48 protein-coding genes (2 of these 48 only partly in view) are annotated in these 57017 nt (G+C 64.6%); 28 read left to right on the top strand and 20 right to left on the bottom strand.

Annotated features, from left to right (window positions below):
* Both GGI48_RS31025 and GGI48_RS31020 read left to right on the top strand, forming a co-directional pair.
* Positions 1-738: the 3' portion of an acetyl-CoA C-acetyltransferase gene (locus GGI48_RS31025; protein WP_103739453.1), read on the top strand. Its footprint begins 561 nt before the window's first position; only the last 738 of its 1299 coding nucleotides appear in the window; its start codon lies off the left edge, out of view; the stop codon is at positions 736-738.
* A 19-nt stretch (positions 739-757) separates the two neighbouring features.
* Positions 758-2461: an AMP-binding protein gene (locus tag GGI48_RS31020; RefSeq protein WP_047304320.1), complete on the top strand. Its 1704-nt coding sequence runs from the start codon at positions 758-760 to the stop codon at positions 2459-2461.
* Positions 2462-2623: 162 nt separating this feature from the next.
* Here the strand turns inward: GGI48_RS31020 and GGI48_RS31015 are convergent, their stop codons facing one another.
* From GGI48_RS31015 to GGI48_RS31000, 4 genes are read right to left on the bottom strand one after another with little or no spacing between them, the layout of a single operon-like run.
* Positions 2624-3919: an efflux RND transporter periplasmic adaptor subunit gene (locus GGI48_RS31015; protein WP_409565335.1), complete on the bottom strand. Its 1296-nt coding sequence runs from the start codon at positions 3917-3919 to the stop codon at positions 2624-2626.
* Positions 3900-5399 (bottom strand): TolC family protein, encoded by a 1500-nt coding sequence (locus tag GGI48_RS31010; RefSeq protein WP_179601852.1) that lies wholly within the window; start codon positions 5397-5399, stop codon positions 3900-3902. Before GGI48_RS31010 ends, GGI48_RS31015 begins: the two co-directional genes overlap by 20 nt.
* On the bottom strand, positions 5392-6591 hold the full coding sequence (locus GGI48_RS31005; protein ID WP_047304324.1) for an ABC transporter permease: 1200 nt from the start codon (positions 6589-6591) through the stop codon (positions 5392-5394). The genes GGI48_RS31010 and GGI48_RS31005 overlap by 8 nt, the downstream gene beginning before the upstream one ends.
* On the bottom strand, positions 6588-7292 hold the full coding sequence (locus GGI48_RS31000) for an ABC transporter ATP-binding protein (RefSeq protein ID WP_179601850.1): 705 nt from the start codon (positions 7290-7292) through the stop codon (positions 6588-6590). The genes GGI48_RS31005 and GGI48_RS31000 overlap by 4 nt, the downstream gene beginning before the upstream one ends.
* Positions 7293-7645: 353 nt before the next feature.
* On the opposite strand from GGI48_RS31000, the gene GGI48_RS30995 reads away from it, so the two are divergent.
* Together GGI48_RS30995 and GGI48_RS30990 are read left to right on the top strand one after the other, a co-directional pair.
* Complete coding sequence (locus tag GGI48_RS30995; RefSeq protein WP_179601848.1) at positions 7646-8401, top strand: TetR/AcrR family transcriptional regulator; 756 nt, start codon at positions 7646-7648, stop codon at positions 8399-8401.
* 133 nt (positions 8402-8534) lie between these two features.
* Positions 8535-9482, top strand: a complete 948-nt coding sequence (locus GGI48_RS30990) for an alpha/beta fold hydrolase (RefSeq protein WP_179601846.1) — start codon at positions 8535-8537, stop codon at positions 9480-9482.
* 108 nt (positions 9483-9590) lie between these two features.
* On the opposite strand, the gene GGI48_RS30985 is transcribed toward GGI48_RS30990, so the two are convergent.
* From GGI48_RS30985 to GGI48_RS30975, 3 genes are read right to left on the bottom strand one after another with little or no spacing between them, the layout of a single operon-like run.
* Positions 9591-10904, bottom strand: a complete 1314-nt coding sequence (locus tag GGI48_RS30985) for an FAD-binding oxidoreductase (RefSeq protein ID WP_179601844.1) — start codon at positions 10902-10904, stop codon at positions 9591-9593.
* Entirely contained in the window at positions 10901-11989 is a 1089-nt protein-coding gene (locus GGI48_RS30980) for a polyamine ABC transporter substrate-binding protein (RefSeq protein WP_179601842.1), read from the bottom strand. The genes GGI48_RS30985 and GGI48_RS30980 overlap by 4 nt, the downstream gene beginning before the upstream one ends.
* 48 nt (positions 11990-12037) lie before the next feature.
* Complete coding sequence (locus GGI48_RS30975) at positions 12038-13396, bottom strand: glutamine synthetase family protein (protein ID WP_179601840.1); 1359 nt, start codon at positions 13394-13396, stop codon at positions 12038-12040.
* 164 nt (positions 13397-13560) lie between these two features.
* On the opposite strand from GGI48_RS30975, the gene GGI48_RS30970 reads away from it, so the two are divergent.
* From GGI48_RS30970 to GGI48_RS30960, 3 genes are all read left to right on the top strand, one after another.
* On the top strand, positions 13561-14466 hold the full coding sequence (locus GGI48_RS30970; RefSeq protein ID WP_016964053.1) for a helix-turn-helix domain-containing protein: 906 nt from the start codon (positions 13561-13563) through the stop codon (positions 14464-14466).
* A 135-nt stretch (positions 14467-14601) separates the two neighbouring features.
* A complete protein-coding gene (locus GGI48_RS30965) occupies positions 14602-15840 on the top strand; it encodes a DUF4010 domain-containing protein (protein ID WP_179601838.1) in 1239 nt (412 codons plus the stop codon).
* A 121-nt stretch (positions 15841-15961) separates the two neighbouring features.
* Positions 15962-16885, top strand: coding sequence for a universal stress protein (locus tag GGI48_RS30960; RefSeq protein ID WP_179601836.1), 924 nt, complete (start codon positions 15962-15964; stop codon positions 16883-16885).
* A gap of 45 nt (positions 16886-16930) precedes the next feature.
* On the opposite strand, the gene GGI48_RS30955 is transcribed toward GGI48_RS30960, so the two are convergent.
* Positions 16931-17494: a GNAT family N-acetyltransferase gene (locus GGI48_RS30955; RefSeq protein WP_016964050.1), complete on the bottom strand. Its 564-nt coding sequence runs from the start codon at positions 17492-17494 to the stop codon at positions 16931-16933.
* A 257-nt stretch (positions 17495-17751) separates the two neighbouring features.
* Here GGI48_RS30955 and GGI48_RS30950 point away from each other — a divergent pair, with 257 nt between their 5' ends.
* Together GGI48_RS30950 and GGI48_RS30945 are read left to right on the top strand one after the other, a co-directional pair.
* Positions 17752-18663, top strand: a complete 912-nt coding sequence (locus GGI48_RS30950) for a universal stress protein (RefSeq protein WP_047304341.1) — start codon at positions 17752-17754, stop codon at positions 18661-18663.
* A gap of 46 nt (positions 18664-18709) precedes the next feature.
* A complete protein-coding gene (locus tag GGI48_RS30945) occupies positions 18710-20083 on the top strand; it encodes an MBL fold metallo-hydrolase (protein WP_179601834.1) in 1374 nt (457 codons plus the stop codon).
* Here the strand turns inward: GGI48_RS30945 and fnr are convergent.
* A complete protein-coding gene (fnr, locus tag GGI48_RS30940) occupies positions 20080-20832 on the bottom strand; it encodes a fumarate/nitrate reduction transcriptional regulator Fnr (protein ID WP_179601831.1) in 753 nt (250 codons plus the stop codon). The two genes, GGI48_RS30945 and fnr, sit on opposite strands and share 4 nt — an antisense overlap.
* Before the next feature lie 180 nt (positions 20833-21012).
* Between fnr and GGI48_RS30935 the strand changes: the two genes are divergently transcribed.
* Positions 21013-22422, top strand: a complete 1410-nt coding sequence (locus GGI48_RS30935) for a hypothetical protein (protein WP_179601829.1) — start codon at positions 21013-21015, stop codon at positions 22420-22422.
* A gap of 12 nt (positions 22423-22434) precedes the next feature.
* A complete protein-coding gene (locus GGI48_RS30930; protein WP_179601827.1) occupies positions 22435-24714 on the top strand; it encodes a P-loop NTPase fold protein in 2280 nt (759 codons plus the stop codon).
* Between the two features lie 91 nt (positions 24715-24805).
* Here the strand turns inward: GGI48_RS30930 and GGI48_RS30925 are convergent, their stop codons facing one another.
* The 3 genes from GGI48_RS30925 to GGI48_RS30915 form a co-directional block, all read right to left on the bottom strand.
* On the bottom strand, positions 24806-25510 hold the full coding sequence (locus GGI48_RS30925) for a peptidoglycan DD-metalloendopeptidase family protein (protein ID WP_179601825.1): 705 nt from the start codon (positions 25508-25510) through the stop codon (positions 24806-24808).
* Positions 25511-25686: 176 nt separating this feature from the next.
* Positions 25687-26223 (bottom strand): histidine phosphatase family protein, encoded by a 537-nt coding sequence (locus tag GGI48_RS30920; RefSeq protein WP_179601823.1) that lies wholly within the window; start codon positions 26221-26223, stop codon positions 25687-25689.
* A 28-nt stretch (positions 26224-26251) separates the two neighbouring features.
* On the bottom strand, positions 26252-27304 hold the full coding sequence (locus GGI48_RS30915; RefSeq protein ID WP_179602219.1) for an SDR family oxidoreductase: 1053 nt from the start codon (positions 27302-27304) through the stop codon (positions 26252-26254).
* A 180-nt stretch (positions 27305-27484) separates the two neighbouring features.
* Between GGI48_RS30915 and GGI48_RS30910 the strand changes: the two genes are divergently transcribed.
* Positions 27485-28366, top strand: coding sequence for a LysR family transcriptional regulator (locus GGI48_RS30910; protein WP_179601821.1), 882 nt, complete (start codon positions 27485-27487; stop codon positions 28364-28366).
* An 18-nt stretch (positions 28367-28384) separates the two neighbouring features.
* On the opposite strand, the gene GGI48_RS30905 is transcribed toward GGI48_RS30910, so the two are convergent.
* Both GGI48_RS30905 and GGI48_RS30900 read right to left on the bottom strand, forming a co-directional pair.
* Positions 28385-30388 (bottom strand): peptidase U32 family protein, encoded by a 2004-nt coding sequence (locus tag GGI48_RS30905; RefSeq protein ID WP_047304354.1) that lies wholly within the window; start codon positions 30386-30388, stop codon positions 28385-28387.
* Between the two features lie 123 nt (positions 30389-30511).
* Positions 30512-30892, bottom strand: a complete 381-nt coding sequence (locus tag GGI48_RS30900; protein WP_103739437.1) for a RidA family protein — start codon at positions 30890-30892, stop codon at positions 30512-30514.
* Between the two features lie 241 nt (positions 30893-31133).
* On the opposite strand from GGI48_RS30900, the gene GGI48_RS30895 reads away from it, so the two are divergent.
* Complete coding sequence (locus tag GGI48_RS30895; protein WP_179601819.1) at positions 31134-34562, top strand: NACHT domain-containing protein; 3429 nt, start codon at positions 31134-31136, stop codon at positions 34560-34562.
* A 27-nt stretch (positions 34563-34589) separates the two neighbouring features.
* Here GGI48_RS30895 and GGI48_RS30890 read toward each other — a convergent pair whose 3' ends face one another.
* Positions 34590-34853, bottom strand: coding sequence for a hypothetical protein (locus GGI48_RS30890; RefSeq protein ID WP_179601817.1), 264 nt, complete (start codon positions 34851-34853; stop codon positions 34590-34592).
* A 200-nt stretch (positions 34854-35053) separates the two neighbouring features.
* Between GGI48_RS30890 and GGI48_RS30885 the strand changes: the two genes are divergently transcribed.
* Positions 35054-35395: a hypothetical protein gene (locus GGI48_RS30885; protein WP_016964060.1), complete on the top strand. Its 342-nt coding sequence runs from the start codon at positions 35054-35056 to the stop codon at positions 35393-35395.
* 11 nt (positions 35396-35406) lie between these two features.
* Here GGI48_RS30885 and GGI48_RS30880 read toward each other — a convergent pair whose 3' ends face one another.
* The 5 genes from GGI48_RS30880 to GGI48_RS30860 all read right to left on the bottom strand — a co-directional run bounded on the left by GGI48_RS30880 (position 35407) and on the right by GGI48_RS30860 (position 42320).
* A complete protein-coding gene (locus GGI48_RS30880; protein WP_016964061.1) occupies positions 35407-35550 on the bottom strand; it encodes a DUF2256 domain-containing protein in 144 nt (47 codons plus the stop codon).
* Positions 35547-37094 (bottom strand): cryptochrome/photolyase family protein, encoded by a 1548-nt coding sequence (locus GGI48_RS30875; RefSeq protein WP_179601815.1) that lies wholly within the window; start codon positions 37092-37094, stop codon positions 35547-35549. The genes GGI48_RS30880 and GGI48_RS30875 overlap by 4 nt, the downstream gene beginning before the upstream one ends.
* Entirely contained in the window at positions 37088-37798 is a 711-nt protein-coding gene (locus tag GGI48_RS30870; protein ID WP_179601813.1) for an SDR family NAD(P)-dependent oxidoreductase, read from the bottom strand. The genes GGI48_RS30875 and GGI48_RS30870 overlap by 7 nt, the downstream gene beginning before the upstream one ends.
* Before the next feature lie 421 nt (positions 37799-38219).
* On the bottom strand, positions 38220-39431 hold the full coding sequence (gltS, locus tag GGI48_RS30865; protein ID WP_179601811.1) for a sodium/glutamate symporter: 1212 nt from the start codon (positions 39429-39431) through the stop codon (positions 38220-38222).
* A 507-nt stretch (positions 39432-39938) separates the two neighbouring features.
* Positions 39939-42320: a response regulator gene (locus GGI48_RS30860; RefSeq protein WP_260620584.1), complete on the bottom strand. Its 2382-nt coding sequence runs from the start codon at positions 42318-42320 to the stop codon at positions 39939-39941.
* Positions 42321-42487: 167 nt separating this feature from the next.
* On the opposite strand from GGI48_RS30860, the gene GGI48_RS30855 reads away from it, so the two are divergent.
* The 14 genes from GGI48_RS30855 to GGI48_RS30795 form a co-directional block, all read left to right on the top strand.
* Positions 42488-42742 (top strand): hypothetical protein, encoded by a 255-nt coding sequence (locus tag GGI48_RS30855; protein ID WP_179601809.1) that lies wholly within the window; start codon positions 42488-42490, stop codon positions 42740-42742.
* A 136-nt stretch (positions 42743-42878) separates the two neighbouring features.
* Complete coding sequence (locus tag GGI48_RS30850) at positions 42879-43532, top strand: BON domain-containing protein (RefSeq protein ID WP_179601807.1); 654 nt, start codon at positions 42879-42881, stop codon at positions 43530-43532.
* A gap of 77 nt (positions 43533-43609) precedes the next feature.
* Complete coding sequence (locus GGI48_RS30845; protein ID WP_179601805.1) at positions 43610-44107, top strand: DUF1269 domain-containing protein; 498 nt, start codon at positions 43610-43612, stop codon at positions 44105-44107.
* 58 nt (positions 44108-44165) lie between these two features.
* Entirely contained in the window at positions 44166-45548 is a 1383-nt protein-coding gene (locus GGI48_RS30840; RefSeq protein WP_179601802.1) for an NAD-dependent succinate-semialdehyde dehydrogenase, read from the top strand.
* Positions 45549-45665: 117 nt separating this feature from the next.
* A complete protein-coding gene (locus GGI48_RS30835; protein ID WP_179601800.1) occupies positions 45666-47153 on the top strand; it encodes an NAD(P)H-hydrate dehydratase in 1488 nt (495 codons plus the stop codon).
* A 37-nt stretch (positions 47154-47190) separates the two neighbouring features.
* A complete protein-coding gene (locus GGI48_RS30830; protein ID WP_179601798.1) occupies positions 47191-48279 on the top strand; it encodes a zinc-dependent alcohol dehydrogenase family protein in 1089 nt (362 codons plus the stop codon).
* A gap of 93 nt (positions 48280-48372) precedes the next feature.
* A complete protein-coding gene (locus GGI48_RS30825) occupies positions 48373-48807 on the top strand; it encodes a hypothetical protein (protein ID WP_253129526.1) in 435 nt (144 codons plus the stop codon).
* On the top strand, positions 48804-50264 hold the full coding sequence (locus GGI48_RS30820) for an ATPase domain-containing protein (RefSeq protein WP_179601796.1): 1461 nt from the start codon (positions 48804-48806) through the stop codon (positions 50262-50264). The genes GGI48_RS30825 and GGI48_RS30820 overlap by 4 nt, the downstream gene beginning before the upstream one ends.
* A 10-nt stretch (positions 50265-50274) precedes the next feature.
* On the top strand, positions 50275-50895 hold the full coding sequence (locus GGI48_RS31310; RefSeq protein ID WP_260620583.1) for a sensor histidine kinase: 621 nt from the start codon (positions 50275-50277) through the stop codon (positions 50893-50895).
* Positions 50892-51299, top strand: coding sequence for a sensor histidine kinase KdpD (locus tag GGI48_RS31305; protein ID WP_260620582.1), 408 nt, complete (start codon positions 50892-50894; stop codon positions 51297-51299). Before GGI48_RS31310 ends, GGI48_RS31305 begins: the two co-directional genes overlap by 4 nt.
* Positions 51300-51360: 61 nt before the next feature.
* Positions 51361-52371: a lysylphosphatidylglycerol synthase transmembrane domain-containing protein gene (locus tag GGI48_RS30810; protein ID WP_179601794.1), complete on the top strand. Its 1011-nt coding sequence runs from the start codon at positions 51361-51363 to the stop codon at positions 52369-52371.
* 154 nt (positions 52372-52525) lie between these two features.
* Complete coding sequence (locus GGI48_RS30805) at positions 52526-53731, top strand: acetate/propionate family kinase (protein ID WP_179601792.1); 1206 nt, start codon at positions 52526-52528, stop codon at positions 53729-53731.
* Between the two features lie 67 nt (positions 53732-53798).
* Complete coding sequence (locus GGI48_RS30800; protein WP_179601790.1) at positions 53799-56303, top strand: phosphoketolase; 2505 nt, start codon at positions 53799-53801, stop codon at positions 56301-56303.
* A gap of 34 nt (positions 56304-56337) precedes the next feature.
* Positions 56338-57017, top strand: the 5' portion of a protein-coding gene (locus GGI48_RS30795; RefSeq protein ID WP_047304373.1) for a class I fructose-bisphosphate aldolase. 349 nt of this gene lie beyond the right edge of the window; the window shows 680 of its 1029 coding nt (coding positions 1-680); the start codon lies at positions 56338-56340; its stop codon lies beyond the right edge, outside the window.

Raw genomic sequence — 57017 nt, 5'->3', positions numbered from 1 at the left:
TGTGAAGAAATGGCCAAGCGCTGGCACATCAAGCGCCTGGCCCAGGATGAACTGGCCCTTGCCAGCCACCAGCAACTGCAGGCCGCCTATCAGCGCGGCTTCTTCGACGACCTGATCACCCCGTATCGCGGCCTGGCCCGGGACAACAACCTGCGGGCCGATGCCAGCCTGGAAAGACTCGCCGGCCTGGGCCCGGCCTACGACCGTCACAACGGCACCCTGACCGCCGGCAACTCGACCCCGCTCACCGACGGCGCCTCGGTGGTGCTCTTGGCCAGCGAAGACTGGGCCGCGGCCAACAACCTGCCGGTGCTGGCCTACCTGCGTACCGGGGAAACCGCGGCGGTGAACTTTGTCGACGGCAGTGAAGGGCTGCTGATGGCCCCGGCCTACGCCGTGCCGCGCATGCTCGCCCGGGAGGGCCTGAGCCTGCAGGATTTCGACTTCTACGAGATTCATGAAGCCTTCGCCGCTCAGGTGCTGTGCACCCTCAAGGCCTGGGAAGACGCGGATTACTGCCGGGACAAGCTCGGCCTCGAAGGGCCGCTGGGCAGCATCGAGCGCAGCAAGCTCAACGTCAACGGCGGCTCCCTGGGCTGCGGGCATCCCTTTGCCGCCACCGGCGGACGCTTGCTGGCGACCCTGGCCAAGGCGATCCACCAGCGCGGCTCCGGTCGGGGACTGATTTCCGTCTGTGCCGCAGGCGGGCTGGGCATCACCGCCATCGTCGAAAAATAAAATAACCAGGAGACTGCCAATGAGTGTCGTGAGCCTGCAACCCGCCGAGCGTATCTGGCTGAACGCCTACCTGCCGGGGGTGCCCAGCGATATCGAAGCTGACATCGACCGCTACCCGTCGCTGCGGGAAGTGTTCCTCGAACACGTGGACAAGTACCGCCATAGAGTGGCCTACGTCAGCATCGGCACCGAGATGGGCTACGACCTGTGGGAGAAGCGGGTATTCGCCTTCGCCGCCTGGTTGCAATCCAAGGGGGTGAAGAAGGGCGACCGGGTGGCCCTGATGATGCCCAACTGCCTGCAATACCCGATCTGCCTCTTCGGCACCCTGCTGGTGGGGGCGGTGGTGGTCAACGTCAACCCGCTGTACACCGCTCACGAACTGCGGCACCTGCTCAAGGACAGCGGCGCCGAGACCGTGGTGATCTTCGAGAACTTCGCCCACACCCTGGAACAGGCGATGCCGGGCAGCCGACTGAAGAACATCGTGGTGGCCGCCATCGGCGACCTGCTGGGGACCTTCAAGGGCGCGGCGCTGAACTTCGCCCTGCGCCACGTGCAGAAGCAGGTGCCCAAGTTCAACCTGCCGGGCTCGATCCGCTTTCCGGCGCTGATGAAGCTGGCCAGCGTGCTGGAGCACCGCCCGGTGGAGCTCAAGCAGGACGACATCGCCTTCCTGCAATACACCGGCGGCACCACCGGCGATGCCAAGGGCGCCATGCTCACGCACCGCAACATCCTCGCCAACCTGATGCAGGCCAAGGCCTGGGTCGGCGATCAACTGGACGAGAACCAGCAGGAAACCAACGTCACCCTGCTGCCGCTGTACCACGTGCTGTCGCTGACGGTGAACTGCCTGATGTTCATGTGCCTGGGCGGGCGCAACATCCTCATTGCCAACCCGCGGGACGTGAAGCGGGTGCAGATGATCCTGCGCAAGGAAAAGTTCAGCGGCATCGTCGGGGTCAACACCCTGTTCAACGGCCTGCTGGAAAACGAAGAGTTTCGTGGCCGGGACTTCTCCGACCTGAAACTGGCCATCGCCGGCGGCATGGCCACCCACACCGCCGTGGCCCGGCGCTGGAAGGAGGTCACCGGGGTGCCGATCATCGAAGGCTACGGCCTGACCGAGTGCTCGCCGGTGGTGAGCATCAGCCCGATCGACATTGCGCGCATGCGCGAGGGCGACTTCACCGGGACCATCGGCGTGCCGTTGCCGTCGACCTGGGTGCGTTTCGTGCGTGAGGACGGCGAGCTGGCGGAACTGGGCGAGGAGGGCGAACTGCAGGTAAGGGGGCCCCAGGTGATGAAGGGCTACTGGCAGCGCCCGGAAGAAACCGCCAAGGTCCTGGACCGCCATGGCTGGCTGTCCACCGGGGACATCGGGGTGATGAACGAGCAGGGCTTCATCCGCCTGGTGGACCGCAAGAAGGACATGATCCTGGTGTCCGGTTTCAACGTGTACCCCAACGAGATCGAGGACGTGGTGGCCCTGCATCCGGGGGTGGCGGAAGTGGCGGCGATCGGCGTCGAGGATGGGGTGACCGGGGAGAAGGTGAAGATCTTCGTGGTGCGCAAGGACCCGAACCTGACCCAGGACCAGTTGCTGGCCCACTGCCGCGAGTACCTGACCGGCTACAAGGTGCCGCGCTACGTCGAGTTCCGCACCGAAGAGCTGCCCAAGACCACCGTGGGCAAGGTCCTGCGCCGCGCCCTGCGCTGAGCGCCGCGGCCGCTGGCGCCGACAGGCCGGCGGTCGTTCCGTAGGAGCCGGCTTGCCGGCGAAGAGGCCGTTGGATAAGGCGTTGCTCTTGAGTACGTCTTCGCTGGCAAGCCAGCTCCTACGACGGTGTTGCTGTCGGTGTTGCTGTTGGTGTTACTGGGCTCAGGGGGCGCCAGGGAGGCGCACCTGGCCCGGTTGCAGGCCGAACACTTCGACCCCCTCAGCCGTCGATTGGCCGACGCTCACCGGCAGGCGCTTGGCCGGTTGCTCGGCGCTCGCCCGATATTCCACGCTCATGCCATCGGCGCCGCGCTGGATCGCCGTCGGCGGGATGACGATGGCCTGATCGTTGCGGTAGGTGATGATGGTCAGGCGGGCACTCATGCCCAGGCGCACCCGCTGCAGTTGTTCGCGGGTCAGCTTGGGCACCGCCAGGGTCACCGGGAACTGCGCGCTGGCGCCGCTGGCATCCCCCGGCAGCGCCAGACTGCTGACGATGTCGACCTGGCCTTCAAGGCGTTCGCCGTCAAAGCCGTCACCGAGAATTTCCACGCTCTGGCCCTGGCGCAGCTGGTTGATGTCCAGCTCCGAGACCTTGCTGACGATCTTCAGTTGCTCGATGTTGGCCAGGCCGAACAGCACCTGGCCCTGGCCGACCTTGCTCCCGGTCTGTACCGGGCCCGAGTTCGCCGCCGAAGCGATGGCTATCAGGTTGACCCCCGGCGCCGGGACCACGATGCCGGCAAACGGGGCGACCACGTCCTTGCCCGCCAGCAGGGCCTGCAGGGCTTGGTACTTGACCGTGGCATTGGTCAGTTCCATCTCGGCAATCTGTCGGTATTCACCCTTGCCCTGATCCAGCGCCTGTTGCAGCTCACCCTGGGCCGCCGTCAGGTCCAGGCGCTGGCTCTGCAGCTGTTGCTTGAGATCGTCCAGCTCGTTGCGCGGAATGATGCCCCGGGCAAACAGGCTCTGGCTTTCGCTGAGCTTGCGCTCGGAATTGCTCACCGCCATCTGCGAGGCACGCAAGCTGCGCCGGGCCCGGGTCACCAGGGCGCTGCTGTCCCAGTTCTGCAGTTCCTCAACGCTGCGCCGGGCCTTGAGCTGGGCCGACAAGGCTTCGCGCAACTGGATCTCGATCAGGCTGGGGTCCATTTTCAGCAGCGTCTGGCCGGCCTCGACCCGCTGGCCCTGTTCCACCAGGTTGGCCAGGACGTTGCCGTCGAACGGCGCCGTCAGGCTGATGGTGCGCTGGGGCTCGATCTTGCCCACCAGGCCGATCTGATGAATCAGCGGCGCGGGGCTGACGTCTATCCAGCGGCCGGTTTGCGCCGCCGAGTCGGCCGGGGCGCGGTAACCGGTGAAGGCCACGCCGGCCACCGCCAGCACCAGCAGGGCCGTGCCGCCTTGCAGGCAGCGCTTGCGCCAGTTGTTCTGCTCAGAAGTCGTTGAGCGCAATGTCCCAGGTCTCCAAGGTCGTGCCCAGGGTCAGATCCAGCTGGGTCTGGGCGTTGAGGTAGGCAATCAGTGCATTGAGTCGGGCGTTTTCACTGGTGCGCAAATCGCTTTCGTAACTCAGCACCTGGAAGTTGCTGGAGCGCCCGGCGCTGAGCTTTTCCCGCTCGATCTCCAGCTTGCGCCGGGACAGGTCCACGGCGCGCTGGGCGATCTCGTACTGGCGCCAGCGGGTGCCCAGGTCGCGCACCACGTCACTGACGCTGCGTTCCAGGGCCTGGCGCGCATCGGCCAGCACCAGGGCCTGGTTTTCCACGTCGACCCGGGCATGCACCTCGGCCTGACGGGTGCTCAAGTCGCCGATGGGAATCTGCACCTGGACGCCGGCATAGCTGTCCCAGGTCCGTCCCGCGCCGTTGCCGCCGTCGTTGTCGTAGCGGTTGCGCACCTGATTGGCGCCGGCCACCAGGGACACATCCCAGCGGCTCTGGTCCTTGGCGATGATCAGGTTGAGGTCGGCCTGCTGGCTGCCCAGCAAGGTCGCCAGGTAGGTGGGTTGCTGGATCTGCGCCAGACGCAGGGCGTCCTGCTGGTCGATGCTGACTTTCGCCGCCTGCAGGCCGTCGCTGGCGCGGATCCGGGTCGACAGGTCCAGGGCCAGCAGGCGCAGCAGCGACAGGCGGTTGATGTCCACCTGGTTGCGGGCCTCTTCCACCCCCAGTTCCTGGGTGGCGATGTCGGCTTCGGTCTGCACGATCTCGAACTCGGCCATGCGCCCGGCGGCGATCAGCGCCTTGTTCACCTGGAGCAGGGCATTGGCGCGCTTGAGGGCATCCTCGACGATCGCCAGCTGTTGCTGGGCCCGCAGCAGTTCGCGGTAGGCGCCGATGATGTCGCTGATGGTCTGCGCCACGTTGGCCTTGAGGTTGAGGCGGTAGGCTTGTTCGTTGATCCGCGCCAGACGCAGCGGCGCGGTGGTCACGTCCCAGCCGGCGCCCTTGAGCAGCGGCTGGATGATCGACAGGTCGAGGCCGTCGCGGCGGTAGTAGCCGGCCCGATTGGCCTGGCTCAGTTCCTGGTGCCAGGCCATGTTCAGCCGTGTGCCGTATTCCCCCAGCAGGCTGGAGCTGGGGGTGAGGGTGGTGTTGCGCACCCCGTCGTTACTGCCCTTGTTGGCCCGGTAGGTGCCGCTGAGCAGCAGCTTGGGGTTGAAGGCGTCCTCCGACACCCGCAGGTCGAACTTCTGCGCCACCCGCTGCAGGTAGGCGCTGCGGATGCCGCGGTTGTTGCGCAGGCCCAGGTAGACCGCATCGGCCAGGGTCAGCTCGGTCTGCTGCTGGCTCAGCAGCGCGCTGCGCTCGTAGGCGCTGCGCAGGGTCGGGGCCGATGCCTGGCGGGCCACGTCTATGTCCCGGGAGCCGGCCTGGCCCAGGGGGCTGAGCAGGCACAGCAGCAAGAGCGCGACGCGTTGGCGATCATTCATCTCGCAGCGCCTCCACCGGTTGCAGGCGCGAGGCCGCGACGGCCGGGTACAGGCCGAAGAACAAGCCGATCAACAGGGTGCTGCCGATGCCCAGGGGCAGGGAGGCGCCGGCCAGGGAAAACTGCCAGCCGGAGAGGCGGGCATAGAGGTAGGCGGCGCTCATGCCCAGCACCGCACCGGACAGCGCACCGACGGCGGTCAGGGTCACCGCTTCGAGCAGGAACAGGTTGCGGATGTCCCGGCGCCGGGCGCCCAGGGCCATGCGGATGCCGATTTCCCGGCGCCGCTCGGAGACGTTCATCAGCATCACGTTCATCACCCCGACGCCGCCGCCCACCAGGGAGATGCCGCCCAGGGCCATCAGCAGGTAACCGAAGGTGCGGCTTTGCCGGGTCATGCCGTCGATGATCTTTTGCGGCACCTGCACCTCGACGCTGCGCCCGGGCAGCTGTTGCTTCAAGGTGTCGCCCAGGGCCACGGCCAGCCGGTTCATGTCCTGGGCCGGTGCCGCGCGGGCGATCAGGTTGCTGATCTGCGGGCTTGAGGAAATCCGCCGCATGCCTTCCAGGGGGATGAACAGGGATTCGTTGGTCTGCACCGGGATCAGCACCGCCGCCGGTTGCCGGGCGAGGATGCCGATCACCTGGAACAGGTAGTCGTTGATGCGAATCCGCTCGCCCAGGCGCAGCGGGTCGTGGGGCGTGCTCAGGGCTTCGGCGACCTGTGCCCCGACCACCGCGTAGGTTTGCCCGCTGTCGAACTCCGAGAGGAAGCGCCCTTGCAGCACCTGCAGGCGCATGGCGCTGGCCAGGGACGGGGTGCTGCCCACCAGGTTGGCGTTGCTGGAGCGTCCGCGGTACACCACCGGCCCGCTGAACAGCGCTACCGGAGCGATGTCCAGCAACTGCGGCAGGGCCTGGTGCAAGGCGGCCAGGTCGAGGAGCGGCGGCATCGGCGCGCGACTGGCCGAGGAATCGGGAAACTGCACCGCCAGGGTATCGGTGCCCATGTCCTGGAAGATCGCCGCGGCGTCCTCGGCGGCGTTGTGGCCGATGTTGATCAGGGCCACCACCGATGAGCTGCCGATGACGATGCCCAGCAGGGCCAGGATCGAACGCTTGCCCAGGGTGCGCAGGCTGATGAAGGCCTCGTGCAGCAGCTGGCTGGCGCTCTGTTCGACCTGAAGGCTCATGCCGGGCAGACCTCCTGCACCACGCCGTTGGTGACGCGGATCTGCCGCTCCAGGCGCTGGGCGATGCCCGGGTCGTGGGTGACGATGATCAGGGTCACCTGGCGTTCGCGGTTCAGCGCCAGCAGCAGGTCCATGATGTCTTGGGCGGTGTGGCTGTCGAGGTTGCCGGTGGGTTCGTCGGCGAGGATCACCGACGGCTCGCCCACCAGGGCCCGGGCGATCGCCACCCGCTGGCGCTGGCCGCCGGAGAGGTCGGCGGGACGGTGTGCGGCGCGTTGCCCGAGGCCCACCTGATCGAGCATGTGCTGGGCGCGCTCCAGGGATTCGCGCCGGGCCACGCCGCGATAGCTCAGGGGCAGGGCGACGTTGTCCAGGGCGCTGAGGCGCGGCAGCAGGTTGAAGCTCTGGAACACGAAGCCGATCTGCCGGTTGCGGATGGCCGCCAGTTGGTCGGGACTGGCGCGGAAGATATCGTGGCCGGCGAAGCGGTATTCGCCGCTGTCGGGCAGGTCCAGCAGACCGAGGATATTGAGCAGGGTGCTCTTGCCGGAGCCCGAGGCGCCGAGAATGGCGCAGCTTTCGCCGGTGTCGATGGACAGGGAAACGTTCTTGAGAATGTGGAGCGGTTGCTCCGCCAGCCGATAGCTCTTGCCTATGCCTTGCAGGGAGATAAAACCTGGGTCGATTATCGTCGCTGTCATCGCTTACCGCGCCGGCTGGCTCGACTGCATGCTTGAACATCCACGGTACACAGGCGTCCCGTAGCGCGGGGTCCAGGGGCAAGGCCAAGCTCTGGTTTTTATTTATTGTTTTAAAAAATTGTTTGAATAGTAACTGCGTTCATCTTGCCGCGCCAGCTGTCTGAACCGGGTAATTGCGGGCTTTTTTCGGGGCTTTTCCGCCAGGAACCCGCGGGTCACAAAACGGCCTCGAGCCGCTGGGGACGTCCCTCGGGCGCTTGCTTTTAGGGCTTCTCGCGGGTATAAAAAATCAAATTTTTTTTTAAAACACTGTTCGAACGGTCAGTTTTTCACCCAGCAAAGGTTAGTCCTCCATGGTCGCCAAGAAACTCAGTGCCCCCAATGTCACCAAGACCCGACTGCTGGAAGCGACCGAGGCATTGTTCATCAAGTACGGCTACGACGCCGTGCTGCTGCGTCAGATCACCGAGCGCGCCAAGGTCAACCTGGCGGCGGTGAACTACCACTTCGGCGACAAGGACTCGCTGATGAAGGCCCTGTTGATGCAACGTCTGGGGCCGCTCAACGATCAGCGCCTGGAACTGCTGGCCAAGTGCGAGGAGCAGGCCGAGGGCCCGCTGGATTGCGAAACCCTGCTGGGGGTGCTGTTCGCCCCGGCCATGGGCCTGGAACGCAGTGATGCAAGCGGTGGCCTGGAAGGCCGCTCGTTCATTCGTTTCCTGGGGCGGGTGTACAGCGATACCTCGCCCTTCATTCAGGAATACCTCAAGGAACACTACCAGCCGGTGTTCGAGCGCTTCTTCAAGGCCTTTGCCCTGGCGCTGCCGGACCTGCCGCGCAACGAACTGGGGGTGCGCCTGCAGTTCGCCCTCAAGGCGATTTCCGGGGTCATGGCCGGCACCGAACTGCGCTTGCTGATGCAGGCCATGAGCCTGGGCCGTCCGGCCACCGACGCCGAAGTCATGGCCAAGCTGATCAGCCTGGTGTCGGCGGCGATTCGCGCGCCCATGCAGGACCCCGACTCCGAGCAGGCCCTGCAGAAGGTCTTGAACACCCAGCGCCTGATTCGTCAGCACAGCCAGTCCCAGATCGGCCTGGTTTCCGCCTGATGGGCCGCCGCTCCTGCCAGCAGCGCATAGTGCCGGCAGGAGTGGCAGCGTCATTCGAACCATCAATATTGCTCAAGGCCGCGGCCGCCATCTGCTAGGTTCTGCTCCTCGCATCGACCCTGGAGCGCCCGGCATGACTTCCTATCAACAGCATCTTCTGGCCGTCAACGGAATCGAACTCAGTGTCCAGGTCGCCGGACCCGAGCACGGAGTCCCGGTGTGGCTGCTGCATGGCTTTCCCGAGTGCTGGTACTCCTGGCGCCATCAGGTGCCGGCCCTGGTGCAGGCCGGGTTTCGCGTGTTTGTGCCGGAGATGCGTGGTTACGGCCGCAGTTCGGCGCCGCAGGCGCTGGAGGCCTACGATCTGTTGACCCTGTGCGCGGATATCCAGCAGGCCATGGACGTCTTTGGTCATCAGCGGGTGTGCATGGTCGGTCACGACTGGGGCGCCCCGGTGGCCTGGCACCTGGCGCTGTTGGAGCCGCAGCGGGTGGCGGCGCTGGTGACCCTTTCGGTGCCCTTTGCCGGACGCCCGAAACGCCCGGCCAGCGAGATCATGCGCGAGGTGCATGGCGGGCATTTCAACTACATCCTCTACTTTCAGCAGCCCGGGGTGGCCGAGGCGGAACTGGACGCCGACATCGACGCCAGCCTGCGGCTGTTCATGGGCAATGTGCAGGCCTTGCTCGAGCCCAAGCCGGCCGACGCCCGCCTGTTCGACGGGGTGACGCTGTCAACGGGGCTGCCGCACTGGTGCAGTGAGGAGGACTTCCAGGTCTATCGCCAGACCTTCGCCGGGCGCGGCTTTCGCGGTGCCCTGAACTGGTACCGCAACTTCGAACGCACCTGGCAGCGCACCGAGTTCCTGGCCCAGGCCCGGGTGCAGCAGCCGACCCTGTTCCTGCTCGGCGACCGTGATCCGGTGGGCGTGCTCGAAGCCCATACCCTCAAGCGCATGCCCGGCCAGGTGGCCGACCTTGAACAGCACCTGCTGAGCGACTGCGGGCACTGGATCCAGAATGAGCAGCCGCAGCGGGTCAATGCCCTGTTGCTGGATTTTCTGCAGCGACGGTTGACCTAGAGAACCCGCCCCCCAGGCGCTGGCTGGCCAGCGAGTGCAAGGCGGCGATCCCTGTTCGCCGGCAAGTCGGCTCCCACGGCGCCGGATGCTGCCGGTGACGGAGGCCGGTCAACCGAGCATTTCGCGCATCCGGTGCCAAAGCATGCCTAGGGCCAGCAGCGGTGCGCGCAGCGCGGGGCCGCCGGGGAAGGTCAGGTGCGGCACCGCGCCGAACACGTCCAGGCCGCGGCTGTGGCCAGCCTGGATCGCCTCGGCCAGCAACCGGGCAGTCCAGTGGGTGACGTTCAGGCCATGGCCGGAGTAGCCCTGGGCGTAATACACATTGGGGTGCTGCGGCAGGCGCCCGACCTGGGGGAAGCGGTTGGCGGTGATGCCGATCTTGCCGCCCCACTGGAAGTCGATGGCCACATCCCCCAACTGCGGGAACACCTTGAGCATTTTCGGCCGCATGTAGGCGGCGATATCCGCCGGGTCGCGCCCGGAGTAATGGCAGGCACCGCCGAACAGCAGACGCCGGTCCGCCGTGAGTCGGTAGTAGTCCAGGCCGACTTTCTGGTCGCACAGCGCCAGGTTCTGCGGGATCAGCGCGGCGGCGCGCTCTTCGCCCAAGGGCTCGGTGGCGATGATGTAGCTGCCCGCCGGCAGGACTTTGCCACTCAAGCGCGGTTCCAGTCGCTCCAGGTGGGCGTTGCAGCCGAGCACCAGGCTGGCGGCGCGCACCGTGCCGGTGGCGCAACGCACCTCGACCCGCTGGCCGTGAACCAGCTCCAGCACCGGGCTGTGTTCGAAGATCCGCACTCCCAGGGAGGCGGCGACCCGCGCTTCGCCCAGTACCAGCTTGAGCGGATGCAAATGCCCCGAGCCCATGTCCACCAGGCCCCCGGCATACACCGAGGAGGCCACCACCTGTGCCATGTCCTGAGGCGCCATCAGGCGGGTCGGGTGGCGGTAGCCCAGGCTTGCCAGGTGATCCTGTTCGGCCTGGAACGCGGCGAACTGGGCCCGGGTATTGGCCAGCTCGCAGAAGCCCCAGCGCAGGTCGCAGTCGATGCCGTGTTCGGCGATGCGCTGGCGCACCAGCTCCACCGAGTCGATCCCGGCGCGCTCCAGGTATCTGACCCCATCCTGGCCGACGTAGCGGGCAAAGCCGCTGACGTCATGGCCTATGCCGCGGATCAGTTGGCCGCCGTTGCGCCCGCTGGCCCCCCAGCCGATGCGCCGGGCCTCCAGGAGGATCACCGACAGCCCGCGCTGGGCCAGCTCGATGGCGGTGTTGACCCCGGTGAAACCCGCGCCGATGACACACACATCGGCTTCCAGGTCAGCACTGAGGGCCGGGTAGCCGGGCAGCGGCCCGGCCGAGGCGGCGTAGTAGGAGCGGGCATGCTCGCTGGCGCTGCCCGAAAGGTTTGGCTGAATCATTTGTTGGACTTCACTTTGCTCCAGGAACGGGTCATCAAGCGCATGATGGCCGGCGACTGGGTGCTGGAGATGTACAGCTTGTCGAGGACTTCCTGAGGTGGATAGACCTCGGGGTTATGCACCAGCTCGGCGTCCATGTACGGCTGCGAGGCCGGGTTGGGGTTGGCATAGCCGACGTAGGCGCTGACCTTGGCGATCACTTGCGGGTCCAGCAGGTAGTTGATGAAGGCGTGGGCCTCCTTGACGTTGCCGGCATCGGCGGGAATCGCCAGCAGGTCGAACCACAGGTTGCTGCCTTCCTTGGGGATCGAGTAGGCGATGTTCACCCCGTTCTTGGCTTCCTTGGCCCGGTTGGCGGCCTGGAACACGTCCCCGGAGTAACCGAAGGCGATGCAGATATCACCGTTGGCCAGGTCCGAGACGTACTTGGAGGAGTGGAAGTAGGTGATGTACGGGCGCAGGGTCAGCAGCTTGGCCTCGGCTTTTTTGTAGTCCTCGGGTTTTTCGCTGCGCGGGTCCAGGCCCAGGTAGTTGAGCACCGCCGGGAACACCTCATCCGGCGAGTCCATCATCGACACCCCGCATTGCTGCAGCTTCTTCAGGTTTTCCGGCTCCAGCAGCACCGCCCAGGAGTCGATGTGGTCGATGCCCAGCACCTGCTTGACCTTGTCGACGTTGTAGCCGATGCCGTTGGTGCCCCACAGGTAGGGCACCGAATACTGGTTGCCGGGGTCGTTCTGTTCCAGCAGGGCCAGCAGCTTGGGGTCCAGGTTCTGCCAGTTGGGCAGTTGCGAGCGGTCCAGCTTGAGGAACGCGCCGGCTTTGACCTGGCGCGCCAGGAAATGGTTGGAGGGCACCACCACGTCGTAGCCGGTGCGTCCGGCCAGCAACTTGCCCTCCAGGGTTTCGTTGGAGTCGAACACGTCGTAGATCACCTTGACCCCGGTCTTGCCCTGGAAGTCGGCGAGGGTGGTCTGGCCGATGTAGTCGGTCCAGTTGTACACGCTGACACTGGGTTGTGCCTGGACGGCGGCGCTCATCAAGGCCGCCAGTGCTACCGGGATCACTGCTTGCAAAAGACGCATATCGACACCTCTTCGGGTTGTTTTTATTGATTGCAGACGCTGGGGAAATCAGACGCTGAGCAGCAGGAACTCGCGTTCCCAGGAGCTGATCACGCGCTTGAAGTTCTCGTGTTCGGCGCGCTTGACCGCCACATAGCCACGGACGAACTTGCGCCCCAGGTACTGCTCGATGGTCGGGCATTCCTCCATGTGCGCCAGGGCGTCCTCGATGGTGATCGGCAGGCGCAGGTTGCGGCGTTCATAGGCCCGGCCTTCCACCGCGGCGCTGGGCTCGATGCCCTCGACCATGCCCAGGTAGCCGCACAGCAGGCTGGCGGCGATGGCCAGGTAGGGGTTGGCGTCGGCGCCGGGGAGGCGGTTTTCCACGCGCATGGCTTCCGGGCTGGCGGTCGGCACGCGCAGGCCGACGGTGCGGTTTTCCTCGCCCCATTCGACGTTCACCGGGGCCGAGGTGTCCGGCAGGAAACGACGGAACGAGTTGACGTTGGGGGCGAACATCGGCAGCAGCTTGGGGATGTACTTCTGCAGGCCGCCGATGTGGTGCAGGAACAGTTGGCTCTTGTTCCCCTGTTCATCGACGAAGATCGGCTTGCCGGTGGCAATGTCGACCACGCTCTGGTGCAGGTGCATGGCGCTGCCGGGCTCGTCGGCCACCGGCTTGGCCATGAAGGTGGCGGTGACGTTGTGCTTGAGCGCCGCCTCGCGCAGGGTGCGCTTGAACACGGTGATCTGGTCCGCCAGGTCGAGGGCGTCGCCGTGGCGGAAGTTGATTTCCATCTGCGCCGGGCCGTCTTCGTGGATCAGCGTGTCCAGGTCCAGGCCCTGGGCTTCGCACCAGTCATAGACGTCTTCGAACAGCGGATCGAACTCGTTGGCGGCGTCGATGGAGAACGACTGGCGGCCGCTTTCCGCGCGACCGGAGCGGCCCAGCGGGGCCTTGAGCGGCAGGTCCGGGTCTTCGCAGCGCTGGGTCAGGTAGAACTCCATTTCCGGGGCGACGATCGGCTGCCAGCCCTTGTCGGTGTACAGCTGCAGCACTTTTTTCAGCACGTTGCGCGGCGACAGCTCGATGGGGTTGCCGAACTTGTCGAAGGTGTCGTGGATGACGATGGCCGTGGGCTCGATGGCCCAGGGCACCAGGTAGATCGATGACGAATCGGGGCGGCAGACCATGTCGATGTCCGCCGGGTCCAGCAGTTCGTAGTACAGGTCGTCGTCGACAAAATCCCCGGTTACCGTTTGCAGCAGGACACTTTCCGGCAGGCGCATGCCGCGCTCGTGCAGGAACTTGTTGGTGGGCGCGATCTTGCCGCGGGCAATGCCGGTCAGGTCGCTGACCACGCACTCGACTTCGGTAATCTTGTGATCTTTCAGCCAGGAGGACAGCTGATCGAAAGGGGCGTTCATAAAGACCTCGATGATTGTTCTTGTCTGCTCCGAGGTGAGCGGGAGTATCCCGGCAAGGCTTCCCCTGCGGCGCATTGGCGACTATCTTGGGCGAGCCTTGTTGTTCCATCTATCCACTTTAAGCAGTACCAAAGCGCACCAAAAGAGTGCGCAAGGTCCCCCCGATGACAGCGTCCAATCCGCTTCAGGTTCAAGCGTTCAACACCTTCGATGTCGCCGAGCAAATCCGTGCCACCCCGGGCTGGGTGCAGCATTACCAGCAGATGTCCCCCGGGCATTTCAATGGCCTGGTGCGCTACCTCGACCTGCAGGGCGTGGAGATCTACGAGGAGCGCATGAACACCCGGGTCGAGCAGAATTTCAGCGCCCCGCAAGGCGCCCTGGCGTTCTGTTTCGATCGCAGCGACAACGCCCTGTACGTGCTCAACGGCGAGAGCCGCAACATCTGGATCACCCCGGAGAACTACCAGGAAGTGGCGGTGGTGTTCGGCCCCGAGTTCGTAAAGGGCCAGGGCCTGGGGCTGGAACGCCTCGACGGCCTGTTCATGGCGCCGTTGGGCAGCCAGCAGAACGCACTGTTCTGCCGCTGGCTGAGCGCCACCTTGACCCGCCTGTCCCAGACCCTCGATCCCCCCAGCCGCGAGGCCTTGACCCAGCAATTGCTCGACGATTGCCTGTACATCCTCGACAACGCCTGCGCGCGCCTGGACCCCGGAGGCCTGCAACGGCGCAGCGAGGAGCGGGTGATCATGCAGCGGGTGGCGCAATGGGCGGCCGACATGCCCGAGGAAACCCTCAATCTGCTGGAGCTGTCCCAGGTGGCCGGGGTTTCCCTGCGCCAGTTGCAGAGCGCGTTCAAGGCCTTTGCCGGCATGGCGCCGAGCCAGTGGCTGCGCCTGCGCCGGCTCAACAGCGCCCATCGCGAACTGCTTGGCCGCCAGCCCTCGGAAACCACCGTGGCCGAAGTGGCGATGCGCTGGTCGTTCTGGCACCTGGGGCGGTTTTCCAGCAGCTACCGGGCGCTGTTCAAGGAGCTGCCCAGCGAAACCCTGAAGCGTCGCCCAAGCTGATCGTCCCCCTGGCCGAAGGCGCTGGCTGGCCTGAGCCTTCGTCTGCACCGGCCAAGCGGCGCCTGCGGTTGCTGGGTTCGCGAAAGCGCGGGCAGCGCTCTATGCTCGCGGGGAGCTGTCTGCCGGGGGCGCGTCATGATTGAAACCATCGACCTGAGCAACGCCGCCGCAGCCTTGGGCGTCGGCATGCTGGTGGGCCTGGAGCGCGAGCGGCGCAAAGGCCAGGGCCCCCAGCGCAACTGTGCCGGGTTGCGCACCTTCGCCATCACCGCGCTGCTGGGGTTCATCGGCCAGCGGGTGGGCGGCACGCTGTTGCTGGCCACGCTGGCCGTGGCGGTGGCCGCCCTGGTAACCGTGGCCTATTGGCGCACCGAAGAAGAGGACCCGGGGGTCACCAGCGAAGTGGCGCTGCTGGCGGTGCTGGTCCTCGGGGCCTTGTGCGGCTCGGCCCCGGAGCTGGCACTGGCGATTGCCGTGGTCATGACCGCGTTGTTGGCCTATCGGCAGACGCTGCATGATTTCGTGCGCAGTCAGTTGAGCGACCGGGAAATCGCCGATGGCCTGACGCTGCTGGTGGCGGCGCTGGTGATCCTGCCCCTGACGCCGGATCGTTTCATCGGCCCCTATGCGGCGTTCAACCTGCGCACCATCGGCACCCTGACCGTGTTGCTGATGGCGGTGGGGGCCCTGGGCCACGTCGCGGTGCGCACCCTGGGCGCCCATTACGGCTACGCCCTCAGCGCCGTGGCCTCGGGATTCGTCTCCAGCACCCTGACCATCGCCTCCATGGGCCAGCGGGTCGCCAGGGCGCCCCGGCAGGTCAGGGTGCTGGCCGCCGCGGCGCTGCTGTCCAACCTGGCCACGGTGACCCAGATCGGTCTGATCCTGACGACGGTCGATCGCGCACTGCTGCAGGCCATGTGGCTGCCCCTGGTGCTGGGGGGCGTCAGCACCGCGTTGTATGCCGCTGGCCTGGTGTTTCCCCGCAGCGAGCCCGGCAGCGTCGAGCCGCTCGCCGACAAGGCTGCGTTCAATCCCAAGCTGGTCTTGATCGTGGCCCTGAGCATGAGCGCCATTACCTTCGCGTGCTCGCTGATGCTCAATTACTTCGGGCAGCCGGGGCTGATGTTGAGCGCTTTGATCAGCGGCTTTGCCGATGCCCATGCGTCCACCGCGTCGATTGCTGCACTGGTCAAGTCCGGGCAACTGCCCGGCAGTGCCATCGGCAGCGCGGTGATGCTGGCGGTCAGCAGCAACTCCCTGAGCAAGTGCGTGCTGGCGGCCCTCAGCGGCGGCTGGCGCTTTGCGCTGTACGTCGTGCCCGGACAAGCGCTGCTGACCCTGGCGATGTGGGTCGGTGTCTGGCTGCAATAAGCGGCTGCAAGGTGCGAAAAAAGCCGCGACGCCTGATAAAGATCAACTCGTCCCGGGCCATGGCGCGCAGTCTTGAATGACCCCCTTGCGGTTTCTTCAAGCTTCAGTGCCGAGGTGATCCATGTCGCAAACCCCGCGTTTACTCTTGATCGCGCCCCAGCAGATGCAGCGCACGCCGGCTTTCGAGCGCACCGAGCAGCTGGCCCTGGCCATGCAACTGCCGGTGCATATCGTCGCCCTGGATCATTTGCAGGCCCTGACGCTGGCCGGGCTGTTCCAGAGCCATGAGGCCGAGCAGTTGCAGGCGGCTTACCTGGAACAACACCGGCAATGGCTGGAGCAGCAGGCTCAAGGGATGCGCGAGCGAGGCCTGCAGGTGACCTGCGAAGCGCGCTGGGTCAGCCAGGCGTATCAGGAGATCTTGCTGTTCGCCAATGAAATGCCCCTGGCCCTGATCATCAAGGACGCCCATGCCGAGTCGGCGATGCGGCGGATCTTCTATACCCCGCTGGACTGGCAGCTGCTGCGCGATTTTGCCCTGCCGGTGCATCTGGTGACCGAAGCCCGGCACCCACGGCCACGCCGGGTGCTGGCCATCATCGATGTGCTGCGCAGCGAAGAGCAGGACCTGCAGTTCAACGATCAGATCGTCGACGCGGCGGTCCAGCTGGCCGAGCAGTGCGAAGCCGAGCTGGACCTGTTGCACGTGTATGACTGGGTGGCGGTCTACGCCAAGGACACCGGCGTCGGCGCGCTGTCCCTGGCCAGCGGTTTGTATGAAGCCCTGGGGACGGCGCAACGTGACGTCTATCGCGCTGTGGCGGAGCGTCACGGCGTGCCCCCGGAACGCAGTCACTTCATGGAGGGCATGCCGTTGCAGCAAATCTGCTGCTTCGCCGAGGAGCATCAGAGCGACGTGATCGTCATGGGCACCACCCAGCATCGCGGCCTGCACAAGCGCCTGGGCAGCACCGCCGAGCACCTGCTGTTGCAGGCCCCCTGCAGTATCTGGGCGGTCAAGCCGCCGCGTGACTCCCAACCATGAGCCGCACCTGGCCACGCCGGTTGCGGGCCGGCGTGGCACCAAGGGTCAGAGGAGCAGGCGATGCACCACCTGATGGGGATCATCCGGGTCGGTGTGGGTGGTGAAACCCAGGTGCGCGGCCAGCTCGCGCATGGGCTGGTTGTTCACGCTGTCCACCGAGTACATCTGCACGAACCCATGCTGGCGGGCCGCGCGGATCAGATGCGTCATCAGCAATGATCCCAGGCCCAGATGCTGCCATTGATCGGCCACGGTAATGGCGCACTCGCATTCATCGCTGGAGGTAGCGGCGTAGCGGCTGACACCGATTTCGATCAACTGGCCCTGTTCATGCACCAGGGCGATGTAGGCCAGGCGATGCTTGCCGTCGACATCCATCAACTGGTCGAGCATGGCGGCGTCGGGCTCCTTGACCTGCGCCAGAAACCGCATGTGTCGCGATTGCGGGGACAAGCGCTTGATGAAGTTGTACTCGCGCTCGCGGTCTTTCTCGGCCAGGGGCCGTATCAGCACATGGCGGCCGTCGTTGAGCGCCTCGATCCAGTGCAGGCCGGTCACGGCGCCATAGGCCGCAGCGGCCTGATCGTTGTGTTCCTTGATGCTGAACATGGGGCGATCCTCTGGGGATGATGAAGGGGGAGGCCGCGGCCCGGGGTCGCGCGGTCACTATCCTTTACCGCGGTTGCCCGGTGCAGGATCTGATCTGGATCAGATGCGCTTCACCGGCTCGGCGAGTGACTGCCGGCGCGGCCTTAACCCGAGGCTTTGTGATTTTTGTCAAATCGGCGGCCCGCGCGGCGCGCATCATCGGCGCATCGGCTCGGGTATCCCGGGTCGTTGCCCAGCGCGCCGCCCGGGAGGTGCCCATGTCCACACTGCAACGCGTGTTGTTGATCGCACCCACCGCCCTGTCGCGCACACCGGCCTTCGACCGGGCCAGTGCCCTGGCCCGGGCCATGGGCGCCAGTTTGCATATCGTCGCCTTCGACTTCATCGAAGTGCTGGAGGTCGCCGGGCTGTTCGATCACCAGGCCATGGCCCAGGCCCGGGAAGGCTACCTGCAGGTGCATCGGCAGTGGCTGGAACAGCAGGCCCGCTTCGAGCGGGCCAATGGCCTGCGGGTGACCACCGAAGTGCTGTGGGCCAAGGCCCGGCTGCAGGACATCCTCGATTACGTGAGCGACTACCACCCGGACCTGGTGGTCAAGGACGCCCAGCCCGTGCCCACCCTGCGGCGCATCTTCTACAAGCCCCTGGACTGGTTGCTGCTGCGCGACCTGCGCCAGCCGCTGCACCTGGTGACCGACAGCCGGCATCCCTTGCCGTTGAAGGTGCTGGCCGCCCTGGATCTGTCTCACCTGGAATACCTGACCCAGGGCCTGAACCAGCGCATTCTGCAGATGGGCGCGACCCTGGCCAGCACCTGCGGCGCCCGGGTGCACCTGCTGAACGTGGCGGACTGGGCCACGGAAAATGCCACCGGCCTGCCCATCTACAGTCCTGACAACGACCTCAGCATGCGCGAGGCGGTGAACGACGCGCAGCAAGAAGCGTTCGAGACGCTGGCCGAGCGCTACGCCATCGCCCCGGAGCTCTGTCATCGCCTGGAAGGCGTGCCGCACCAGGTCATCGCGCGCTTTGCCGCCGACCACGACTTCGACCTGATAGTCCTCGGACGCGTGCATCGCCGGGGCCTGCAACGCTTTGTCGGCGGCAGCGCCGAGCAACTGCTGTACCACACCCCTTGTAGCCTGATGCTGGTGGAGCCCCAGGAATGAGGGCCGGCCATGCCCCGGGACCTTGCCCGACACGAAGGAGATGGACATGCGCCTGAGCTTTCTCGGTGCCGCCGGCACCGTCACCGGCAGCAAATACCTGGTGCAGCACGAGGGCCGGCATGTGCTGGTGGACTGCGGGCTGTTCCAGGGCTACAAGCAGCTGCGCCAGCACAACTGGGAAGCCTTCGGCCTGCCGCTGCGCGAGTTGGACGCCATCGTGCTGACCCATGCTCACCTGGATCACAGCGGCTACCTGCCGCTGCTGGTGCGCAACGGCTACCGCGGACCGGTGTATGCCACCGCCGCCACCTGCGAGCTGGCCAAGATACTGCTGCGCGACAGCGCAAGACTGCAGGAAGAGGAGGCGGCCTACGCCAACCGCCACGGTTTCTCCAAACATGCCCCGGCGTTGCCGCTGTACACCGAGCGCGATGCCGAGCAGGCCCTGAAACTCCTGCATCCGCTGCAATTGCAGCATCGGGTGGAAGTGGTGCCGGGGTTGCATGTCCAATTGCGCGGCGCCGGGCACATTCTCGGCGCCGCCTCGGTCCAGGTGGACGCCGCGGGCACCAGTGTGGTGTTTTCCGGTGATCTGGGCCGCATGCAGGACCCGCTGATGTTCGCCCCCGAAAGCATCGAGCAGGCCGACTACCTGCTGGTGGAGTCGACCTACGGCGACCGTCTGCATCCCCGGGACGACCCCGAGCAGCAACTGGCCGATGTCATCAACCGTACCGCCGCGCGTGGCGGCATCACCCTGGTGCCGTCCTTTGCCGTGGGGCGCGCGCAGTTGCTGATGTATCACCTGTATCGCCTGCGCCAGCGCCAGGCAATTCCCGATCTGCCGATCTACCTCAACAGCCCCATGGCCACCGACACCACCCATCTGTACCAGCGTTTTCGCAGTGAGCACCGATTGTCCCGGGAGGAATGCGAAGGCATGTGCCATGTCGCGCGCATCGTGCGCAGCACCCAGGAGTCCATGGCCCTGGACCAACTCAACAGTCCGGCGGTGATCATCGCCGCCAGCGGCATGGCCACCGGCGGCCGGGTGCTCTATCACCTGAAGGTGCTGGCGCCCGATCCGGCCAACAGCCTGCTGTTTCCCGGGTTCCAGGCCGGTGGCACCCGTGGCGCGCAGATCATCGCCGGTGCCGAGTCGGTGCGCATCCATGGCCGGGAAGTGCCGATCCGCGCCGAAGTCACGGCCATGCAGAGCCTTTCGGCCCACGCCGACGCCGACGAGATCATGCAATGGCTGCGGGGCTTCAAGCGTGCGCCGAAGCACACCTATGTGATCCACGGCGAGGCCAATGCCGCCGACACCTTGCGCCGGCGTATCAGCCTGGAACTGGGCTGGTCGGTGTCGGTGCCGGAATACCGCGACAGCGTGGATCTGGAGCCTGGCTCGGCGGCCTAATCCCTGGCCGGGTTCTGGCAGCCCGCGACCCGTCGCTTCAGGCCTTCCAGATCGAGGATCTGGACCTGCTTGCCGTTGATCGTCACCAGGCCCTGGTCGCGCAGATGGGCAATGCCCCGGCAGATGGTTTCCAGGCGCAGGCCCAGGTAGGAGCCGATTTCCTCGCGGCGCATGCGCAGGACAAAGGCCCGAGACGAATAGCCGCGCAGGCTCAGGCGCTGGGACAGATTGAGCAGAAAGGCCGCCAGGCGCTCGTCGGAGTTCATGTTGCCCATCAGCAGCAACATGCTGTGATCACGCACGATCTCCCGGCTGAGGATCTTGTTCAGGTTGTGCTGCAGCGAAGGCAGGGCCTGGGACAAGTGTTCCAGCTGGGCGAAGGGAATCGGGCACACCTCGCAATCCTCCAGGGCAAAGGCGCTGCAGGCATGCTGGTTGGTGCTGATGGCATCGAGCCCGAGAATCTCCCCGGCCATCTGGAACCCGGTGACCTGCTCGCGGCCGTCCACCGACAGCACGCAGGTCTTGAAGAAGCCCATGCGCACGGCGTACAGCGAATGCAAGGGATCGCCGGCGTGATACAGCGTATGGCCTTTCTTCACCTTCATCCGCTGCAGGATCAAGGTGTCCAGGCGTTGCACCTCCTGGTGATTGAGGCCGATGGGCAAGCACAACTCCAGCACGCTGCAATTTGAGCAGGCGGCCTTGAGGTGTTGCACGTGAATGGGGCGTGTCTGGAGTGGCGGCATGGGGGGCTCGCATCAATTGGGCCGGCTTGGGCGGGGGGAAGAGGGCAAGCCCGGTGGTTAACTGTAGACCGGTGCGCCTGGTGGCGCCTGATGCTGATCCGAAGTGATGAAAGAAGGGGGTGGCAATGGGCCATAAAGCATTTACAGTGAGCGCCCCTCTCCCTCGTTCAAGGATTGACGATGCGCCCGACCGGATTCTGGACCCGCTGCCACACCGCCTTGCTGACCAGTTGCCTGCTGGGCCTGCCGTTGGCCGCGCTCAGCCTTGAGACTCAGGCCGCGGAGCCTGATTTCATCACCCTGGTGATCGAGAACGAAGGCGATTACCCCATCACGTTCGAGCCGCCGTTCAACGTCAACTCCTCGGATTTCGAGCGCAAGTACCCAGTGGATGTGCCCAAATACGCCACCGCCAAGGGCCTGGAATCCGGTCCCGTGGTGATCGGCGCGCGCCAGCAGGGCATGCTGGTGATGGCCTTGAGCAAGCCGATGTTCAACATCCTCGACATCTTCAGCAAGGACTGGGGCTTCAACCTCAAGTTCTGCCAGGAGCGTGGCGCCTGCGACGAGGCCCGGCTCAACGGGACCATCCGCTCCACCACCAGCTTCAACTGGAACCAGTCGAACAACTTCAGCCAAGCCCAAGTCAGCAACATGACCAACGACGAGCTGGAGGCCTACGCCAAGACCAAGGCCGTGATTTCCGGCATTCTCACCACCCTGGGCAGCGTCCTCGGCCTGCCGTTCGGTGCGGGCGGCATGATCGGTGGCCTGCCGGATGCGCAGAACTTCAAGGTGACCTTGAAGCAGCAGTGCAACGCCCGCTTCTCGATCAACCTGGAGCCCTCGCTGGCGGCCAACGGCGATTTTCTCGTCGACTTGCGGGTCAACCGCGTGCTGCCCAGCGACATGAGCAATTTCAACGGTTTTGTCATCGACGACAACGCGGTGCTCAGCCAGGGCCTGCGCCTGGTGGAAAACGCCTGCCGCGACGGCCGGCAAGCCCAGTGCCTGATCCGGCTCAACGGCGGCACCGACATGAAGAACCTCAACACCACCGAGTTCAGCGTCACCGATCGCGCCGGCTGCAAGGCCGGTGACAAGCTGGCCTATTCCCAGGGCGCGTTCATGCTCAGCAACAAGGTCGGTTTCCCGGTGCGCTACACCCTGTTCATCAAGGACCGCATGGTCGACAACGGCGAAGTCTGGCCGGACCAGAACAAGGATCTGCGCCAGTTGGTGGGCCAGGTCATGGCCACCGTCGGCGACCAGGAATGTCCGCAGGCCCAGGATCCCTGGATGGGCGGTCGGCGCATGGGTGTCTGCCCGTTGCGCCTGGAAGTCCAGGGCGATGGTGGCCCCGGGCTCAAGGGCAGCCTGCGTTGCAGCCTGTCCATGCGCCAGGGCACCGTGGGCGATCCGAATGCCGACCACATGAACCTCTACAGCCTCACCGGCTGTACCCCGGCCATGCCGGCGTCCATCAGCCCGGTGGCCGGTTTCTACCAGATGGACATCAAGCGCATGGTGCCGCTCAGCGGCATGTACAAGATGATCTCCATCGATCTGCTCAAGCCGCAGCAGCAATAAGGACGTAGACAGATGTCGGTCACACAGGCTTTTACCGCCCCCGGCGGGCACGACGCGGCGCTGACCCGCCGCGACGACGACCTTCTGGATCGCTGGCCGGTGGCCAGGCTGGTGTATCGCATGATCACCGCGACGCCCCTGGGCTGGTCGACCCGGATCGGCCTGTACGGCCCGTGGGGCAGCGGCAAGACCAGCGTGCTGAATTTTTTGCAGCTCATAGCCGAGGAGAAGGACGACATCGTGGTGCGGCTTCCCGCGTGGCGGACCAGCGGCGAGCAGGAGTTCATCGTGCAGTTCTATCTGGCGCTGGCGGATGCACTGCAACGTTCAGGTGTTGGCGAGCCCTTCAAGCACTGGACCAAACGCCAGTCGAAAAAGATCGCCGAGATCCTGGAAAAAGCCGCCAAAAAAACCGCTGACCTCAAGCTTCCCGAGTCGGCCAGCTACAGCGAAATCGTGACCTTGGCAGCCGGCGCCGCAGGGCTGGCCTTCGAGAAACTGAGTGAAATACTGCAACTGGAAAAAAGCGACCTGGATGCCCTGCGCAAGCAACTGGGCGATAGACGCATCATTGTGTTTGTCGACGACCTCGACCGTGCCGATCCGCGGATGCTCCCGGCGACCCTGTTGACGCTGCGGGAACTTCTGGACTGGCCGGGATTCGTCTTTGTCCTGGCCTTTGACAAGGAGGTCGTGGGACGGGCCCTGCGTTCCTATTCCGATGCCTTCGGCGAGTCGGCCCAGCACTTCCTGGACAAGATCATCGATGTGCCGGTGACCCTGCCCGAGCCCAGCCCGAAGCAGGTGCAGCGAATGGTCGCCAGGAACCTGAAATACTGCTGCCCATTCCTACCGGACACGGCCATCGTGCAGACCGCCGAATGGTTTCCCGCCAACCCGCGCCAGGCCAAGCGCATCTGTCGCAGCTTGTCGGTGTTCGGCGCGGCGGCTGATCGGCATGCCGAGGGCCAACTGGACTGGCGCGGGATCATCCTGCAAACCGTCTTACGTGAGACCGAACCCAAGGTGGCCCAGGTGGTTGAAGAGCACCTGCTGGGGTTCCAATCGGCCTTCAGAGCCAACATGTTTGGCAATGCCAATACCAAGGAACAGGAGCAGCACAAGCAAGTAGCGCTCAACGCCGCACAATCTCCCAAGGACGACGTTAAGAACAAGCGCCTGCTGAAGTTGATCGAAGAGCTGGGCCATGCCAGAAGCAAACTGTCCCTGGCAAACATTCACTATGAGATGAGCCTGGCGGTCCGCGAGGTGGAGTTCACCATTCCCGAGTTTTCCCGGTTGGTGAGTTCCTGGGGGGAATTCCGGAACGCCCAGCCCCTCAACGACTTCATTCGAGAGGCGGCTAGCCGCAGCGACGAAGGTGAGGTCGCAGTGGCCTGTGCGATGCTTAACATGGCGAATTTTCAGTATGGCGAGCAGTTGGGCAGAGCCGGCGCCTTTTACTCACGGGAAGCGTTCGAGCGAGCGATGCACAGCGCCGCAGAGCTGCTGGGGTTGATTGAGTTCTGTTACACGGCCGGTCTTCAGGGCGCCATATTCAAGGCGCGCAGCGAATATGACGTGTGTATCGGCTTTATCAGGAGCTTTTATGGGAGCGTCTCAAAGAACGGCAGCCAACCGGAAAGAGTGCTCCGTGAACGCGAGCTGCGATTGGCGGCGATCATTGCAGCCCAGTGCGATGACCCACAGCGCCTGTATATGGATACCGAGCCTATACAGGGCACGCTGCGTGTTCCTGCATGGGAAGTGGCCCGAGCGTATGAGCTCTATGTGGATGCGTTGCGGACGGTGCTCGCGCCGCCTCTGATACACAGTGCCATCCAAGTGTTCGCCTTGCCCAATGGCGTAGCGAATGCACTGGGCCAGGATGATGCGCGACTGAAGTGGGTACTGACTGAAGAGCGCTCACCCCTGTATGTGCCGGCCAGCAAGGACCTGGGATGCGCAGTCTTGAAGGAACTGATCGGCAGCACCCAGGAGCTGGGCGCCAGGGAAATACTGGCGAAGAACGCCTTGTCCTACCTTGATGCGTTTACTGATCGATGGGAGTCCTCCTCTACCTGTGCAGAGCAGGCCACGCACTACCTGGAATATATCCAGCTGGCTTGGCAAGCCCTCTGCCAACTGGAGCCGACCATCCAGACACGGGTGTATCTGAAGAAGTTGAAGTCGCAGCTTGAAAAGCAGGTGGCACGCCCGGGGTTGCTTGACACTCCCAACTGGTGGGGTGGCAAGCCCGATGACATCGAGCACGAACTGCGAGGCATTTGACTCCGCGCGGCCTCCGCTCAATAGGGCGAGAGGCCATCGCCCCGGGTTTTGTTGACGTGCCTTGGCCCTGGGCGCAGGGGTCTTGTTGCACTCACCCCGGCGGCAACAACCGCAGCGGGTCCACCGGTACGCCGTTGGCGCGGATCTCGAAGTACAGCTGGGCGCGGTCGGTGTCCTGGGAGCCGGCTTCGGCGATCTTCTGGCCTTTGATCACCATCTGGCCTTCCTTGACCAGCAGCTTGCTGTTGTAGGCATAGGTGCTGGTGTAGGAAGGGCCGTGCTGCAGGATCATCAGGTTGCCGTAGCCGCGCATGTAGCCGGCGAAGGCCACCTTGCCACCCAGGGTGGCCTGGATCGGCTGGCCTTCGGTGGTGGCGATGCGGATGCCCTGGTTGAGTTTGCCAGTGGGCGAGAAGCGGCCGATCAGCACCCCGCGCAGCGGCCAGCTCCAGCCCTGCAGGGTGACCTTGGGCATGGGCGGGGCAGGCGGCGGGGCCTTGGCCTTGCTCTTGCTGGCGCTGCTGCGCGAGCTGCTGACCACCCGGGTGGTCTTGGCCGCGCCGCCCACCCGCAGCACCTGGCCGACTTCCACGGTATAGGGCGCCTTGAGGCCGTTGAGCCGCGCCACTTCCTTCCAGCTGGTGCCGTTGCGGCTGGCGATCGAATACAGCGTGTCACCACGCTTGACCCGGTATTCACCGGCCTTGAGCGGTGCATTGCCGCCAGGGCTGGAGGAATTGGAGCTGCAGGCCGATAGCGCCAGCAGCAGTGCAATCAATAGAAGTCTTACCAACACGCGGCAACCATTAAGTCCTGACCAAGTCCTGTAGCCCAAGCGGCCTGTGGCACACCGGGCAAGCCGGCAACTATACCCGTTTGCCGGGCAACCGGCGCGCACTAGACAGTGTCCGGCGCGGTTAAATTCAGTCAGGGCTCAGGGCACGGAGGATTTCCCGGCCCGCCCCGGGCGGGCTATTGCCGTCGATAGACTGTCGCACTCCAGTAGCGACCACCGTCGCTGTGATGGCGTTTCCAGCCGGCGGCGGCCAACTGCTTGCCGATCAGACGGTTCATCCAGCCATGACCGAGCAACAGCACCGGCTGTTTTCCGGCCAGGGACTGCAGTCGGCGGGCGGCGACTGCGGCGCGCTGCCGGGCCCCAGCGGCCGATTCGACCTGTCCTGAATAACCGCACAACCAGAGGATTCTCAGGATCGCGGCCCAGGTAAAGGGCGACAGGCGTGGTCGTCTCCAGCGCCCGTAGGGCAGTTGCGCCTCGCTGAATACCGGGTCCACCAGGGCAGGTTCCCGTCCGAGCGCCTGGACAGATGCCAGGGCCCGTGGCGCGTTACTGGAGACAATCACCCCAGCGCTGGCGGCCAGTTGCAGGCTGGAGGGTGGGGCGGGCTGGCCGTCGATGGCGGAGCGTTCGTAGTCGTGTATCCAGGCCTGCATGTCGAGGGCGGATATTCTCCGGGTGGCAATACCCTGGGGTCGACCGTGACGCATGAGAATGATCGTGTTGTTCAACGGGTTTCTACGTCCGATTGGTGCTGCTTGAGGCGGCGGGGGCAGCCTGGGCGATCCAGCCGTGCTCCCGGTACCAGGCCAGGGTGTCGCCGATGGTGCGTTCCAGGGAGCGCAAGCTCAGGTCGAGTTCTCGCTCGCTCTTGCTGGGGTCGAAGTGGCTGCGGTCCGCTTCCCGGAGCATCAGGCGCACGGTCGCCAGGCTCAGCAACACCGGCTTGCCGGTCAGGCGTGCATAGACCTCCTGTGCTGCCGCCAGGGTATAGAGCAAGGGCACCGGCAGTGGCCGGGTCGGCGTGCTGACTCCGGCGATCCGCCCGATGATCGGCACCAGCTGGGCCATGGTCATGTGCCGACCCGCCGCCAGGTAGCGTTGGCCGCGGCGTCCGTAGCGGGCGGCGGCAATCTGCGCCAGGGCCACATCCCGGGCGTCGACCAGCGAGAAACTGCCGGGAACCAGTCCCGGCAGGCGACCGCGTACCACGTCGATGAGCAATTGCCCGGCAGAGGTCGGTCCGATATCGCCGGGGCCCCACATCCAGCCGGGCAGGACCATGCACCCCTGCATCTGTGAGTGGCTGTCGAGAAAGGCCAGCAAGACGCGATCGGCGAGGATCTTGCTGCGGTAGTAGGGGTCCGCGCCCGCCGGGTCGCGCAGGCAGGTTTCATCGATCAGGCTGCCGGGCTCGCCGTTGAGCACGGCAATCGACGAGGTATGCACGACGCGGCGGATGCCGGCATCGTAGGCCCGCTCCAGCAAGCGCTGAGTGCCCAGGACGTTGATCGTGTGCAGTTGCTGCCAGTGGCTGCCGCCCTTGTAATTGTCGCGAAAGAACGCCGCGGCATGAAACAGCGTGTCGCAGCCCCGCAACGCGGCGGCGAAGCCGTCGACATCGGCCAGGTCGCCGACCACCAGTTCCAGGCCGCGCAGGGAACCGAACTGCTGTTCGCCCCTGGCCCTGGAGCGCACCAGGGCCTTGACCTTGCAGCCTCGGGCCAGCAGCTCGCGGACCAGGTTGTTGCCCAGCAGGCCGGTGGCACCGGTGACGAAGGTGCAGCGCATTTCGGGGATCTGGCTGTTATCGGTGTTCATGTGTGCCGGGTGTTCCAGGGTACTGCTCATTCAATCCGTTCCATGGGGAGGCGAGGGCGCTAGATATACCTTGACCGACACCCCTGAAAAATAGCGGGTGCTGCATAATCGCTTTGCGAATTTGCAAAGCGGACGGCAGGGAGTGGGGTTTTGGAAGCCAATTGGGATGATCTGCGCCTATTGCTGGCGGTCTGGCGCCGGGGCAGCTTTCTGCAGGCCGGCCAGTTGCTGCAGGTGGCGCCGTCGACGGTGTCGCGACGGCTGAGCCAGCTGGAGGCGGCCCTGGGCGAGCCGTTGCTGGAGCGCGGCGTCGAAGGCTGTTGGTTGACCCCGCGGGGCCAGGCGCTGGTGGACGTGGCCCTGGCGGCGGAGGCCGGGCTCAGGCGCGAGCGGGCGCTGGGCAACCCGGGGCCACAGAGTGAGTTGCAGGGCAGCATCCTGGTCAGCGCCGGCGAGGGTTTTGCCTCCAGTGTGCTCGAAGCGGCCCATCGCCTGACATCGGCCTATCCTGGCTGCTCGGTGGAATTGCAGGTCAGCGCCGAGTTTCACAAGCTGGCTCGCGGCGTGACGGACATCGCCGTGCGCACCGCGCACCTGGGCGAGCCGTCGCTGATCTATCGAGCCCTGGGCAAGCTCGAATACGCGGTGTTCGCCAGCGCGGACCTGCTGCGCCGCTGCCCGGCCATCACCCCGGCCACGGCCACCACCATCGGCTTGCTGCCACCCCTGGACAACCTGCCGCCGATACGCGCGGCCAAGGCCGCGGGCCTTGAGGGCAAGCAGATCAGGGTGAATTCGTTCACCGCGCAGCTCGAGGCGGTGCGCCAGGGGATGGGCGTGGCGGTGATGCCGCGGATAGTGGCCGGGGATCTGCTGGAGGTGTTTGCGCCCATGACCTTTGCGGCGCTGGAGGTCTATCTGGTGACCCGGCCACAAGCCTTGAAGCAGCCGCACATCAAGCAGTTTTTCGCCGAGCTGGAGCAGGTGCTGAGTGAGCGGCTGTCGGGCGCAACGCCCGGCGCAGCCGCTTAGGGCTGCGCCGGTCCGCACTCAGTGCGGCGCGCGGGGGATGGTCTTGAGCAGGTCTTCAGGGCTGATATGGCCGACCACGGCTTCGGCGGCGGCACTGCCCGGCAGCGGCAGGTCGAGGATGTGACCCTTGATCTTGCCCACCACGTGCATCTCGCACGGCTTGCAGTCGAACTTCAGGGTCAGCACTTCGTCACCGTGCACCAGTTGCATCGGCGCCACCTTGGTGCGCACCCCGGTCACGCCCTTGGCCTGCTTGGGGCACAGGTTGAAGGAGAAGCGCAGGCAGTGCTTGGTGATCATCACCGGCACCTCGCCGTGTTCTTCGTGGGCCTCGAACGCGGCGTCGATCAGTTGCACGCCGTGGCGGTGGTAGAAGTCCCGGGCCTTCTGGTTGTAGACGTTGGCCAGGAACGACAGGTGCGACTCCGGATACACCGGCGGCGGGTTGCTCTCAGCCTTGCGCGACCCCCGTGGATGGGCAGCGATGCGCGCGGCGTCCAGGGCTTCGATGACTTCCCGGCGCAGCGCCTTGAGCTGGGAATTGGGGATGAAGTAGGCCTGGGGCGCGTCCAGCTTGATGTCGGTGGCGTGGTAGAGGGTGGTGCCCAGTTGGCCGAGCAGGTCTTGCAGTTGGCCCAGGGCCTGCTCCGGCTTGTTGGCCACGCCGAACGGGCCGTCCAGGGCGACGCTGGCGCTGATGCCTTCTTCACTGGTGGCGGTCAGTTGCAGGCGTTCTTCGCGCAGGGTGGCCAGCCACGACAGGCCGATGCGCCGCTCGGCGGAGGTGCGGGTCAGGGCCTGTTGCCAGTTGTGATCGAGGTTGCGGCTCAGCGGATGGTTGGGCCGCAGGCGCTGCAGGGCTTCAGGCATTTCGTTGGGCTCGACCCGATAGCGGTAGCGTTTCTCGCCGTCTTCTTCGAATTCGCCGCGAGCTTCGGCGATGTTGGCGCGAAAACCCACCACTTCACGCTTGACCAGCAGGTTGAGGCCGTCGCCGTTGGACAGCGGCTCGAAGGTCACCACTTGCAGGTCGCGCTTGCCGACTTTTTCCACGGTGCCCACCGGCAGGCCGGTGAAGGTCGGCGAGTCGAAGGCGCCGATGTCGATCTTGCGCTCGCTGACGAAGTAGTCGGTGCTGCCGCGGTGGAAGGTCTTGTCCGGATCGGGGACGAAGAAGTGCGCGGTGCGGCCGCTGGAGGCCCGGGCCAGGTCCGGACGGTCTTCGAGCACGTCGTCCAGGCGCTGGCGGTAGTAGGCCGTGATGTTCTTCACATAGGCCATGTCCTTGTAGCGCCCCTCGATCTTGAACGAGCGCACGCCGGCCTCCACCAGGGCGCGGATGTTGGCGCTCTGGTTGTTGTCCTTCATCGACAGCAGGTGCTTTTCGTAGGCGATCACGCCGCCGTGCTCGTCCTTCAGGGTGTACGGCAGGCGGCAGGCCTGGGAGCAGTCGCCACGGTTGGCACTGCGCCCGGTCTGGGCGTGGGAAATGTTGCACTGGCCGGAAAACGCCACGCACAGCGCGCCATGGATGAAGAACTCGATGGCCGCGTCGGTTTCGGCGGCGATGGCGCTGATTTCCTTGAGGTTCAGCTCACGGGCCAGCACCAGCTGGGAGAAACCGGCCTGATCGAGGAATTTTGCCCGCTCCAGGGTGCGGATATCGGTCTGGGTACTGGCGTGCAGCTCGATGGGCGGAATATCCAGCTCCATCACCCCCAGGTCCTGGACGATCAACGCATCGACCCCCGCGTCGTACAGCTGGTGGATCAGCTTGCGCGCCGGCTCCAGTTCGTTGTCGTGGAGGATGGTGTTGAGGGTGGTGAACACCCGGGCGTGATAGCGGCGGGCAAACTCCACCAACTGGGCGATCTCGCCCACTTCGTTGCTGGCGTTGTGGCGGGCGCCGAAGCTCGGGCCACCGATGTACACCGCGTCGGCGCCATGCAGGATGGCTTCGCGAGCGATGGCCACATCGCGGGCAGGGCTGAGCAGTTCCAGGTGATGTTTGGGCAAGGACATGTTTTTTTAGTCAGGCTTATCAGGATCAAGGCGCGCATTGTAGCGGCGAAACGCGTGCCCGGCACCCGTGTGCTGCCCGGTGGCGGCCACGCGTTGCGCGCAGCCGCGAATAAACCCGCGGCGTCAGGCCTTGGCGGCCATCGCGGTGACTTCCACACGCATGCCTTCCACCGCCAGAGCGGCCACGCCAACCGCGGCGCGCACCGGCCAGGGCTTGGCGAAGAAACGCTGGTAGACCTGGTTGAACGCGGCGCGATCGGCCATGTCGGTGAGGTAGATGGTCAGGTGCATGACCCGGTCCATGGAACTGCCGGCCCGCTCCAGGGCAACTTTCAGCGCCTGCAGGGTGCATTCGCTCTGCAGGGTGATGTCCCCCAGTTCCAGGCTGCCGTCGGCGCGGGTGGGGATCTGGGTCGACACCAGGATGCCGTTGAACGCGGCGACGTCGGAGGAGATGGAGTCGGCGTCTGGGTCGGGGGTGAAGATGAGGTCTGGCTGGGTCATGGCAAGCTCGGGTGTCCAAGGGTTCAAAAAGCCACGGAGTATAGGGGCGGCGCTCGGCCCTTGTCAGCGCCGATGCGCGACCTGCCGGGATCGCGGCGCTGCACCTTGCGCGTTTGATCGGGTTGCATCCCGGCGACTTGCCGTTACTCTTTGCAACCCCGCCGCAGGCTGGCCAGTACGGCGTTCACCGTCAGGCCCGGCGGAGCGCGTGGCGCTCATTTATCCAGGTAAGGAACAGGCTTTGACTGATCGCATGGTGTTGACGGCTGATGGCCGCGTTGCTGCGTTTTCCACCTTTCAAGGCGCGACCTGCCTGGTGTTGCTGGGGGACCCCGGAGCCGGCAAGAGTCATCTGTTCGATCACTGGGCTGGGCAGGCGGGTGGTCGGGCCATGTCGCTGCGCGGCTTTCTGTTGCGCGATCCAGCGCTGATCGCCGAGGGCAGCACTTTGTTCATCGATGCCCTGGACGAGCATCGTGCGCAGTATGGCGAGCGGCCCGCCTTCGACGACCTGATTCGCCACCTCGGGCGCTTGCCGCCGTGCCGGGTGCGCATCGCCTGTCGCAGTGCCGACTGGGCGGGGCTCAATGACCTGAAGCTGCTGTCCAGCTGCTTTCCAGGCAAGGACCAGGTGCAGGAGCTGCGCTTGCTGGCGCTCAGTGACGAGGAGCAGCAGCAGGTACTGGAGCAGCACGGCCGGACGCCAGAGGACTTTCTGCACCAGGCGCGGCAACGCGGTCTGGGAGAGATGCTCGGCAATCCGCTGACCTTGCTGATGCTGGCCCAGGTGGTTGCCCAGGATCACTGGCCCTTGACCCGCAGGGAGCTGTTCGAGCGTTCCAGCATCCTGCTGCTGGACGAGCTCAATGCGGCGCACCGTGATGATCGCCAGCCCCATGCGCAACTCTCGGAGCCGCAGATGCTGGAGGCGGCAGGCCTGTTGTGCGCCTTGCGCCTGCTGGCCGATATCGACGGTTTCAGCACTGACGAGCGCTACGACCGGCGCTATCCGGCGCTGCGCAAGTTGCATGCATTCGGCACCGCCGCGCTGCGTGCGGCCCTGGCCAGCCGGGTCTTTACCTCGACCCGCGAGCCCGGGGTGTTCGACTACGGCCACAAGGCCAGCGCCGAGTACCTGGCGGCGCGTTATCTCGCCGGGCAGTTCCACGCCGGGTTGCCGTTGAGCAGAATTCGCCTGTTGCTCGGTGTCGAGGGCAAGCCGGCTTCGTACCTGCGCGGTGTGCATGCCTGGCTGGCGGTGTTTCTCGGCGCGCAGGTCGGCCCGTTCATCGAGGCGGACCCTTACGGCGTCCTGGTCTATGGCGACGCCGCCTCGCTGAGCACCCAGAGCAAGATCCAGTTGCTGCAGGCGCTGGCCAGCCTGGCTTTGGCCGATCCCCGGTTCCGCGGCCAGGAGCCTCCCGACTTGAACCTGGCGGGCTTCACCGAGTCGGGGCTGGTGCCTTGTTTTCAACACCTGTTGTCCGCCTCGGGCCTGCCCCATGAACTGCGTTTGCTGCTCTTGGACCTGTTGCGCGCCGGCCAGCCGCTACCGGCGATGTTGCAGCCGCTGACGCAACTGCTGGCCGATCCGGGCACCCATCTGAATGAACGCGCCTACGCCGCCCAGGCGTTGTCGCGCTTGGGGGAACCGGGAACGCAGGCCGTGCGGCAGGTCTATCGAAACCTGCTGGACGAAAAACACGCCAGAAGCCTGTGTGGCTACATCCTCCGTCACCGCCTGGCAGGCCAGACCCACTATGGCGAGCTGCTGGAGCTGTACCGACGGGGTGGCAACGCCCCCAGAACCGCCGATGACTCGCTGATGCGCTGGGGCTTGCATGAGGCGGTGGCCGAGTCCGAGATGGCCGATTGCCTGGATGGCATGGCCGGGCTGTGGCAACAAACCGCTGATGAACACGCCAAGGGCGAGCTGCTCAGGTTCGTCCTGCGCTTGCTGGTGCGTTATCTCCACACCGTGGTCGAGCTGGACGAGCCGCGACTGTTGCAATGGCTGGCGTTTATCAATGCCGGCGTCGTCGACCCGCATCCGTGGTTGTTCAATGGGCTGCGCGCGGCGCTGCGGCAACGCCCGGAGACGGCCCTGGGCCTGTTGGACCGGGCCGCCAGCCATCCCGGGCTGGTGGGCTGTGGTTTTCTTGAGGACGAGCCGCCAAGCGAGGACGAGCCGCAGGCCGAGGCGCCCGAGAGCGATTATCCGTGCCCCGAGGAATATCAACCCGCGGTGGCAGCGCTGTACCAGCAGCTGCAAGGCGCCAAGGCACCGCTCAGCTGTGACGCTTTACTGCTGGGGTTCGTGATCTTCGGCTGTATCGAACAGCAGACCCTGGCCGGGCAGGCCTGGTTCTCGGCCTTGCGCCAAGCGCAGTACGCGGACTACATCGATTGCATCGTCCTGCACTTTCTGCTGCTGCCGGACAGCGTCAGGCAGCGCAGTTGCCTGTCATGGAAAGCCAGCAGGCAGATTGCCTTGGCGGACAAACTCGATGTGGTGTTCAAGGTCCTCAACGGCGCGGAGTCGCTGGACAAGACGGCTCTGTACGATGTGGTTCGGCCGTTGTGCCGCGACCTCGACCCGCCACGCTTTGTCCCCTGCATCAGGCAATTGCTGAGCAGCGACGCCGGTCTGGAGCATCGGGCGTTCCTCATTACCCTGGGGCTGCTGCTGTCGTTGGAGGAGTTCGCGGCTGTGCTGCACGCCAGCGATACCGCCACCCGCAATGAGGTGGTCTGGTACCTGCGTGACCTGACCGGGCTGGTACGCGGGTTTGAAGGCCCCATGGAGCTGTCCGCCGACCAGGCGTTCTGTTTCTGTCGCCTGCTGGCCGATCAATACCCGGCCACGCCGCTGGCTTTCGATTGGTTTGCCCCCAGCAATACCAGGGCCGAGGACGCCGATGAGTTCATGGCCGGACTGATCAGTTATCTGGCGAGCAAGGGGTGTGACGACTCCCGGCGCCATCTGCGCAGCTTGCAGGGGCATTCGCGACTGGCCTCGTGGGCCCCTTACCTGAACCACGCGCTGCTGCTCAACGATGCACGGCGGCGTGACGCCCGGCATATCCGGCATGGCTGGGAGGCGGTGGCGCAGGTCCTGAGCAACGGTTTGCCCGGCACTATCGAGCACATGCAGGCGCTGGTGCTGGACGAGCTGCAAGGGATTGCCGGCCTGCTGCGCAGCAACCTCGACGTGCACAAGTTTTTCTGGAACGAGATCAAGGGCCGGATCAGCACGCCCAAATGGGAGGAAAGCTGCCGCGACGTGCTGTTGAGCCTGCTGCGTCCGCGACTGGAGGCGCGCCACATCACGGCCGAGCCCGAGGCGCACATGGCCCATGACAAACGCGTGGACATCGCGGTGCAAAGCGGCCCCATCAAGCTGGTGATCGAGCTCAAGCGCAGTTCACACAAGGACGTCTGGAGCGCGATCCAGGATCAGTTGATGGCGCTCTACACGCCCGATCCCGGAGCCCGTGGTCACGGCATCTATGGGGTGTTCTGGCATGGACCGCGGGCCAAGGTCCGCGCCGACCCCGGGGGCGTGGTGCCGCAGAGCGCGGCGCAGATGCTGAGCCTGCTCGAGGCCAGCATCCCCGAGCCGCAGCGCCCGTACATCAAGGTCTTCGTGCTGGATGTCTCGGGGAACTGAGGGCCGGGCGGGGCGGTGGTGCGGCTGTCAATCGGCTTCGTCAGCGTCCTGGGCCGGGCTCAACCAGGTCGCCAGCACCCGCCGGTCCAGCTCCTCCCACTCGGCCATGCCCAGCACCCGGGTGGTGTTCAGGCCGCGCAGGTAGCCGCGCAGCTGGTAAGCCACGGCCTGCAGCAAGTGCGGATCGGCGCCGGGATCGCCCAGCACGCTTTCATACTCGATCAGGTAGTCGGCCACCCGGTCGCGAAATTCGGGCAGGACGGCATCGCGGATAAGATCAAAAGTTCGCACGCAAGAATCCTTTTCTAGTTGTCGTTGGACTGCCGGGCAGTCTGCCCGCAGGGCAACTATTGGTTCAAGTAATAGTGACAATCAAAAAACAGCTATTTTGCTGGACGCGCTAACCGTGGAAAATCGCCGCCCTCGATAGCGCCCGCAAGGTTCAACCCGTGGCGCCCTGTACCCGCGTTCTTGACTTCAGGATGTGTCCGATGCGCCTTTTACCCCTGTTTGCCATGACTTTTGCCGCTGTGGTGCTGGCCGGCTGTGCCTCCGCGCCCAACGATCCGAGCCTGGTCATGCAGACCCGCAAAACCCCCGCCCAATACGCCGATTGCGTGATCCCCAAGCTGCAGAGCAGCGACCAGACCGCAACCGTTTCGCAGTCGCAGCGCGGCTACCGGATCGTGGTCACCAGCAAGGTGGCCGCGGACAACGTACTGGAAGCCTACAAAGCCCCCAACGGCGGCAAGGTGTTCCTCTATGAGCGGCATTTGCTGGCCTCCAGCTTTGCTCCGTCCCATTTCGAAAAGGCCGCGCAAGACTGCCTGTAAGCCGCCCGGGCTCATGGCTTGCTGGCGCGGGCGCTGCGGCGACAGCGTTCGGAACACCAGCGCACCTCATCCCAGCAACGTGCCCAGCGCTTGCGCCAAGTGAAGGGCCGGCCGCAGGCGGCACAGTCCTTGCGCGGCAGGTCGGACTTCTTCACAAGGCTTCTCCGGCGTCCAGGCGCGCCAGCAACTCCTCGCCCCGTTGCCAGATGGCTTCACGGCGCAAAGCGTCCATGCGCTGCAGGTTGCGATAGGTCAGGGCCAGCCGTGGGTTGGCGCCCAGTTGCTCCTGGTGGCGCATCAGGAAGTGCCAGTACAGGGCATTGAACGGGCAGGCATCGCTGCCGGTGGCCTGGTCCACCCGGTAACGGCAGCCGCCGCAGTAGTTGGACATCCGCTGGATATAACGACCGCTGGCGCAATAGGGCTTGGAGCCCAGGTAGCCACCGTCGGCATGCATCACCATGCCCAGGGTATTGGGCAACTCGACCCAATCGAAGGCATCCAGGTAGACCGCCAGGTACCAGTCACAGATGGCCTTGGGGGCGATGCCGGCCAGCAGGGCAAAGTTGCCGGTGACCATCAGCCGCTGGATATGGTGGGCATAGCCCAGCTCCAGGGTCTGGCCTATGGCCTGGGCCATGCAGCGCATCTCGGTGGCGCCGCTCCAGTAGAACTCCGGCAGGGCCCGAGTATTGCCCAGGCCGTTGAGCTCGGCGTATTCCGGCATGCGCAGCCAGTAGATCCCACGGACATATTCACGCCAGCCGATCAGTTGGCGGATAAAGCCCTCCGCGGCATTCAGCGCCACCCGGTTCTCGCGGTAGGCCTGCTCGACATCGGCGCAGAGCTGGCGCACATCCAGCAGGCCGATATTCAGTGTGGCGCTGATCCGCGCATGGAACAGAAAGGGCTCGCCCTCGGCCATGGCGTCCTGGTAATCGCCGAAGGCGGCCAGGGAAAAGTCGAGGAAGTGCTGCCACAACGCCTGCGCCTGCTCGTGGGTCACCGGATAGTCGAAGCGCTCCAGGTCACCGTAGTGATCGCTGAAGCGCTGGCCCACCAGCTGCAGCACTTCGCGGGTAATGGCGTCGTGGCCGAAGCGCGCCGCGAAGGGCCCGCGCAGGCCCCGGGGCAGGGCCTTGCGGTTGTCGGCGTCAAGGTTCCAGGTGCCACCGCAGGGGCGGCCATCGGGCTCCAGCAACAGGCCGCTTTGCTTGCGCATCTCGCGGTAGAAATATTCCATGCGCAATGACGTCCGCCCGGCCGCCCACTGGCGGAACGCCTCGCGCGAACACAGGAACCGCCGGTCCACATGCACGGTCAGCGGCAGGCCGGCATCGCGCAGGGCCTGCTCCAGCCGCCATTCCCCGCATTCGGTGACATGCAGCTGCGTCGCGCCGAGGGCCGCCTGCCAGCGCCGCAGCTCGCCAGGAAGGCTGCCGCTGTTGTCAGGGTCGTCCAGCTTGACGTAGATCACCCGCCAGCCTTGCTCGCGCAGGCGCTCGGCAAAGTGGCGCATGGCGCTGAAGATCAGCAGGATTTTCTGCGGATGATGGCGGACATACCGCGCTTCGCTGTCGACTTCGGCCATCAGCAAGTTGTCGTGGGCCGGGTCCAGGACCTTGAGCAACTCCAGGTCGAACGACAGCTGGTCGCCCAGCACCAGTCCCAGTCGGCCGCCAGGGCCGGCGCTTACCATGGCAGACGCTCGCCGTCGTAGGCAAAGAACTGACCGCTGTCGGCCGCGCTCAGGCGGTCGATCAGCGTCAGCAGCTCCCAGGCCGCCACGCTGGCCGGACGCGCCGCCGCGGAGCCGCGAAACGGTTGCGACAATTGCGACACCACGGTGCCGGGATGCAGGCTGACCAGGCGGGCCCCGGGCCGGGTTCGCGCCAGTTCGATGGCCGCGGTTTTAACCAGCATGTTCAGCGCGGCCTTGGAGGCGCGATAGGCGTACCAGCCGCCGAGGCGGTTGTCACCGATGCTGCCGACCTTGGCCGACAGCAGGGCCATGGCGCCCTGGGGCGCCAGCAGGGGCAGAAAGTGCCGCAGGACCAGGGCCGGGCCCACGGCATTGACCTGGAACACCGCCTTGAGCGCTGCGTCTTCAAGGGCGGCGTAGGTTTTTTCCGGCTTGATGTCGGCGCGATGCAGCAGTCCTGCGGCATGCACGATCAACTGGTAGGGCGCCTCATCCGCCAATTCGGCGGCGGCCCGGGCAATGCTGTCGGGCTGTTCAAGGTCGAGCCCGGGAAGCGTGCGGCGGGACAGGGCGCGGACCGCCGCGCAGTGTGGGTCCTCTTCGAGCCACTGGCAGAAGGCCGAACCCAGGGCGCCGCTGGCGCCAATCACCAGGGCACGGTAGCCCGCGCCCAGGGATTGCATGTTCAAGGTAGTGCTCATTGTGTTTTACCCACCGATTGACGTGGCAGCGAGCCCGACTCCCTGCTCGCACCCTGGATATCCATGGGTAATATTTGTACATAAATTTTGATTTTGTACAGGTTATTTGCAGCATGACCTGCTAAAAATCTTTAGGCTGAAGCCGCTGCCGGCTTCGCCAAGCGAAGGAGACGGCTATGTGGGGGATGTGCCTGCTGTTGGCTCTGCTATCGGCCATGGCGCTGTTGTTGTGGCGCCGACAACGCCAGCCAAGGGTGCGGGACCGGAGGCACAGGGCCAGTGCCTGCCTGGGCGGCGAGGAGTCGTACCCGGGCGATTAGGTTGTACGCGAGCGATGGGTTGTACAGCTTTGCCCGGTGGCTGGGCTCAGGATTCGCCCGCCGGCCCGCCCATCCGAAGGACCGGCGGGCGGACGGTGCGGTCAAGCGGCCAGGCCGAGCCAGGGCAGCGCCAGGTACAGCTTGATCACGAGGGCGTTGCTGATGTCGATGAAGAAGGCGCCGACCATCGGCACCACCAGGAATGCCATTGGCGACGGCCCGTAGCGCTGGGTCACCGCCTGCATGTTGGCGATGGCCGTCGGAGTCGCGCCCAGGCCGAAGCCGCAATGACCAGCCGCCAGGACGGCCGCATCATAGTTGCGGCCCATGACGCGGAAGGTGACGAAGATCGCAAACAGCGCCATTACCAGGGTCTGCACGGCCAGCAGAATCAGGATCGGCAGGGCCAGGCTGGCCAGGTCCCAGAGCCGCAGCGACATCAAGGCAATCGCCAGGAACAGCGACAGGCTGACATTGCCCAGCAGTGACACCTCCTGATCAACGACCTGGTGCCAGCCCAGCGCCGACAGGCCATTGCGCAACACCACCCCGACGAACAGCACGCAGACGAAGGTCGGCAGTTCCAGCGCCGTGCCCTGGATCAAGCCACTGAGAAAGTTGCCGGCCTGCAGGCTGATGGCGACCAGGGCCAGGGTCTCGATGAAACTCAGCGCGGTGATCTGCCGCTCCTTGTAAGGTTGCTCATAGCCCCTGGGCCGGCGTGCTTCGGCTTGGGCAAGCCCTGGCGTCGACACCCGCTTGACCAGCAGGCGGGCGACCGGTCCGCCGATCAAGCCCCCCAGCACCAGGCCGAAGGTGGCCGAGGCCATGGCAATTTCCGGGGCCGAGGCCAGGCCATACTGCTCCTTGAACACCGCACCCCAGGCCCCGCCCGTGCCGTGACCGCCGGACAGGGTCACCGAGCCGGCCAGCAGCCCCATCAACGGATCAAGCCCCAGCGCCTTGGCCAGGCCGATGCCCATGGCGTTCTGCAGCAGCAGAAAGGCGGTCACCACCAGCAGGAAGATCGCCAGCTTGCGTCCGCCTTTTTTCAGGCTGGCAAAATCCGCGCTCAGGCCGATGGTGGCGAAGAAGGCCAGCATCAAGGGCGCCTGGAGTGAGGTATCAATTCTGACTTCCATGTCCCCCATCCCCCGTAGCAGCAGAAGCAGCAAGGCCACCACCAGGCCGCCCGCCACCGGTTCGGGGATGTTGTAGGCCCGCAGGAAACCGACTCGGGTGACAAGGCCACGTCCCAGCAACAGCACCAATGATGCGGCCACCAGGGTTCCATAGAAGTCCAGTTGGACCATTCGCACACTCCTCAGTGGGGGTTCCAGGACGCACGCTTATCCGGTGGCGTCAGCGGAAAAGGTTGAGAGCCTCAACCTGATTGATTGGGGGAGGGGCGGCCGTCACTGGCTTGCCACCTTGATTGACACGCATGCGCATTGCCCCGCGCCGACTGATCAAGCAGCGCAACTGGATAGAGACGTTAGCGGGAGAATGGCTGTCGATTGTCTGGCCGTGCGACTGCCGAGAGTCGGTTCAGCGCCAACCATGGGGGTATTTTCAAAAAATTGATTCACAAGCGTGTTTCATGAGCGCAATGACGCGCCGACTTCATCGCAACCGTATTAAGAAAGGATTAACGGTTGGCCCAGCGAGCTTTGAAACAGGCTATTTAAGAAATGCCTTATAAAATTCGCGGCGAGGGGGAAACCGCAATCGGCACAATCCGTTAGTGCGAGCAGTTCGGTTCAGGGTTCTCAACGAGGTAGCCGAGGGGGGGCGCATGTCGGCGAGGTCAGGCCGCGAGGCTAGGCCTCTGAACGGGCGGCAAGGGCGATACGGGCCAGGGCAGGAATGGATTTTGAATGGGTGCGGCTCATGATCGAGGCTCGGTGATTTTCGACCGTTCGCTGGCTGATCCCAAGTTCTGCGGCAATGTTTTTGCTCGGGTGGCCGGCCAGCACCATCTCCATGACCTGGCGCTGCCGAAGGGTCAGATTGGCAATGCAATGCGCCGCTTCCTGGGCCCAGGCACGGCGTTTGTTGGCATCCTGCGAACACTCCAGAGCGCGCGCCACGCTCTGCAGTATTTCGCTGCGTTCCAAGGGTTTTTCAATAAAGTCCGCCGCGCCGGCCTTCATGACTTCCACGGCGATGGTCACTTCGCTGCTGTTGCTGACAACGATCACTGGCAGGGTGTCGCCGCTTGCTCTGAATTGATGCAACAGCTCAAGGCCCTTTTGCGCGCCCACCAGCAAACAGGCGAGTTGGCCGGGGGCGTAGTCTTCGAGGAATGCCCTGCATGACGGGTAGTCCAGGACGGTATAGCCGCCAGGCTCAAGCACACTGCGGATCGTCTGGCGAAACAGCGGATCGTCGTCGATCACGAAGATATTCGACACCTGCGCAGCCTTGGAGGGCAGCCGGGCGACGTCCGCCGGCTGCCGGGTCAACAGGGTGGCAATGACAAAGATGATTTCCTTGAGTTTCGCCGGCTTGTTGAGCTTGGTGCAGTGCTCGAAGGCCATGTCGTGGGCGCTTTGTCGCGAGATATCGCCGGTGAGGATGATGGCGGGAATGCGCCGATGCAGTTGCCGGCGTAGCTGGACAATGATCTGCAGGCCATTGACCGCGCCAGGCAGGTTGTAATCCGCCAGTATCAGGTCGGGCTGCACGCCGCCGTGGGCAATGATCTCCAGGGCAGCGAGTGCGTCGCTGGCCATGGCGACCTGATAGCCCTCGGATTTGAGCAGCAGCCCCAGCAAGCCCAGGACCTCAAGGTCATCCTCGACGATCAGGATCATTTCGCCCGGGTTCTCGCCTTGAGGAAGAGCGGGCGCCAGGGATGTCTCGCGCTGAAGGAGATTGTCCGGGGATAAGGCCACATCGATGCAAAACGCCGATCCCTTGGCCACTTGCGATTGCCCTCGCAATTGATGGCCCAACAAGCGGCACAAGTGCCTGACTCTCACTAAGCCCTGAGCCGGTTCCTGGGGCGGATCGATGGCCGCTGTCGAGGCATCGACAAGCCTGTGCAGGGTCGCCGCTGGCATACCGATGCCCGTGTCCCGGACTTCAATGCTGAGCCAGCCGCCATGGCGGCGGCAGCCCAGGAGGATTCGGCCTTCATTGGTGTATTGCAAGGCGTTGGCCAGCACAGTGCGCAGGATCTGCTCCAGCAAGCGAGGATCACTTTCCACGGACAGTCGACAAGGCACCCACTTCAACTTCAGGCCTTTGCTGCCGGCCTTGTAGCTGAATTCATCGGCAAGCCGGTCCAGCAGATCGCTCAGCCTGAACCTGACCAGATTGACCGGGGTGGCAGCGGTTTCAAGGTGATTGACGTCCAGCACGGCATTCAACATGCCGGCCATGGCACCCACGGTCTCGCCGATCCTGACGGTCAGTTTGCGCGGTTGTTCATCGTCAAGCAGGCCCAGCAGGAGCCCTTGCAGTAACTTGAGGGTCTGCAGCGGCTGACGCAGGTCATGGCTGGTGGCCGCCAGAAAGCGCGACTGAGCCACGGCCGTCCGCTCGGCGGTTTGCGTTGCCGTGGCCAGCGCGCGGACAAGCTGCTGTTTATCGTCGATATCGATAAAGGTAATGACCACACCGTCAACAGGATCGTCCCCCAGGCGGCAGGGGCTGATGCGCCGGATGAAATTCACGCCGCTGGCCGATTGCACCGCTCGCTCCAGGGGCGTCAGGTCACGCAGGGCGGCTTTGGCCTCGTCCACAAGGTTGGGGTCTGTGGCCAACGGCCGCAGGTCCGCCAGCGGGCGCCCGACGTCCGCGGTGCGCAGGTTGAACAACGAGCGGATGGCCGGCGTGAACAGCCGGATATTGAGCGCCGCGTCCAGCACGAGGGTGGGGACAGGGAGGCGGTAAAGCACATCGCGAACCACCCGAGCAGCCGACTGCTGCTGTTCAAGGGAGGCGCGCAACCGGGTGTTCATGGCACTGAGTTCGTGATTGAGCGCGCGCAATTGCTCAAGGGATTCGCTGGACGCGACCGGCGCCAGGCATGGCGCCGCAACGTCTGCTAAAGGCGATGGTGTCATCACCTTGGGCCTTTGCGTTCCAGCAGGGAGTGGAAGGCGAGTGGGCATTGTGAGGGGGTCCGCAGCTGCACATTCCGAAGGAGCGTGTGCTTTGATCCTACGCCTGTTTAGCTTTTCGGCGCGGCCCATCTGCCCGCAGTCGGCAGTCTGCGACCAGCGGTCTGCTGCTGACGCGGCACCAGACCGTTTGCGCCTGGGTAGTTTCCGAACCTTTTGCCCTGGCCCTCAAGCGCATAGGGTGATTCATCTGCATCTGCAGAGCGCATCACCTTCATTGGCTTTCGAGGAGAGATCACATGAACAAGCAAGTCCTGAGTGCCTCATTGATCCTGTGTTTGCTGCTCAGTGCCGGTTGCAGCCATCGCCGGGAGGAAGTGGATGCCAGGCTCAGCGGTGCAGAAGACATGGCAACCGCCGCCCGTGTGCATTCCGATGAGTCGGCGCTCAAGGCCGATCGCGCCCTGCGCGAGGCCACCGAGGCCAAGAAAAGTGCGGATCAAGCCAAGACCAGGGCTCAGCCTGCGCCGTATCCGTCCTGTTGCACCCCGTAGCAGGCCGTGCCTGTAGGTAGTTTCCGAGGCTACCCAGGCGCAATCGGCGCGCCTAGCGTGATGGACTCTGCAGCGGCGCCTCGCAGCGCTATCAGCACCGATGCTGCCCCGCAACCCTTCACTCGGAATCGATCTCATGAAAACGGACAAGCAACTCAAAGATGACATCCTCGCAGAGCTGCGCTTTGAACCTTCGGTCAATGCGCAGCAGATCGGAGTCGAGGTCAAGGACGGCATCGTGACCCTAGCCGGGCATGTCGACAGCTTTATGGAGAAATGGGCCGCTGAGGAGGCAACGCAGAAAGTGGCGGGGGTTCGCGCTCTGGCCGTCGAAATGGATGTCAAGCTGCCGGGCCTGAGTCAGCGCACCGACGGCGATATCGCCCGCGCTATCGAAAACGCCCTGGAGTGGACCACCTACCTGCCCAAGGACTCGCTGAAAATTCTGGTGGAAGACGGGTGGGTCACGCTCGACGGCAACCTCGAGTGGCAATACCAGAGCCAATCCGCGATCAATGCGGTGCGCGGCCTGCTGGGTGTCAAGGGGATCAGCAACAACATAAAGATCAAGTCCAAAGTCACCGCCAAAGGGGTCAAGGCCGACATCACCGAAGCCCTCAAGCGCCGGGCCATTGTGGATTCGCAAAAGATCACCATCGATGTTCAGGGCGGCGACGTGACCCTGTCCGGGACGGTGGACACCTGGGCCGAGCGTGAGCTGGCCAGGCACTCGGCCTGGAACACCGCCGGGGTCAAGCACGTGCAGAACAACATCATCGTTTCCATCTGAACCACGTCAGTGGCCCGGCCGGTGATGCATCTGCCGGAGCCCCTTCACCGATACCTCAGCCAGTGCAGGCCGTGACCATGACCCTCAATCGATCCGACTTCTACGTCTTCAAGACCCATGCCGAGGCCGAAAGCGCCATACGGGCCCTCAGCCAGGTGGACTTTGATGTCAAGAAACTCTCACTGGTGGGCAAGGGCTATCACACCGAGGAACACCCCATCGGTTTCTACCGACTGGGCGACAAGGTCAAGTCCTGGGGGGCAATAGGCGCGCTCTGGGGCACGGTCTGGGGGCTGCTGATCACCCCGGCGTTTTTCTTTCTGCCGGGGCTCGGGCTGGTGGCCCTGGCCGGGCCGGTGGTGGCCATGCTGGTCAGCGCGCTGGAAGGGGCGGTGCTTGTCGGCGGCGTATCCGCTCTGGGTGCGGCACTGCTCAACATGGGCGTGAACAAGGATCAGGTCATCAAATATGAAACGGCCCTCAAGGCCGACGAGTACTTGCTGATGGTGCATGGCAGCAGCGAAGACATCGATACGGTGCGCTCGGTACTCAAGGACGCTAGCCACAGCGCGTAAATCCCGGCCCCAGAGTCTCTCTGGACGACAATCCTCGACTCATCGGAAGGCACTCATCATGACGTACACCAGCGTCAACCCCTACGACGGCCAGTTGCTGGAGAGTTTCCAGCAGATCAGCGATCGGCAGCTGGAAGACAAGCTTGCCGCCGCGGCGCGCTGCTTCAATACCTGGAAACACACTTCCTACGCTAAACGGGCGGTGATCATCGGCAGGGCCGCCGAACTGATGCGTGCCAGGACGCAGGACCTGGCCCGTCTGGCCACCCTGGAGATGGGCAAGCGCATCAGCGAGGCGCGGGGTGAAGTGACCTTCAGCGCCGATATCCTGGACTACTACGCCAAGAACGCCGAACACTTTCTGGCCCGGAAGAAATTGCATCCCCAGCAGGGCGAAGCGCACCTGGAAAGCAGCCCGCTCGGGGTGATTTTCGGCGTCGAACCGTGGAATTTTCCCTATTACCAATTGGCGCGAGTCGCGGGACCGCAACTGATGGCCGGCAATGTGCTGGTGATCAAGCATGCCGGTTGTGTTCCACAGTGTGCGATGGCCTTCGAGGCGTTGTTGAGCGAGGCCGGCGCCCCCGAGGGCCTGTATACCAATCTGTTGATTTCCCATGAGCAGTCGGACCGGGTGGTGGACGATGTGCGGGTCAAGGGCGTTGCCCTCACCGGCAGCGTGCCCGCCGGGCGCAGCCTGGCGGCAAGGGCCGGGGCCAGGCTCAAGCCCTCGTCCATGGAACTGGGCGGCAGCGACGCGTTTATCGTCCTGGAGGACGCCGATCTGGATCTGGCGTTGGGCTGGGCGGTCTGGGGCCGCCTGTACAACTGCGGGCAAACCTGTTGCGCCGCCAAGCGCTTCATCGTGGTCGAACAGGTGGCCGATGCCTTCATCGAGCGATTCAGCGCAGCGCTGGCGGCGCTCAAGCCCGGCAACCCCATGGACGAAAAGACCACCCTGGGCCCGCTGTCGACCGAGTCGGCGCTGCAACAGCTGCTGGAGCAGGTCGACACCGCGGTATTGAGCGGCGCGAAGGTGCTGCTCGGTGGCGAGCGCATTCGCTGTCCGGGCTCCTACATGAGCCCCACCATCCTCACCGATATCGCACCGGACAATCCGGCGTACCGGGAGGAGTTCTTCGGCCCTGTTGCCCTGTTTTTCCGGGTCAAGGATGTCGAGGAAGCGATCGCCCTGGCCAATGACTCGGACTTCGGCCTGGGCGGCTCGGTGTTTACCCAGGATGTAGGCCGGGGGCTGCGAGTCGCCAGCCGCGTCGAGACCGGCATGATGTTCATCAACAACATCAATTGGTCGGATGCCGAGCTACCCTTTGGCGGGATCAAGAACTCCGGCTACGGGCGTGAATTGGGAGACATGGGCATCCAGGCTTTCGTCAACAAGAAACTGGTGCGCTATCTCGCGATCGACGCGCCAACGTGAGTCTGGGTTGTACCGGGCGTCCGCTCGTCTCTACGCCATTGCGGTCCCCGGCCCGGGACAGATCCAGGTACGCACGAGCGGTCATCGACTTCAGCGCGACGGGAAAGAGAGCGACCCATGAACAACTTAAATGGCCAATGGCCGCTGATCCGTTGCCAGAGCGCCTTGCTCAGCGTGCTGCAGATGGCGCAGGCCGACCGTTTATCGGTCGAGGCCGGCGTATCGGCCTTTGAGTTGATGGCCCATGCCGGTGCAGCCGTGGCCGGTGAGATCCAGCGCCGCTGGACACCCCGGCCGGTGGTGGTGCTGTGTGGACCGGGCAACAACGGCGGTGACGGTTTTGTCACCGCGTACCGGCTGCGGGAAGCCGGCTGGCCGGTGAAAGTGGCCATGCTGGGGAGCCGTTTCAGCCTGCAGAGCGAGGCCCGGCAGCATGCCCAGCGCTGGGGCGACGAGGTCGACAGCCTGAGTCCTTTGGTACTCGAAGGCGCCGAACTGATCGTCGATGGGCTTTTTGGTGCGGGCCTGAGTCGGCCCTTGCAAGGCGTCGCCCTGGACACTTTGGCTGCTGCCAGCCAGGCCCGGGTGCCGATCATCGCCATCGACACCCCCAGCGGCATGATGGGCGACACCGGTGAGGCGCTGGGGGCCGTACCGGCGGTGCTCACGGTGACCTTCGTGCGCAAGAAACCCGGGCACTTGCTGCTGCCGGGGCGTGACCTGTGCGGTGAAGTGGTGGTGGCCGACATTGGCACCCCGCAGGCTGTGCTGGACACCATCACGCCTCAAGCGTTCGAGAACCATCCGCGGCTGTGGTTGGCCAAGCTGCCTTCGACCAAGGCCGAATCCGATAAGCACAGCCGTGGTCACGCGCTGATCTTTGGCGGCTATCCCATGACGGGCGCGGCGCGCATGGCGGCCCGAGGCGCTGCCCGGGCCGGGGCCGGGCTCACCACCATTGCGGTGCCTGAAATGGCCTTGCCGGTTTACGCCGCGGCGCTGACCAGCATCATGGTCCGTCCCTGGGTGACGCCGGAGGATTTTGGCCACTTGCTCAATGGCAGTCGTTGTTCGGCCTGGTTGATCGGCCCCGGTGCCGGCGTCAACAAAGAAACCTTCGGCCAGGTCCTGGCCATGCTGGCCAGCGGTCGCCCCACGGTGTTGGACGCCGACGCCCTGAGTGTCTTTCAGGATGACCCCGGGGTGCTCGACCGGGCAATCCATGGCCCCTGCGTGCTGACGCCGCATGAGGCCGAGTTTCGGCGGATTTTCGACCTCGAAGGCGACAAGCTGACCCGCGCCCGAGCCGCCGCCCGGCGTTGCGGCGCGGTGGTGGTGCTCAAGGGCAGCGACACGGTGATCGCCGCGCCCGATGGCCGGGCCGTGATCAACAGCAATGCCCCGGCCAGCCTGGCCACCGCCGGCGCGGGCGATGTCCTGAGCGGCATCATCCTCGGCTTGCTGGCCCAGGGCATGTCGGCCTATGACAGTGCGGCCGCGGCGGTCTGGCTGCACGGAGCCGCGGCCGCGGCTTTCGGCCCCGGATTGCTCGCTGAAGACTTGCCAGACCTGCTACCGACGGTGTTACGCCAGCTACAAGGTTGAGCACGGGCCACTTCTGGCGGCATCGAAGGAGATTGTCATGCACGCGATGGTGTTGAGCCGCATAGGCAGTGCACTGCAATGGACCGAGTTACCTGATCGGCAGCCGGGGCCAGGCGAGGTGCGGATCAGGGTCACGGCCTGCGGCGTGTGCAGGACCGACTTGCATGTGCTCGACGGCGAGCTGGCAGACCCGCAGGTGCCCATCATTCCCGGGCATGAAGTGGTTGGCCGGATCGACGCCATCGGTGCGGGCGTCGTCGGGTTCGGCCTGGGCGAGCGGGTAGGCGTCCCTTGGCTGGGGCACACCTGCGGCCGGTGTTCGTACTGCCTCGCCCAGCGAGAGAATCTGTGCGATCAGCCACGGTTTACGGGCTACACCCGTGACGGCGGTTTTGCCACCTCGATGATTGCCGATGCCGCCTATGTCTTTGCCTTGGGTGAGCAGGGCAGCGATGCCTCGCTGGCCCCCTTGCTGTGTGCCGGCTTGATCGGTTGGCGAGCGTTACTGATCGGTGGCGAAGGCCAACGGCTGGGGCTTTATGGCTTTGGTGCCGCCGCGCATATCGTGGCCCAGGTCGCGCTCTGGCAGGGTCGGTCGGTATTTGCCTTTACCCGTGCGCGCGATACCGCGACCCAGACGTTTGCCCGGCAGTTGGGCGCCACCTGGGCCGGCGACTCCAACCTGCTGCCACCTGAGCCACTGGACGTGGCAATCATCTTCGCGCCGGATGGCGCGCTGGTGCCAAAGGCTTTGCAGGCGGTACGCAAAGGTGGGCGGGTGGTCTGCGCCGGTATCCACATGAGCCGAATTCCGGCATTTGCCTACGATTTGTTATGGGGGGAGCGCGCGCTGGTTTCCGTGGCCAACCTGACGCGTCAGGACGGCATCGATTTTTTGCGCCTGGCGGCGCAAATCGGCGTGGTCACTCACACCACGCTGTACCCCCTGACCCAGGCCAATCAGGCCCTTGAGGATTTGCGCGCAGGCGCCTTCGAAGGCGCGGCGGTGCTGGTGCCCGATGCAGCCTTGCGGCTTGCCGCACCCTTTCATGATGTGCAGGCAGGCTCAATAGAATGCTCAGCCGGGAGATCGCACTTGAGAAAAATCAAGCCTGTGTCGAGTTAATCCAGGGCAGGGGGCGGCACTGAACCGATAGGGCTTCTACGCATCGCCTTAGGGTGTACTATCAAAATCCACCCACCCACCATCAGCGCCCCCATGTCCACGCCAAGCGAAGAGAGCCGCCAGATCGTAGCTTCTCTGGCGCAGAGTGCTGGCCCCGACGCTGACATCGCAAGCGTCGCCCAGGCGATCGTCACGACGTTGCAACGCATGAACAACGCTCTGACGCCGATCATCGGCCAGCAGGGGGTTGTCGCGCTCTACCGTCGCAGCCTGCAACTGTGCAGTGCCGGACACCTGCGTTTGCGCGGCACCTATGACGGCTTGCAGGACGGTCTGGATTTCGACGCCCTCAAGTCAGTGCTCATCGAACAAAGCCAGGCCGATGCCTTGTTTTTCGGTGAAGTCATGCTCACCACCTTCTATCAATTGCTGACCACGCTGATCGGCCCCTCGCTGACCGCGCGTTTGCTCAATGGCGTGTGGAGTCCTTCCTCCAGCGCCGCCCCTTCGCAGGAAACTACGCCATGAGCAGCAAAGTGACGATCAACCGCCTGGCCACCGGCGTGCCCGGGCTGGACGAGGTGCTAGGCGGAGGATTGCCGGAGTTTTCCTTCAACCTGATCGCCGGCCCCCCGGGCTGCGGCAAAACCACCCTGGCGCATCAGATGATGTTCGCCCTGGCCACGCCCGAGCGTCCGGCGCTGTTCTTTACCGTGCTCGGAGAGCCGCCGCTGAAGATGCTCAGGTATCAGCAGCAGTTCGATTTTTTCGACAGTGACGCGATCAACCACTCGATTCGCTATATCAACCTGGCCGATGACACCCAGGCCGGTGATCTTGATCAGGTGCTGCGCCGGATCGTCAGTGAGGTGGAGGCCCATTCCCCGGCCCTGGTGTTTGTCGATTCCTTCCGTTCGGTGGTGCTGGCCAGTCAGAGCCAGAACGCGCCCAACAACAACCTGCCGCTGTTCGTCCAGCAGTTGGGCATGCTGATGACCACCTGGCAGGCGACCACCTTCCTGATCGGCGAATACTTCACTGAAACCGACACCAACCCGGTATTCACCGTGGCCGACGGCTTGATCTGGCTGCGCCAGAGCGTCCAGCGCAACTCCATGGTGCGCAAGATGGAAATCATGAAGATGCGCGGCCAACCCACGCTGCCGGGGTTGCACACGTTCCGCATTGCCACCTCGGGGGTCCGGGTGTTCGCGCCGGCCGCCGTGCGCGGCGATGAAACCCGGCTGCCGCTGCCCATCGAGCGTCTGAAAATGGGCGTGCCACGCCTCGACGAGATGCTCGGGGGCGGGTTGCCGCGGGGTTATTCACTGCTGGTAGCGGGGCCGTCGGGTTCGGGCAAGAGCATCCTGGCGGCGACCTTTCTCGCCGAAGGCGCGCGCAACGGCGAAACCGGAGTGATCGCGCTGTTCGAGCAGCGGCCCAATCATTCGCAGAACCCGACCCTGGCGGGGCTGATCCAGAACGGCCAGGTGAGCCTGGTGGACAGTCGCGCCCCAGATTTGTCGATCGACGAGATCGTCCATCTGCTGCTGGCCGAGATCACCCGGCTCAAGGCCAGCCGGGTGGTCATCGATTCGCTCTCGGGCTTCGAGTTGGCCCTGGCCCCGACCTTCCGCGAGGACTTTCGCGAGTCGCTGGCGCGGATGGTCAGTGCGCTGACAGGTGTCGGCGTCACGGTCCTGATGACCTCGGAGCTGGAGGACCGCTACACCGACCTGCGTTTCAGCCCATACGGCACGGCCTTTCTCACCGATGCCATCATCGTCCAGCGCTACATCGAGGTCGAAAGCCGCTTGCAGCGCATCATGGCCGTGGTCAAGGTCCGGGCCAGCGCCCACAGCGATGAACTGCGCCTGTACCGCATTGACGATGACGGCTTGCAGATCGGCGCCATGCTGGCGGGTCAGGAAGGCCTGCTCGGTGGCCGTCCGACCCGGCAACGTCCGCTCCCGGAAGGGGGCTGAGTAAACCATCATGAACGAGGGCGCAGGCAAGACCGATCAAACCATGGCCACTGCTGCAGCCGAACTGTTCCTGCTCGGGCAGAAGATCGTCCAGGCGCGCGCGGTATTGGCCGCATTGCAAAAGGAACTGGGTGAAGCCAACACCCGGGTCGTCGACAGCCAGTACGTCGAACAACTGATCGAAGCCAATCAACAGTTGGTGCAGGCCATCCTGCTGGCCCAGTCCAACGCCGAGGCGCTGCAGCTGACCCAGGATGAACAGCAGTTGAACCTGGATATGCGCGAAGCCAATGAGCAATTGGTGCTCGCCGCGCTCAGCGCCCAGCACCTGCAAGCCGCAGCCGAACAGTTGCTTGAGCAACAGCGGCACATCCTGGTGCTGGTCGCCCACGAACTGCGCAACCCCTTGACCCCCATCAGCATGATTGCCGGGCGCCTGGCCCGGGTGCCCAGCGAAGAACTGCCGCGCATGCAGGCCCTGATCGAAGGCCAGGTGCAGCAGTTGTCGCGGCTGGTGGAGGACCTGCTCGACGTTTCTCGTGTCAGCACCGGCAAGTTGCACCTGACCGCCGCGTGCTGGACCTGCGGGCAATCATCGATGACGCCATCGAGACGTGCAGGCCGGCGATGAATACCCGGCATTTGCACTTCAGCAGCGAACGGCCGGACGCCCCGCTGATGCTGGAGGGCGACCCGATCCGGCTCAAGCAGATCCTCGGCAACCTGCTGGGCAATGCCGCCAAATACACCCCGGCCGAGGGCAGGGTGGAGCTCTCGGTCATCATCCAGGGCGAGGTCGTGCAACTGACGGTGTGTGATAACGGGATTGGCATCTCCGCCCAAGCGCTGCCGTTCGTCTTCGAACCCTTCATTCAGGACGCTCAAGCCATAGGTTTCAACGGCGCCGGCCTGGGCATTGGCCTGACGGTGGTGCGCGAGCTGGTTGAAGCCCATGGCGGTACGGTGAAGGGCATGAGCGAGGGCAGCGGTAAAGGCAGTCGGTTCGTCGTGAGGTTACCGCTGCTCCCCCCTTGACCGCGGCTTGGGGCGCTTTGGCGCCAACCCTATTGGTATCTGGATCAGCCAGAGGCTCAACATGTCGGTAACCCCCGAAACGCCAGACTCGATCCCTGCTTCGGCAGTCGATGAGGTGATGCATCACAGTGCTTCCGTCCTCTGGGCGACCTGGTTGCTGGGCGCGGCAATGCTGGCAGCGGTGATTGGACTGGCGCTGCACTTTTCCGACGCCGAATCCTTCGCTGCCTTGCTGCCCCAGATCCAGCCGCTATGGTTCGCTGCGGCGGTACTGGCGCAGATCCTGACTTATGTCGCCCAGGGGCAGATTTTTCGCAGCGTGCTGATGGCCGGAAACCAGCACCTTTCGCTCTGGAAAGCGGCGAAATTGAGCCTGATGAAACTGTTCGTCGATCAGGCGCTGCCGTCTTCCGGGATCAGTGGAGCGTTTGCCGTGGTGGCTTCATTCATGCGCCAGGGTTTTACCAAACCCGTGGTCCTGGCATGCCTGGTGCTGGATCTCTCCGGCTACTTCCTGGCTTACGTGCTCTCTGTCGGCGTGGCCTTGCTGGTGTTGATGTTCCAGGGGCATGCAACGACCACCATAACGACGCTGTGCCTGGCGTTTATCGCGGTCAGCCTGGCGCTGGCGGTGCTGGCCCCCAAATTGGTCGGCAATGGCCGACTCGCGGCCCATGTGCCGGGACAGGGTTTCGCCATTATCCGCAAAGGCATTTCCCTGATCACCGGCGCGGACAAGCAACTGGTTGGCAGTCGCGGGTTGTTGGGGCGTGTCACCTTGCTCGAACTGGCGATCATCCTGCTCGACAGTGCGACATTCTGGCTGCTGGTGCTGGCATTGGGGGTATTGGCCAACCCGGTGGGGCTGTTTGCCGGGTTCATGCTCGCCAGCATGTTGCGCAGCGTCGGCCTGGTCCCGGGTGGACTGGGCGCCTTCGAAGCGGCGGCGGTGGTGAGTTTGCGCTGGGTCGGGGTGGATCTTGCGGTCGCGCTGTCGGCCACGCTGCTGTTTCGCGGCCTGACGTTCTGGCTGCCGATGTTGCCGGGGCTCTGGCTGGTGCGCCGTGAGTAACGTCGGGATTTTTTTGCCCGTGCAGGTCGGTGCTTTCTGATCCAGATCAGAACGTTCGACTCAGCGGCGCCCAGACTGACGGGCGCTGGACTCAACGGTGTCAGTACCCGGCATAGGGAAGAAGCATCGCGGCTCATTCTGGGAGGAAGGCTTCATGACTGACGATTCACGCCCTGTGCTGTTGGTCCTGAATGCAGGGTCTTCAGGGATCAAGTTCTCGCTGTACCACACGACTGTGGATGCCGAGGGCGAACCGCAATGCCTGGGAAACGGTACGTTCAATGTGCAGCACGACACCGAACACCTGATCTTCCGCCACAGCGGGGTTCCCAGGCAGCAGGAAGAGCAATGGCCACGCAACGATGCCTCATCGTCAAGCGTGACCTTGTTCAATCTGATGGACTGGATCGAACGCCATTGCCACGGAACAATCCGTGCCGCAGTTCATCGGGTGGTACACGGCGGGACATGCACCGAGGTCGTCCGGCGTATCGACCCGCAACTGATGGCACAGATGCAAGCGCGGGTGCCCATGGCGCCACTGCATCAAGCCAGGTGCCTGGCGCCGATCAGCTACCTGGCCGGTGAACACCCGGGCCTGCTGCAGTTCGCCTGCTTCGACACCGCGTTCCACAGCACCCTCGACCCCCTGGAAACCGACTATGGGCTCCCCCGGGCGCTGACCGAACGGGGCCTGCGCCGCTACGGCTTTCATGGCCTGTCCTACGCGTACATCGCCAGCGTGCTGCCTCGCTACGACCCGCGCGCAGCGGCAGGCAGAACCATCGTCGCCCACCTGGGCAGCGGGGCCAGCCTGTGTGCGCTGGATAACGGCGTCAGTCGCGCCACCAGCATGGGTTTCTCCACGCTGGATGGCGTGCTCATGGGCACCCGGCCTGGGCATTTGGATCCCGGCATCCTGCTGTATCTGCTGCGCGAGTGCGGCATGACCCCGCAGGCGCTGGAGCACTTGCTGTATCACGAATGCGGGCTGCTGGGGGTGTCGGGCCTGTCCAGCGATATGCGCGAGTTGCAGGCCAGTGCCGCGCCTGAAGCCAGGCACGCGATTGCCCTGTTCGTGCGCAGTGTGGTGCGAGAGATCGGCACCCTGGCCGCGGTACTGGGCGGGATCGATGCCCTGGTGTTTACCGCAGGAATCGGCGAACACGCGCCTGAGGTTCGCAGCGCAATACTCGACGGTTGTCGCTGGCTGGGGCTGCGCCCGCAGGCGCAGCAGACCCACGATGCCGCGGGGTGCCTGTCACGGCCCGGCAGCGAGGTGACGGCCTGGGTCATACCGACCGACGAAAACCTGATCATGGCCCGCCATGCCTTGCACCAGTTGTCCAACTTTTCCTAGCGTCCAGCGCTTCAAGTCCTGGTCCGCCAGGGAACGCTTGCCTGGCAACGCCTTCAGTGGAGTCACTATGTATCGCTTCAATGCACGGCTTTCCAGCGCTGAGCTGGTCGATACCCCGTTACCGGTTCAGGCCTGCGCTGCCGAGCAAGGCGGGCCGCTGGCGCCCGAGCTGCTGCAGCGCCTGCAGCGCTACTGGAATGCGGCCAACTACCTGTGCGTCGGCCAGATCTACCTGCAGGCCAACGCCTTGCTGCGTGAACCCTTGCGCCCCGAGCACATCAAGCCGCGGCTGCTGGGGCACTGGGGGACATCGGTCGGGCAGAGTTTCATCTACGTGCACCTGAACCGGCTGATCAGCGAGCGCGGCGTGCAGACCGTCTTCGTTTCCGGGCCGGGCCATGGCGGCCCCACGCTCAATGCCTGCGCCTGGCTGGAGGGCACCTACAGCGAGGTGCATGCCGACGTCACCGAGGATGAAGCGGGCATGCTGCGGCTGTTTCGCAGTTTCTCCACCCCCGGCGGGATTCCCAGCCATTGTGGGCCGCACACCCCCAATTCACTGCACGAAGGCGGCGAGCTGGGCTATTCGCTGTTGCACGCCTTCGGCGCGGTATTCGACAACCCGGACTTGCTGGTGGCCTGTGTCATCGGTGATGGCGAAGCCGAAACCTGCCCGCTGGAGGGCAGCTGGAAGAGCGTGCACTTTCTGGACCCCCGGCGTGACGGCGCGGTGCTGCCGATCCTGCACCTCAACGGCTACAAGATTTCCGGGCCGACGGTGGAAGCGCGCCTGGCCGACGAAGACTTGATCGAGCTGTATCGCGGGCGCGGTTATCAGCCGCTGATCGTCGCCGGTGACGATCTGCCCGGAATGCATCAACGCTTCGCCGCTGCGCTCAATGACTGTCACGACCAGATCCTGTCGATCCAGGAGCAGGCCAGGACCCTCGGCGCGCCGGTACGGGCGCGCTGGCCGCTGATTATCCTGCGCAGCCCCAAGGGCTGGACCGGGCCGAAGGTGGTGGACGGCCTGCCCGTGGAAGGCACCTTCCGCGCGCATCAGGTGCCCCTGGCCAATGTCCGCGACAATCCCGAGCACCTGCAGCAGCTGGAAAGCTGGATGCGCAGCTATGCGCCGGCTTCCTTGTTCAGTGACGGCGGGACATTGCTGCCCGAGCTTCAGGCCCTGACGCCGCCGGCCGAGTTGCGCATGGGCGCGGTTCCCTATGTAAATGGCGGGCGTCGGCTGGTCGCCCTGGAACTGCCGGACTTCGCCAATTACGCGCTGCAGGTTCCAGGGCCCGGGCAAGTCATTGCCGAGGCACCACGCAAACTGGGCCAGTACCTGCGCGATGTGATGGGCAACAACCCGCACAACTTTCGCGTGTTTGGCCCGGATGAAACCAACTCCAACCGCCTCAACGCGGTATTCCAAGCCAGCAATCGCACGGCTGCCGGCCCCTGTCTGTCGGTTGACGATCAGTTGTCGCCGGACGGTCGGGTCATGGAGGTGCTCAGCGAGCATCTGTGCGAAGGCTGGCTGGAGGGCTACCTGCTGACCGGCCGCCACGGCATGTGGTCGACCTACGAGGCCTTTGCTCAGGTGGTCGATTCCATGGTCACCCAGCACGCCAAATGGCTGCAGCAGAGCAAGGAGTTTGCCTGGCGTCGCCCTTTGGCGTCCTTGAACATCCTGATCACCAGTCATGCCTGGCGTAACGACCACAATGGCTTCAGCCATCAGTCCACGGGCTTTGTCGACAATGTGCTGCAACGCCGATCCGACGTGGTACGGGTGTATTACCCGCCGGACTCCAATTGCCTGCTGAATGTGTTCGACCACTGCCTGCGCAGCCGCGACTGCATCAACGTGGTGACCTGCGGCAAACAGCCGGACTTTCAGTGGCTGGACTTTGCGGCAGCCCTCAAGCACTGCTCCCAGGGCGCCTCGATCTGGTCGTTCGCCAGCAATGATCAGGGAAAATCACCCGATGTGGTGCTGGCGTGCGCTGGCGATGTGCCTACGGCGGAAGCGGTGGCGGCCAGCTGGCTGCTACAGAAACATGTACCGGGCATCCGGGTCAGGCTGGTCAATGTGGTCGATCTGGGTACTCTCAGCGCGCCCCAGGACCGGCCTCACGGCATGGACCATCTGTCGTTCGAAGCGCTGTTCACCCGAGATGTGCCGGTGATGTTCGCCTTTCATGGCTCGCCCTGGGTGATCCACTCCATGGTCCATGGGCGGGCCAATGAAGCTCGGTTTCACGTGCGCGGGTTCAGCGATCGCGGTACCACCACCACGCCTTTCGACATGGTGGTGCTGAACAATATGAGCCGTTATCAACTGGCGATCGACGCCTTGAAGCACGTGCCGCGCTTGCGAGAGCAGAGCCTGGAAGCCATCCGTTATTTCCAGAGCCAGTTGCGCCGGCATTACTTGTGGATTCGCGAACATTTCGAAGACCTGCCGGAAATCCGCCACTGGAGCTGGACCGCGGACTTCAGCGAACGGCAAAGCCCGCCGCCGCTGGCGCAAGGGCAGGCAAGGGGCCAGCTGTTTACCGATAGCTGAGGTCGATACACCCGACATCAACAAGGGGTAGAGCATGAAGGCGCAAGCACTGGTTGATACCGCACAGCTGCTGGTGGCGGGCCATAGAGGTTTGCTGGCCATGGACGAAAGTCCCGCCACCTGCAACCGCCGCTTTGCTCCACTGGGCATTGCCCAGACCGAGGAGAACCGGCGCGCCTATCGAGAGCTCATCGTCACCACAGCGGGTCTGGGTGAGTACATCAACGGGGCGATTCTTTGCGATGAAAGCATTCGCCAGCACACCCGGCATCGCCAGCCAATGAGTCACGCCCTCAGCGCAGTGGGCATCATGCCGGGGATCAAGGTCGACCTTGGCACGACTGACCTGGCCGGTCATCCGGGAGAGAAAATCACCGAGGGTCTGGATCGGCTGCGCGGGCGGCTTGATGAGTACGTTCAGCTGGGCGCCCGGTTTGCCAAGTGGCGTGCGGTGATCACTGTGGGGGAGGGCATCCCCAGCAGCGGTTGCATCGAGGCCAACGCTCAGGCGCTGGCACGGTATGCCGCATTGTGCCAGGAGGCGGGGTTAGTGCCTGTCGTCGAGCCGGAAGTGCTGATGGAGGGAGACCATTCCCTGGAGCGTTGTGCGGTGGTGACGGAGGATGTCCTGCGCAGGGTGTTCAAGGCGCTGCACAGCCAGCGAGTGCGGCTTGAGGGGATGCTGTTGAAACCCAATATGGTGCTCCCCGGTCT

Origin of the sequence: Pseudomonas protegens (assembly GCF_013407925.2) — a bacterium.
Taxonomy (GTDB): Bacteria; Pseudomonadota; Gammaproteobacteria; order Pseudomonadales; family Pseudomonadaceae; genus Aquipseudomonas; species Aquipseudomonas fluorescens_AP.
The sequence above is the reverse complement of the archived record's forward strand: the minus strand, read 5'-3'. Positions and strand labels throughout refer to the sequence as shown.

Excerpts from the sequence above, each read along its gene's own strand:
- GGI48_RS30860 (WP_260620584.1), bottom strand. The coding sequence starts at position 42,320 with ATGGGCCGCGCCGAAAAGCTAAACAGGCGTAGGATCAAAGCACACGCT.
- GGI48_RS30945 (WP_179601834.1), top strand. The coding sequence starts at position 18,710 with ATGCGCCTGAGCTTTCTCGGTGCCGCCGGCACCGTCACCGGCAGCAAA.
- GGI48_RS30995 (WP_179601848.1), top strand. The coding sequence starts at position 7,646 with ATGGTCGCCAAGAAACTCAGTGCCCCCAATGTCACCAAGACCCGACTG.
- GGI48_RS30875 (WP_179601815.1), bottom strand. The coding sequence starts at position 37,094 with ATGGTAAGCGCCGGCCCTGGCGGCCGACTGGGACTGGTGCTGGGCGAC.
- GGI48_RS30980 (WP_179601842.1), bottom strand. The coding sequence starts at position 11,989 with ATGCGTCTTTTGCAAGCAGTGATCCCGGTAGCACTGGCGGCCTTGATG.
- gltS (WP_179601811.1), bottom strand. The coding sequence starts at position 39,431 with ATGGTCCAACTGGACTTCTATGGAACCCTGGTGGCCGCATCATTGGTG.
- GGI48_RS31310 (WP_260620583.1), top strand. The coding sequence starts at position 50,275 with ATGAACGAGGGCGCAGGCAAGACCGATCAAACCATGGCCACTGCTGCA.
- GGI48_RS30905 (WP_047304354.1), bottom strand. The coding sequence starts at position 30,388 with ATGTCCTTGCCCAAACATCACCTGGAACTGCTCAGCCCTGCCCGCGAT.
- fnr (WP_179601831.1), bottom strand. The coding sequence starts at position 20,832 with ATGCCGCCACTCCAGACACGCCCCATTCACGTGCAACACCTCAAGGCC.
- GGI48_RS30885 (WP_016964060.1), top strand. The coding sequence starts at position 35,054 with ATGCGCCTTTTACCCCTGTTTGCCATGACTTTTGCCGCTGTGGTGCTG.
- GGI48_RS30950 (WP_047304341.1), top strand. The coding sequence starts at position 17,752 with ATGTCCACACTGCAACGCGTGTTGTTGATCGCACCCACCGCCCTGTCG.
- GGI48_RS30970 (WP_016964053.1), top strand. The coding sequence starts at position 13,561 with ATGACAGCGTCCAATCCGCTTCAGGTTCAAGCGTTCAACACCTTCGAT.
- GGI48_RS30810 (WP_179601794.1), top strand. The coding sequence starts at position 51,361 with ATGTCGGTAACCCCCGAAACGCCAGACTCGATCCCTGCTTCGGCAGTC.
- GGI48_RS30930 (WP_179601827.1), top strand. The coding sequence starts at position 22,435 with ATGTCGGTCACACAGGCTTTTACCGCCCCCGGCGGGCACGACGCGGCG.
- GGI48_RS31020 (WP_047304320.1), top strand. The coding sequence starts at position 758 with ATGAGTGTCGTGAGCCTGCAACCCGCCGAGCGTATCTGGCTGAACGCC.
- GGI48_RS30920 (WP_179601823.1), bottom strand. The coding sequence starts at position 26,223 with ATGCGTCACGGTCGACCCCAGGGTATTGCCACCCGGAGAATATCCGCC.
- GGI48_RS30825 (WP_253129526.1), top strand. The coding sequence starts at position 48,373 with ATGTCCACGCCAAGCGAAGAGAGCCGCCAGATCGTAGCTTCTCTGGCG.
- GGI48_RS30850 (WP_179601807.1), top strand. The coding sequence starts at position 42,879 with ATGAAAACGGACAAGCAACTCAAAGATGACATCCTCGCAGAGCTGCGC.
- GGI48_RS31010 (WP_179601852.1), bottom strand. The coding sequence starts at position 5,399 with ATGAATGATCGCCAACGCGTCGCGCTCTTGCTGCTGTGCCTGCTCAGC.
- GGI48_RS30900 (WP_103739437.1), bottom strand. The coding sequence starts at position 30,892 with ATGACCCAGCCAGACCTCATCTTCACCCCCGACCCAGACGCCGACTCC.
- GGI48_RS30855 (WP_179601809.1), top strand. The coding sequence starts at position 42,488 with ATGAACAAGCAAGTCCTGAGTGCCTCATTGATCCTGTGTTTGCTGCTC.
- GGI48_RS30870 (WP_179601813.1), bottom strand. The coding sequence starts at position 37,798 with ATGAGCACTACCTTGAACATGCAATCCCTGGGCGCGGGCTACCGTGCC.
- GGI48_RS31000 (WP_179601850.1), bottom strand. The coding sequence starts at position 7,292 with ATGACAGCGACGATAATCGACCCAGGTTTTATCTCCCTGCAAGGCATA.
- GGI48_RS30830 (WP_179601798.1), top strand. The coding sequence starts at position 47,191 with ATGCACGCGATGGTGTTGAGCCGCATAGGCAGTGCACTGCAATGGACC.
- GGI48_RS30845 (WP_179601805.1), top strand. The coding sequence starts at position 43,610 with ATGACCCTCAATCGATCCGACTTCTACGTCTTCAAGACCCATGCCGAG.
- GGI48_RS30835 (WP_179601800.1), top strand. The coding sequence starts at position 45,666 with ATGAACAACTTAAATGGCCAATGGCCGCTGATCCGTTGCCAGAGCGCC.
- GGI48_RS30805 (WP_179601792.1), top strand. The coding sequence starts at position 52,526 with ATGACTGACGATTCACGCCCTGTGCTGTTGGTCCTGAATGCAGGGTCT.
- GGI48_RS30955 (WP_016964050.1), bottom strand. The coding sequence starts at position 17,494 with ATGTTCAGCATCAAGGAACACAACGATCAGGCCGCTGCGGCCTATGGC.
- GGI48_RS30840 (WP_179601802.1), top strand. The coding sequence starts at position 44,166 with ATGACGTACACCAGCGTCAACCCCTACGACGGCCAGTTGCTGGAGAGT.
- GGI48_RS30990 (WP_179601846.1), top strand. The coding sequence starts at position 8,535 with ATGACTTCCTATCAACAGCATCTTCTGGCCGTCAACGGAATCGAACTC.
- GGI48_RS31005 (WP_047304324.1), bottom strand. The coding sequence starts at position 6,591 with ATGAGCCTTCAGGTCGAACAGAGCGCCAGCCAGCTGCTGCACGAGGCC.
- GGI48_RS31305 (WP_260620582.1), top strand. The coding sequence starts at position 50,892 with ATGAATACCCGGCATTTGCACTTCAGCAGCGAACGGCCGGACGCCCCG.
- GGI48_RS30965 (WP_179601838.1), top strand. The coding sequence starts at position 14,602 with ATGATTGAAACCATCGACCTGAGCAACGCCGCCGCAGCCTTGGGCGTC.
- GGI48_RS30820 (WP_179601796.1), top strand. The coding sequence starts at position 48,804 with ATGAGCAGCAAAGTGACGATCAACCGCCTGGCCACCGGCGTGCCCGGG.
- GGI48_RS30960 (WP_179601836.1), top strand. The coding sequence starts at position 15,962 with ATGTCGCAAACCCCGCGTTTACTCTTGATCGCGCCCCAGCAGATGCAG.
- GGI48_RS30800 (WP_179601790.1), top strand. The coding sequence starts at position 53,799 with ATGTATCGCTTCAATGCACGGCTTTCCAGCGCTGAGCTGGTCGATACC.
- GGI48_RS30975 (WP_179601840.1), bottom strand. The coding sequence starts at position 13,396 with ATGAACGCCCCTTTCGATCAGCTGTCCTCCTGGCTGAAAGATCACAAG.
- GGI48_RS30935 (WP_179601829.1), top strand. The coding sequence starts at position 21,013 with ATGCGCCCGACCGGATTCTGGACCCGCTGCCACACCGCCTTGCTGACC.
- GGI48_RS30985 (WP_179601844.1), bottom strand. The coding sequence starts at position 10,904 with ATGATTCAGCCAAACCTTTCGGGCAGCGCCAGCGAGCATGCCCGCTCC.
- GGI48_RS30915 (WP_179602219.1), bottom strand. The coding sequence starts at position 27,304 with ATGCGCTGCACCTTCGTCACCGGTGCCACCGGCCTGCTGGGCAACAAC.